The 57,671-nt window shown below is 43.7% G+C and carries 48 protein-coding genes (1 of these 48 only partly in view); 4 read left to right on the top strand and 44 right to left on the bottom strand.

The window, feature by feature from the left end; translation table 11 throughout:
• The 3 genes from folP to rlmE all read right to left on the bottom strand — a co-directional run.
• Window positions 1–409, bottom strand: the 5' portion of a protein-coding gene (folP, locus tag CXF83_RS07355) for a dihydropteroate synthase (RefSeq protein ID WP_374702382.1). 380 nt of this gene lie to the left of the window's left edge; the window shows 409 of its 789 coding nt (coding positions 1–409); its start codon is at window positions 407–409; its stop codon lies beyond the left edge, outside the window.
• A gap of 112 nt (window positions 410–521) precedes the next feature.
• Window positions 522–2,465: an ATP-dependent zinc metalloprotease FtsH gene (gene ftsH / locus CXF83_RS07350; protein WP_101089992.1), complete on the bottom strand. Its 1,944-nt coding sequence runs from the start codon at window positions 2,463–2,465 to the stop codon at window positions 522–524.
• 70 nt (window positions 2,466–2,535) lie between these two features.
• Window positions 2,536–3,165 carry a 23S rRNA (uridine(2552)-2'-O)-methyltransferase RlmE gene (rlmE, locus tag CXF83_RS07345; protein ID WP_101089991.1) on the bottom strand — a complete coding sequence of 210 codons (630 nt, stop codon included), beginning with the start codon at window positions 3,163–3,165 and terminating at the stop codon, window positions 2,536–2,538.
• A gap of 91 nt (window positions 3,166–3,256) precedes the next feature.
• Between rlmE and yhbY the strand changes: the two genes are divergently transcribed.
• Complete coding sequence (yhbY, locus tag CXF83_RS07340; RefSeq protein ID WP_101089990.1) at window positions 3,257–3,556, top strand: ribosome assembly RNA-binding protein YhbY; 300 nt, start codon at window positions 3,257–3,259, stop codon at window positions 3,554–3,556.
• Between the two features lie 88 nt (window positions 3,557–3,644).
• On the opposite strand, the gene secF is transcribed toward yhbY, so the two are convergent.
• From secF to dnaK, 11 genes are all read right to left on the bottom strand, one after another.
• Window positions 3,645–4,544: a protein translocase subunit SecF gene (gene secF / locus CXF83_RS07335; protein WP_101089989.1), complete on the bottom strand. Its 900-nt coding sequence runs from the start codon at window positions 4,542–4,544 to the stop codon at window positions 3,645–3,647.
• A 1-nt stretch (window position 4,545) separates the two neighbouring features.
• Window positions 4,546–6,360 (bottom strand): protein translocase subunit SecD, encoded by a 1,815-nt coding sequence (gene secD, locus CXF83_RS07330; RefSeq protein WP_101089988.1) that lies wholly within the window; start codon window positions 6,358–6,360, stop codon window positions 4,546–4,548.
• Window positions 6,361–6,709: 349 nt separating this feature from the next.
• Complete coding sequence (locus CXF83_RS07325; protein ID WP_232775065.1) at window positions 6,710–7,225, bottom strand: hypothetical protein; 516 nt, start codon at window positions 7,223–7,225, stop codon at window positions 6,710–6,712.
• Between the two features lie 147 nt (window positions 7,226–7,372).
• Window positions 7,373–7,849 (bottom strand): transcription elongation factor GreA, encoded by a 477-nt coding sequence (gene greA / locus CXF83_RS07320; protein ID WP_101089987.1) that lies wholly within the window; start codon window positions 7,847–7,849, stop codon window positions 7,373–7,375.
• 367 nt (window positions 7,850–8,216) lie between these two features.
• Window positions 8,217–11,438, bottom strand: coding sequence for a carbamoyl-phosphate synthase large subunit (gene carB / locus CXF83_RS07315; protein WP_101089986.1), 3,222 nt, complete (start codon window positions 11,436–11,438; stop codon window positions 8,217–8,219).
• A gap of 28 nt (window positions 11,439–11,466) precedes the next feature.
• The gene (gene carA, locus CXF83_RS07310) at window positions 11,467–12,639 is read right to left on the bottom strand and encodes a glutamine-hydrolyzing carbamoyl-phosphate synthase small subunit (RefSeq protein WP_101090038.1); all 1,173 of its coding nucleotides are present in this window, start codon (window positions 12,637–12,639) and stop codon (window positions 11,467–11,469) included.
• Window positions 12,640–12,814: 175 nt separating this feature from the next.
• Entirely contained in the window at window positions 12,815–13,630 is an 816-nt protein-coding gene (dapB, locus tag CXF83_RS07305) for a 4-hydroxy-tetrahydrodipicolinate reductase (RefSeq protein WP_101089985.1), read from the bottom strand.
• Window positions 13,631–13,693: 63 nt separating this feature from the next.
• Window positions 13,694–14,311 carry an FKBP-type peptidyl-prolyl cis-trans isomerase gene (locus tag CXF83_RS07300; RefSeq protein ID WP_101089984.1) on the bottom strand — a complete coding sequence of 206 codons (618 nt, stop codon included), beginning with the start codon at window positions 14,309–14,311 and terminating at the stop codon, window positions 13,694–13,696.
• 82 nt (window positions 14,312–14,393) lie between these two features.
• Window positions 14,394–15,194 carry a M48 family metallopeptidase gene (locus CXF83_RS07295; protein ID WP_101089983.1) on the bottom strand — a complete coding sequence of 267 codons (801 nt, stop codon included), beginning with the start codon at window positions 15,192–15,194 and terminating at the stop codon, window positions 14,394–14,396.
• An 88-nt stretch (window positions 15,195–15,282) separates the two neighbouring features.
• Window positions 15,283–16,416, bottom strand: coding sequence for a molecular chaperone DnaJ (dnaJ, locus tag CXF83_RS07290; protein WP_101089982.1), 1,134 nt, complete (start codon window positions 16,414–16,416; stop codon window positions 15,283–15,285).
• Window positions 16,417–16,505: 89 nt separating this feature from the next.
• Entirely contained in the window at window positions 16,506–18,431 is a 1,926-nt protein-coding gene (gene dnaK / locus CXF83_RS07285; protein WP_101089981.1) for a molecular chaperone DnaK, read from the bottom strand.
• Between the two features lie 301 nt (window positions 18,432–18,732).
• Between dnaK and CXF83_RS07280 the strand changes: the two genes are divergently transcribed.
• Window positions 18,733–19,650 (top strand): DMT family transporter, encoded by a 918-nt coding sequence (locus CXF83_RS07280; RefSeq protein WP_101089980.1) that lies wholly within the window; start codon window positions 18,733–18,735, stop codon window positions 19,648–19,650.
• A 97-nt stretch (window positions 19,651–19,747) separates the two neighbouring features.
• Here the strand turns inward: CXF83_RS07280 and CXF83_RS07275 are convergent, their stop codons facing one another.
• From CXF83_RS07275 to CXF83_RS07230, 10 genes are all read right to left on the bottom strand, one after another.
• Window positions 19,748–20,407: a hypothetical protein gene (locus tag CXF83_RS07275; RefSeq protein WP_101089979.1), complete on the bottom strand. Its 660-nt coding sequence runs from the start codon at window positions 20,405–20,407 to the stop codon at window positions 19,748–19,750.
• Window positions 20,408–20,692: 285 nt separating this feature from the next.
• Entirely contained in the window at window positions 20,693–21,961 is a 1,269-nt protein-coding gene (locus CXF83_RS07270; RefSeq protein ID WP_101089978.1) for a glutamate-5-semialdehyde dehydrogenase, read from the bottom strand.
• Window positions 21,958–23,076 (bottom strand): glutamate 5-kinase, encoded by a 1,119-nt coding sequence (gene proB, locus CXF83_RS07265; protein WP_101089977.1) that lies wholly within the window; start codon window positions 23,074–23,076, stop codon window positions 21,958–21,960. Before proB ends, CXF83_RS07270 begins: the two co-directional genes overlap by 4 nt.
• Before the next feature lie 438 nt (window positions 23,077–23,514).
• Entirely contained in the window at window positions 23,515–24,951 is a 1,437-nt protein-coding gene (locus CXF83_RS07260) for a carbon starvation CstA family protein (RefSeq protein WP_101089976.1), read from the bottom strand.
• 258 nt (window positions 24,952–25,209) lie between these two features.
• On the bottom strand, window positions 25,210–25,920 hold the full coding sequence (btsR, locus tag CXF83_RS07255; RefSeq protein WP_101089975.1) for a two-component system response regulator BtsR: 711 nt from the start codon (window positions 25,918–25,920) through the stop codon (window positions 25,210–25,212).
• Window positions 25,917–27,593, bottom strand: coding sequence for a sensor histidine kinase (locus CXF83_RS07250; RefSeq protein ID WP_101089974.1), 1,677 nt, complete (start codon window positions 27,591–27,593; stop codon window positions 25,917–25,919). The genes btsR and CXF83_RS07250 overlap by 4 nt, the downstream gene beginning before the upstream one ends.
• A 319-nt stretch (window positions 27,594–27,912) precedes the next feature.
• On the bottom strand, window positions 27,913–29,202 hold the full coding sequence (locus CXF83_RS07245) for an NCS2 family permease (RefSeq protein ID WP_101089973.1): 1,290 nt from the start codon (window positions 29,200–29,202) through the stop codon (window positions 27,913–27,915).
• Between the two features lie 490 nt (window positions 29,203–29,692).
• The gene (locus CXF83_RS07240) at window positions 29,693–30,748 is read right to left on the bottom strand and encodes an alcohol dehydrogenase family protein (RefSeq protein WP_198553568.1); all 1,056 of its coding nucleotides are present in this window, start codon (window positions 30,746–30,748) and stop codon (window positions 29,693–29,695) included.
• On the bottom strand, window positions 30,748–31,266 hold the full coding sequence (locus CXF83_RS07235) for a TetR/AcrR family transcriptional regulator (protein ID WP_101089971.1): 519 nt from the start codon (window positions 31,264–31,266) through the stop codon (window positions 30,748–30,750). Before CXF83_RS07235 ends, CXF83_RS07240 begins: the two co-directional genes overlap by 1 nt.
• Before the next feature lie 2,095 nt (window positions 31,267–33,361).
• Window positions 33,362–34,900 (bottom strand): M17 family metallopeptidase, encoded by a 1,539-nt coding sequence (locus CXF83_RS07230; RefSeq protein WP_101089970.1) that lies wholly within the window; start codon window positions 34,898–34,900, stop codon window positions 33,362–33,364.
• A gap of 227 nt (window positions 34,901–35,127) precedes the next feature.
• Here CXF83_RS07230 and CXF83_RS07225 point away from each other — a divergent pair, with 227 nt between their 5' ends.
• A complete protein-coding gene (locus CXF83_RS07225) occupies window positions 35,128–36,591 on the top strand; it encodes an aminoacyl-histidine dipeptidase (protein ID WP_101089969.1) in 1,464 nt (487 codons plus the stop codon).
• A gap of 183 nt (window positions 36,592–36,774) precedes the next feature.
• Here the strand turns inward: CXF83_RS07225 and dinB are convergent, their stop codons facing one another.
• The 17 genes from dinB to CXF83_RS07140 form a co-directional block, all read right to left on the bottom strand.
• Window positions 36,775–37,851 carry a DNA polymerase IV gene (gene dinB, locus CXF83_RS07220; RefSeq protein ID WP_101089968.1) on the bottom strand — a complete coding sequence of 359 codons (1,077 nt, stop codon included), beginning with the start codon at window positions 37,849–37,851 and terminating at the stop codon, window positions 36,775–36,777.
• Between the two features lie 464 nt (window positions 37,852–38,315).
• Window positions 38,316–40,316 carry a methyl-accepting chemotaxis protein gene (locus tag CXF83_RS07215; RefSeq protein WP_101089967.1) on the bottom strand — a complete coding sequence of 667 codons (2,001 nt, stop codon included), beginning with the start codon at window positions 40,314–40,316 and terminating at the stop codon, window positions 38,316–38,318.
• Between the two features lie 279 nt (window positions 40,317–40,595).
• Entirely contained in the window at window positions 40,596–40,799 is a 204-nt protein-coding gene (locus CXF83_RS07210) for a hypothetical protein (protein ID WP_101089966.1), read from the bottom strand.
• 295 nt (window positions 40,800–41,094) lie between these two features.
• Complete coding sequence (gene bfr, locus CXF83_RS07205) at window positions 41,095–41,562, bottom strand: bacterioferritin (protein ID WP_101089965.1); 468 nt, start codon at window positions 41,560–41,562, stop codon at window positions 41,095–41,097.
• 12 nt (window positions 41,563–41,574) lie between these two features.
• A complete protein-coding gene (gene bfr / locus CXF83_RS07200) occupies window positions 41,575–42,042 on the bottom strand; it encodes a bacterioferritin (RefSeq protein ID WP_101089964.1) in 468 nt (155 codons plus the stop codon).
• Window positions 42,043–42,367: 325 nt separating this feature from the next.
• Entirely contained in the window at window positions 42,368–42,589 is a 222-nt protein-coding gene (nqrM, locus tag CXF83_RS07195; protein WP_101089963.1) for a (Na+)-NQR maturation NqrM, read from the bottom strand.
• Window positions 42,590–42,601: 12 nt separating this feature from the next.
• Window positions 42,602–43,618: an FAD:protein FMN transferase gene (locus tag CXF83_RS07190; protein WP_101089962.1), complete on the bottom strand. Its 1,017-nt coding sequence runs from the start codon at window positions 43,616–43,618 to the stop codon at window positions 42,602–42,604.
• 30 nt (window positions 43,619–43,648) lie between these two features.
• Window positions 43,649–44,896, bottom strand: a complete 1,248-nt coding sequence (gene nqrF, locus CXF83_RS07185) for an NADH:ubiquinone reductase (Na(+)-transporting) subunit F (protein WP_101089961.1) — start codon at window positions 44,894–44,896, stop codon at window positions 43,649–43,651.
• Window positions 44,897–44,942: 46 nt separating this feature from the next.
• Window positions 44,943–45,551: an NADH:ubiquinone reductase (Na(+)-transporting) subunit E gene (gene nqrE / locus CXF83_RS07180; protein ID WP_101089960.1), complete on the bottom strand. Its 609-nt coding sequence runs from the start codon at window positions 45,549–45,551 to the stop codon at window positions 44,943–44,945.
• A gap of 5 nt (window positions 45,552–45,556) precedes the next feature.
• A complete protein-coding gene (locus CXF83_RS07175; protein ID WP_101089959.1) occupies window positions 45,557–46,189 on the bottom strand; it encodes an NADH:ubiquinone reductase (Na(+)-transporting) subunit D in 633 nt (210 codons plus the stop codon).
• Window positions 46,189–46,983: a Na(+)-translocating NADH-quinone reductase subunit C gene (locus CXF83_RS07170; RefSeq protein WP_101089958.1), complete on the bottom strand. Its 795-nt coding sequence runs from the start codon at window positions 46,981–46,983 to the stop codon at window positions 46,189–46,191. Before CXF83_RS07170 ends, CXF83_RS07175 begins: the two co-directional genes overlap by 1 nt.
• Complete coding sequence (locus CXF83_RS07165) at window positions 46,976–48,175, bottom strand: NADH:ubiquinone reductase (Na(+)-transporting) subunit B (protein WP_101089957.1); 1,200 nt, start codon at window positions 48,173–48,175, stop codon at window positions 46,976–46,978. The genes CXF83_RS07170 and CXF83_RS07165 overlap by 8 nt, the downstream gene beginning before the upstream one ends.
• Entirely contained in the window at window positions 48,175–49,509 is a 1,335-nt protein-coding gene (locus CXF83_RS07160) for a Na(+)-translocating NADH-quinone reductase subunit A (protein WP_101090037.1), read from the bottom strand. Before CXF83_RS07160 ends, CXF83_RS07165 begins: the two co-directional genes overlap by 1 nt.
• Window positions 49,510–50,162: 653 nt before the next feature.
• A complete protein-coding gene (gene luxS / locus CXF83_RS07155) occupies window positions 50,163–50,672 on the bottom strand; it encodes an S-ribosylhomocysteine lyase (protein WP_101089956.1) in 510 nt (169 codons plus the stop codon).
• Between the two features lie 592 nt (window positions 50,673–51,264).
• Window positions 51,265–51,564, bottom strand: coding sequence for a BolA family protein (locus CXF83_RS07150; RefSeq protein WP_101090036.1), 300 nt, complete (start codon window positions 51,562–51,564; stop codon window positions 51,265–51,267).
• Between the two features lie 182 nt (window positions 51,565–51,746).
• The gene (locus CXF83_RS07145; protein ID WP_101089955.1) at window positions 51,747–52,250 is read right to left on the bottom strand and encodes an ACT domain-containing protein; all 504 of its coding nucleotides are present in this window, start codon (window positions 52,248–52,250) and stop codon (window positions 51,747–51,749) included.
• 177 nt (window positions 52,251–52,427) lie between these two features.
• Complete coding sequence (locus CXF83_RS07140) at window positions 52,428–53,099, bottom strand: alpha-ketoglutarate-dependent dioxygenase AlkB family protein (protein ID WP_101089954.1); 672 nt, start codon at window positions 53,097–53,099, stop codon at window positions 52,428–52,430.
• 132 nt (window positions 53,100–53,231) lie between these two features.
• Between CXF83_RS07140 and CXF83_RS07135 the strand changes: the two genes are divergently transcribed.
• Window positions 53,232–54,485 carry a methyltransferase gene (locus CXF83_RS07135; protein ID WP_101089953.1) on the top strand — a complete coding sequence of 418 codons (1,254 nt, stop codon included), beginning with the start codon at window positions 53,232–53,234 and terminating at the stop codon, window positions 54,483–54,485.
• A gap of 129 nt (window positions 54,486–54,614) precedes the next feature.
• On the opposite strand, the gene CXF83_RS07130 is transcribed toward CXF83_RS07135, so the two are convergent.
• The 3 genes from CXF83_RS07130 to CXF83_RS07120 form a co-directional block, all read right to left on the bottom strand.
• Entirely contained in the window at window positions 54,615–55,571 is a 957-nt protein-coding gene (locus CXF83_RS07130; protein WP_101089952.1) for a sterol desaturase family protein, read from the bottom strand.
• 67 nt (window positions 55,572–55,638) lie between these two features.
• Window positions 55,639–56,703: a DUF2804 domain-containing protein gene (locus CXF83_RS07125; protein ID WP_101089951.1), complete on the bottom strand. Its 1,065-nt coding sequence runs from the start codon at window positions 56,701–56,703 to the stop codon at window positions 55,639–55,641.
• A 222-nt stretch (window positions 56,704–56,925) separates the two neighbouring features.
• Window positions 56,926–57,489 (bottom strand): porin family protein, encoded by a 564-nt coding sequence (locus CXF83_RS07120; protein WP_101089950.1) that lies wholly within the window; start codon window positions 57,487–57,489, stop codon window positions 56,926–56,928.
• Window positions 57,490–57,671 lie beyond the last annotated feature (182 nt).

The following is a 57,671-nucleotide window of genomic DNA, read 5'->3' as shown; positions in this document are numbered from 1 at the left end:
AAACTGGCGCTTGTTGCATGGTTCGAGGTTGACCTTGCATATGCATTAGGCAAACAGGGACGCCAAGCTCAGCTGCCGCCACTAATGCACCAGGTTCTTGCAGTGCCCGAACATCATTAATCAGGTGCGCCCCCGCAGCAACAGCGGCTCTCATTACCACAGGCTTGCTAGTATCGATTGAGATCCATACATTATGAGTTTTAGCGACATACTCTATCAGCGGAATAACTCGGTCGAGCTCATCAGCTTCAGAGACATCCTTAGCCCCCGGTCTTGTAGACTCGCCACCAATATCAATAAAAGTCGCCCCTTGAGCAACCATAGTATCGGCTTGATGGCAGGCGCTCGCTATTGAGGCGAACTCGCCACCGTCAGAAAAAGAATCTGGGGTAACATTAAGGATCCCCATAATCACGGCAGTGGATAAATCTAACGCTTTATCACCACTAGTTAATATCGACAAAATAAAGCTCCATAAACAAGAAAACCCCATAAAGGGGTCTTCTAAAATTGTCTAAAGATTACTTAGCAGGTGATTCGTCCGCATCACTTACATCCGTTTGACTATCTTCAGTATCCTTAACATCTTCTTTCTTTTCAGAAGAAGCGTCATTACTGTCATTATCCTTAGACTGCTTATCTTTTTCCCATTCAGCAGGTAAACGCACTTCACGACGTTTCATCAAATCATCAATTTGATTCGAGTCTATCGTTTCATACTTCATCAGCGCATCTTTCATCGCATGAAGGATGTCCATATTCTCGGTAAGATACACTTGCGCTCTATCGTAGTTGGACGATATCAGCAGCTTAACTTCAGCATCGATAATACGCGCAGTGTCATCTGACATATGTTGCGACTTACCCATGCTGCGTCCAAGGAAGACTTCATTCTCATCTTCAGCATAGAGTACTGGGCCTAACTTGTCAGAGAAGCCCCACTGGGTCACCATATTACGTGCTATTGATGTCGCATATTTAATATCCTGCGAAGCACCCGTAGACACTTTCTGGCTACCGTAGATAATCTCTTCGGCTAAACGGCCACCATAGGCAACTGAAATCTGGCTTTCTAGTTTCTGTCTGCTTTGGCTAATAGCATCCGCTTCAGGCAAAAAGAAAGTCACACCCAACGCTCGACCGCGTGGAATAATAGTCACCTTATGCACAGGATCATGCTCTGGCACTAAACAACCGACAATCGCATGACCTGCTTCATGGTAAGCGGTCATCTCTTTTTCAGCTTCAGACATCACCATAGTGCGGCGCTCTGCACCCATCATGATCTTGTCTTTAGCACTTTCGAACTCTTCCATGCCCACGACGCGGCGACTGTTACGAGCTGCAAATAATGCCGCTTCGTTGACAAGGTTAGCAAGGTCTGCACCAGAGAAACCTGGCGTACCACGAGCAATAACACTTGCCTTAACACCGTCAGCCAATGGCACTTTGCGCATATGGACTTTAAGAATTTGCTCACGACCACGAACGTCAGGCAGACCCACAACAACTTGACGGTCAAAACGACCTGGACGTAGTAACGCTGCATCTAACACGTCTGGACGGTTAGTCGCGGCGATGACAATGACGCCTTCGTTGCCTTCAAAACCATCCATTTCAACCAGTAGTTGGTTCAATGTTTGCTCACGTTCATCATGACCACCACCAACACCCGCACCACGCTGGCGACCTACGGCATCAATTTCATCAATGAAGATAATGCAGGGAGCAGACTTTTTAGCTTGCTCAAACATGTCACGGACTCGAGATGCACCAACACCCACAAACATTTCAACGAAGTCTGAACCTGAAATGGTAAAGAAAGGCACTTTAGCTTCACCCGCAATGGCTTTAGCAATTAGCGTCTTACCGGTACCTGGTGGGCCAACAAGTAACACACCAGTAGGAATTCGTCCGCCTAACTTTTGGAAACGCGTTGGCTCTTTTAAGTAATCAACCAATTCTTTAACGTCTTCTTTCGCTTCGTCACAACCAGCAACGTCAGCAAAAGTCGTTTTAATTTGGTCTTCGCTCATCAATTTGGCTTTACTCTTACCAAATGACATTGCGCCTTTACCACCACCGCCTTGCATCTGACGCATGAAGAAAATCCATACCCCGATAAGCAGCAGCATAGGGAACCAAGAGATAAAGATTTGAGTTAAGAAACCCGACTCTTCTGCTTCTTGTCCTTTCATCATAATGCCTTTACGGGCTAGATCATTGATCAAGTCAAGATCTGGCATTGGCATAATCGTGGTGAACTTCTCTCCAGTACGCTTTGTTCCTTCAATCGTACGTTGATCGCTTTTCACTTCGACAGTATTAATCTGCCCGTCACGAACATCGTCTAAAAAGGTAGAATAATCCATCTTCTGCTTGGTAGAAGAAGAGGGGGAATAGCCCTGAAACACTGCCATCAACACAACCGCGATGACAACCCAGAGAATTAAATTTTTAGCCATGTCACTCAAATTACTCGACCTCTTTTTAAAGTCTTTCGAAAACTAATGTTAGAGTACTTACGATAGATTACTATAACTTGTACCCCGTCGCCACAAGATAGACCTCACGTGATCGTGCTCGCGATGAATCCGGCTTACGTGTTTTAACGGTTTTAAATGCTTGTTTAACTAATTTCATGTACTCGTCAAAGCCCTCCCCCTGAAAGACTTTAACAGCAAAACAGCCATTAGGTGCCAAAACTTGATGGCACATATCTAATGCGAGTTCGACTAAATACATAGCACGAGGTTGATCGACCCCGCCAGTACCACTCATGTTTGGCGCCATATCAGATAATACGACATCCACTTTAGCATCACCAACTCGCGTCAGCAGCGCTTCAAGTACGTTCTCTTCGCGGAAATCACCTTGTAGGAAATCGACCCCAACAATCGGGTCCATAGGTAAAATATCGCACGCGATCACTTTACCTTTGTCGCCAGCAAGTTTAACAACCACTTGCGACCATCCTCCAGGTGCTGCGCCTAAATCGACCACAGTCATGCCGGATCGTATAAGTTTATCTTTCTCTTGGATCTCCTCTATCTTAAAGGCCGCTCGCGACCTAAAGCCGCGCTTTTGCGCTAACTTGACATAGTGATCATCGAAATGTTCTTGCATCCAGCGTGAAGAGCTGGCGGTTCGTTTTTTACCTGACATTTAAAATCCGCAACAATTGAGAGTTACACAAAGCATATATAAGGGTAGAATAGCGGCTTTTCAACAGTAACTCAGCATAAAGTTGGTATAAATGAACTTAACAACCAAACAAAAACAGCACTTAAAGGGCTTAGCGCATAATTTAAAGCCTGTAGTGATGCTTGGTGGCAACGGCCTGACTGAAGGTGTACTGGCTGAAATTGATAGTGCACTCTCTCATCATGAATTGATCAAAGTGAAAGTAGCCTCTGGTGACAGAGAGCTTAAAAATGCAATCGTCGACGCCATCGTACGTGAAACCCAAGCTGAAAAAATACAGCTTATCGGTCACGTCTTAGTACTGTTCCGACAGTCTGAAGAAATGAAAATTGCTGTGCCTAAGGCAAAGTAATTAGCAAAGTTTCTTTTAAAAAAGAAAAGTTTGCAAGATAAATAAAAAAAGCCGCTGATTATTCAGCGGCTTTTTTTTGTGTGTTTTTTTATGGAGCGTCACATATAGGCTTTACTTTATAATGCTCGGAGTTAACTTTCAGCAACTCAGGCAAGCTGGTCCCGATAGAAATTGACGAGAAGGTACCAATCACAATGCCAAGAAACATTGCTATTGAAAAACTCTCTAAAGGGCCACCGCCCATTATCCACAATGCAGAAACGGTGATTAATGTTGTGCCACTCGTCACCATGGTGCGAGAGAATGTCGCCTGTACCGCTCGACTGCATACCGCTTCAACCGCCATTTTAGGCTTAGAGGTTAATAGCTCTCTGATCCGGTCTGCGATAATAATTGAGTCATTTAGCGAATACCCCAAAATAGCTAACACTGCTGCGAGTACAGTAAGGTTAAACTCCATCTGAGTTAACGCAAAGAATGCCAAGACAAAAGCCACGTCATGAAATAGTGCCAATAGTGCACCACTGGCAAGACGCCATTCAAAACGAAAACTTAGATAGCCGAGGATACATAACATCGCAACCAAAAGTGCTAAGCCTCCCTGCTCTGCTAACTCTTGGCCTATTTGCGGCCCAACGATACTCGAATTGAGCACTTCTATATTATGAGTCAATGGCGCCAGAACACGGGTGATACTCGAACTAGATTCAGCGTTAACTTGGCTATATCTCAGCACCCAACGTCCAGCTTCACCCGCCGAAATAACACTCACATCTTGATCTGAGTGTTGCGCTAGTAGCTCACTTATCTGAGCGGCCTTGATATTGCTATCAAGCTTCACCTCTGTAACCACACCGCCGGTGAAATCTAAACCCCAATTAAAACCATTAACCAAGATAATTCCGACGGAGCAGAACATTATCACTAAAGACATTAGGCTAGATAAGTAGCGCGCTTTAGTTAACTTACTCAATTTTTTAAAATTCATATTACACCTTCACATCGCGACTAAAATCGCGTCCATAAACCCAATTAACTAATGCTCTTGAAGCAAAAATACCGGTGAACATACTCGTTAATAACCCCAGCCCTAAGGTCAAAGCAAACCCTTGAATAGGACCATTACCGATTGAGTACAACACTATCGCGGTGATCATCGTGGTAAAATTGGCATCGATGATGGTGGACAAAGCGCTGTCAAAGCCTCTATCAATCGCATGCGCAAAGCTCTTCCCCTCTTTTAACTTATCTTTAATCCTTTCAAAAATAAGTACATTGGTATCAACCGCCATACCAACCGTTAATACCAGTCCCGCAATACCGGGTAAGGTCAACACTGCCCCAGGGATCAACGCTAACAGGCCAAATAGCAAAACCATGTTTGCAACTAACGCAATATTTGCTATCCAACCGAGTCGACGATACCAAAGCCCCATAAATAACAAGGTAAACGCCATTCCTAAAGCAAGTGCCGAAAAGCCATTAGTAATGTTTTCTTCGCCTAAGCTCGGGCCAATAGTACGCTCCTCAACGATAGTCACTGGCGCAGTCATAGAGCCTGCTCGAAGTAATAAAGCCAGCTGCTGTGCACTGGCATAGTCACCCGCACCCGTAATGCTAAAACGATCACTAAGCTGAGACTGAATCGTTGCTACACTAATCACTTCTGTGGTTTGCCTTATCTGGCCTTTATCATCTCGGCTATATTCACTGTATGAGGTCGCCATTGGTTTGCCGATATTGTCACGAGAGAAGTTCGACATGATTTTTCCACCTTCACGATCGAGGTGAATAACGACTTCCGGTAAGCCCATTTCACCTAAAGATGCCCTAGCATCAATGATGTGATCGCCACCTAAAACTGGCTTCCTTGCCACATAGACTGGTGCTTTCTGCTCATCAGATAACACTTTGGCATTCACAGAGCCCGGTTGCATAACCTGATAAAAGGCTAGGCTCGCCGTTGCGCCAATGACCGATTTAGCGGCTGCTGGATCTTGCACACCTGGCAGCTCAATTCTTATGCGGTGCTCGCCTTGACGCTGCACAACAGCTTCAGTTATCCCGAGCTGCTCAATACGACTGCGCATAATTTGCAGATTTTGTTTTACGATCAAATCGCGAATATTAATTTTTTCACTCGCTAATAGATCCACATTAAGCGCACTATCACCCGCATTCGTTACCTGCCAATTTGGATATTGCTGCTTAACGAATTGTCTTAGCGCCTGCCTTTGGTTTGGATCTGAGACTGAGATGTTTACCTTTCCACTCGAGTGTTGCTGAACCTTGGCGCCATAAAGAGACTCCCCGCGAATAAATTGCCTCACTGATTCAACAAGAGCGTCGTAATGCACTGTGTAAACAGGTTCAATTTCTACATCAAGTAAGAACTGCACTCCACCTCTAAGATCTAAGCCAAGTTTAATTGGCGAAAAGCCTAGAGATAGCAACCAATTGGGTGCATCAGGTACCAGTGTTAGAGTCAACTCTGAAGGATCAGCTACTTGCTCGGAGAGCATCGTTTTAAGCTGGGACTGCTGCGAGTTATCATCGAGTACGATCAGTGTTTCCCCCTTAGCTTGGTCAATACGTTTGACGTTAACGCCCTGGGACTCCAGCAAATGGTGTAACGCTAAAGAGTTAACTTTTAGACCCGCTTTCGCACCGATTTGCACGGCGGCATCTTCACCATAAAAAGTGGGCAATGCACTGAATAACATAATGATAATAGTGACTAGTAACAGCACATACTTCCATGCACTGTAATGATTTAAAATCGTCGATTTTTTATTTTCTCTCATATTGTCTTGCTCTTTATATTCACTAGTAACGCGATAAATATTGGCAGTTATCCCAGTAGGTACTGGCAAATGCAATATTGCTTTATTAGCTATCGAGAGAGTGATTTAGTCCAAGCTTACTTGGCATCAAATTCCAATATAAAAATCAGACGCGGATATATAATCGACATAAAACGTCAATTTCAAACGTCTAAAACAGATATTGATGACAATTAGGCAACAAAGGACAAATACAGTTTCACCAGTGACCGCTCACATCTATTCACGATGGAGCGCTAAGTGTAAATTTGACTTTGGAATAACTGCTAGCAACCGTTCTCGATAGTTAAGCCAACGGGCTTATCGATACTTAGCTAAGGGAGCGGGAGTGAGAAAAACGGTAGAGTAAATTAGATTCTTTCCATGCAGAAAGTCGATGAGAAGCGCTTTCAATATGCAGCAACCAATCCACGGTAGGGTTGACATCTATTCGATATCCAACAGTTAAAGAAGGGATCGGGGGGGATAAAAACTCAAAGGCTAACAGATAGCTTGGACGATTTCGTAGCGGATCGTGCTGCGAAAAACTGATAAAACGTTGCGACACCAACGGGGCATATTCAGAGCCGTCGCCTTCAGTCTGCTTGGCTTGCTTGTTTTGAAACCTTAAAAGCATATTGCTGGATAGATTATGCAACTGCTGGCTATCTGGAGCGATCGAAGTGTGACTATAAAATCCAAGCGCCACTTCAGACAGAGTAAGATCTAAAGTAACAAAGCCGATGTCATTATTTTGATTTGGCACTGATGCACTCGCAGACATAGGAGTGAGAAATAATCCCCCTATGAATAGCAAAATGAATCCAAACCGCCAAAATAACTGCACTAATTTTTGCCTATATTCAGGTATATCTATTAAGGTTTATATACTAAGCGTAGCGCTCAGCTTATACAAACTTTTAATAGCATCACAATAAAAATCTCATAAAAAAACCGCTAAACAGCGGTTTTCTTTAATATCTAATCAATTAAGTTAGATATATTGGACTTTAATAATTTCAAAGTCGTTGGTACCACCGGGTGTAGTGATCGAGATTTCATCATCAACACTCTTACCAACCAAACCACGTGCGATAGGTGAGCTCACTGAAAGTAAATTCTCTTTCACATTAGCTTCATCTTCACCCACGATGCGATAGGTCACTTCTTCATCAGTATCGACGTTTAAGATCGTCACTGTAGTACCGAAAATAACTCGACCTGTATTAGGCATGTCCGTCACATCAATAACTTGTGCATGAGACAGTTTGCCTTCGATATCACGAACTCGAGCTTCACATAGCCCTTGCTCTTCTCGAGCAGCGTGGTATTCAGCGTTTTCTTTCAAATCGCCGAGCTCACGCGCTTCACCGATTGCTTGTGCAATTTTCGGACGACGGTCAAATTTCAAAATCTCTAATTCTTTACGTAGTCGTTCAGCACCGACGACTGTCATTGGAACCTTACTCATAAGCTTCTTTCGTCTCCTTTAAAACAAAAGCAGTCCTCGCTGACGGGTCAATTTGTCAACGTGGCAATAATCTGTGGAATTGCGCTATTGTAAACGCTGAGGGCAAAAGTTGCACCTGCAGAATTTATAGAGCTTACTCAACCTTGGCAATACTTACTAGCAAAGTCAGATAAATCTTTATTAATCGAGAGTCCGTTCACCTAATTTGCACCTTTACTTCTACCTCAGCTTTATTCGCCTGCAGTGAGCGCTAGTAACATAGAAGTTGTACCGGGGTTTCTATCCATATCTATCGTTTCGGTATAATCCCGTAAATAAATCATAAAAAAGGCCGCAAAAAATGCGGCCTTTTTTGCATCACTTAAATTTACTTAGTAATACGTTTATGTAGCTCTTGCACTGACGTCACATTTGAACGGGAATCGGCAGCATGCGCCATACACGTTGCAAATGCAGCATTCAATGTCGTGGTGTAATTCACTTTATAGCGCAGTGCACCGCGGCGAAGTTGACGTGAATCTTCAATCGCCTTACGACCTTCAGTGGTATTAACAATGTAGGTATATTCGCCATTCTTAATACGGTCAAGAATATGCGGACGACCTTCGTGTACCTTGTTCACTAGACGTGGGTTAATACCCGCTTCGCCTAAAATAACTGCAGTACCGTGAGTCGCATCAATTTCATAACCCAGCTCAATCAACTTAGCGGCTAAATCGGCAACGCGCGCTTTATCACTGTTACGAACAGACAATAATGCGCGGCCTGATTTTGGCACTTCACACGTCGCACCAAGCTGCGCTTTAGCATAAGCTTCGGCAAACGAGTCACCCACACCCATCACTTCACCGGTAGAGCGCATTTCAGGGCCGAGCAATGGGTCAACACCAGGGAACTTGTTAAACGGCAATACCACTTCTTTTACAGAGAAAAACGGTGGGATCACTTCCTCAGTAATATTCTGTGACTTAAGGCTTTGACCCGCCATAACACGTGCCGCAATCTTGGCTAACGGGACGCCTGTCGCTTTCGATACAAAAGGAACGGTACGCGCTGCACGAGGATTAACTTCAATCATGTAGATTTCGTCATCTTTGATGGCAAACTGTACGTTCATCAAACCGATAACGCCAAGTTCCATGGCTAACTTACCCACTTGCACACGCATACGATCTTGAATATCTTGGCTCAAGCTATATGGAGGTAAAGAACAACCAGAGTCACCAGAGTGAACGCCCGCTTGCTCGATATGTTCCATGATAGAACCGATAACTACAGTTTCACCGTCACAAATTGCATCGATATCGACTTCAATCGCATTATCAAGGAATCTGTCTAGCAATACTGGTGATGCATTTGAAACACTCACTGCTTCATTGAAATAACGACGCAAATCTTGTTCATCATAAACAATCTCCATTGCGCGGCCACCCAATACATAAGATGGACGAACCACTAATGGATAACCGATACGCTCGCCAGAGATCACAGCGCCTTCAACGGTCGTTACCGTATCATTTTCAGGTTGCTTCATGTTTAAACGCACAATCGCTTGCTGGAAACGTTCGCGGTCTTCAGCACGGTCAATGGCATCTGGACTGGTACCAATAATGGGTACGCCAGCGGCTTCAAGATCACGGGCTAACTTAAGCGGTGTTTGACCACCGTACTGCACGATAACGCCTTTTGGCTTCTCGATACGCACGATTTCAAGTACATCTTCAAAAGTAATAGACTCAAAATACAGACGATCTGAAGTGTCGTAATCGGTAGATACCGTTTCAGGGTTACAGTTAACCATGATGGTCTCGTAACCGTCTTCACGTAACGCTAACGCCGCGTGTACACAACAGTAATCAAATTCAATACCTTGACCTATTCGGTTAGGTCCGCCGCCCAATATCATGATTTTTTCACGATTTGATGGGTTAGCTTCGCACTCTTCTTCATAAGTTGAGTACATGTATGCGGTATCGGTTGCAAACTCAGCGGCGCAAGTATCAACACGCTTGTAAACCGGATGAATTTCAAAACGAGTACGTAATTTACGCACTTCAGTCTCGCTAACACCGGCAAGCGCTGCTAAGCGCGAATCGGCAAAACCCTTGCGTTTAAGCTTACGTAAAGTATCTTTGTCTAAACCCGCAAAGCCCGCTTCGGCAACTTGTGTTTCAGACTTAAGTAAGTCTTCAATTTGCACTAGGAACCAAGGGTCAACATTGGTTAAACCAAAGATATCCTCAACCGACAAACCTAAACGGAATGCATCAGCAATATACCAAATACGCTCTGCACCAGGTTCTTTTAGCTCATGACGAATACGCGACATAGCATCAGGTTCAGTGATATCAATCTCTGGACAAAGACCGTTTTTACCAACTTCAAGACCACGTAGTGCTTTTTGCAGTGACTCTTGGAAAGTACGGCCAATCGCCATCACTTCACCGACTGACTTCATCTGTGTTGTTAGACGGTCATTAGCACCGGCAAACTTTTCGAAGTTAAAGCGGGGTAATTTAGTCACAACGTAATCAATTGCAGGTTCAAAAGATGCTGGCGTAGCACCACCTGTAATGTCGTTGCTTAGCTCGTCTAACGTATAGCCAATCGCCAACTTGGCAGCGATTTTAGCGATAGGGAAACCTGTCGCTTTAGACGCTAATGCAGATGAGCGCGATACACGTGGGTTCATCTCGATGATAACCATACGGCCATCTTCAGGGTTGATACCAAACTGTACGTTAGAACCACCGGTTTCAACACCAATCTCACGTAGCACTGCAAGTGATGCATTACGCATCAATTGGTACTCTTTGTCAGTTAAGGTTTGTGCTGGAGCAACGGTGATGGAATCACCGGTGTGCACACCCATTGGGTCGAAGTTTTCAATGGCACAGACAATGATACAGTTATCATTACGGTCACGTACCACTTCCATTTCGTACTCTTTCCAACCAATCAAAGATTCGTCGATAAGCAGTTCGCTGGTCGGAGAAAGATCCAGACCTTGAGAACAGATATCTTCAAATTCTTCTTTGTTGTACGCGATGCCGCCACCGCTGCCGCCCATGGTGAATGATGGGCGAATAATACATGGATAGCCGACTTCTGCTAATACAGCGCGAGCTTCATCCATATTATGAGCGATACCGGCACGAGGACATTCAAGTCCAATCGACTTCATCGCCTTATCAAAACGGCTGCGGTCTTCCGCTTTATCGATTGCATCGGCTGTAGCGCCAATCATATCGACATTGAACTCTTTTAGTACGCCACGGCTTTCAAGCTCGAGAGCACAGTTAAGTGCAGTCTGGCCACCCATTGTTGGTAAGATCGCATCTGGGCGCTCTTTAGCAATAATGTTGCGTACTACTTCCCAGTGAATCGGCTCGATATAAGTTGCATCGGCCATCTCTGGGTCAGTCATAATCGTTGCAGGGTTAGAGTTAACAAGAATAACTCGGTAACCCTCTTCGCGTAGGGCTTTACAGGCTTGAGCGCCTGAGTAGTCAAACTCACAGGCTTGGCCAATAACAATTGGTCCAGCCCCTAGGATAAGAATACTCTTTATATCGGTACGTTTTGGCATTGCTTAAATCTTCTCCCGGATGAGGTTACTACTTGGCGTTCTGGCGATACAGTTCAATCAAGTCAATGAAATGATTAAACAATGGCGCGGCATCATGTGGTCCAGGGCTTGCTTCAGGGTGACCCTGGAAGCTAAACGCTGGCTTATCAGTAAGGTGAATACCTTGCAAAGAACCATCAAACAGTGACTTGTGAGTCACTTTAATATTGGCTGGCAGTGTTGTTTCATCTGCAGCAAAACCGTGGTTTTGACTGGTGATCATTACATTGCCTTGCTCGATATTGCTCACTGGGTGGTTTGCACCGTGATGACCAAATTTCATTTTCAAGGTTTTAGCGCCTGAGGCTAATGCTAATAACTGGTGACCTAAACAGATACCAAAGACAGGAATTTCAGTCTTTAAAATCTCTTGAATCGCCGTAATTGCATAGTCACATGGTTCTGGGTCACCAGGACCATTTGATAGGAAAATCCCATCGGGGTTCATCGCTAACACTGTCGATGCAGGTGTTTGTGCCGGAACAACAGTGACGTCACAGCCACGGTCGACTAACATGCGCAAAATGTTACGCTTAACACCGTAATCATAAGCAACGACTTTATACTTAAGCTCTGCTTCAGTCTTATCAGACGGTAAACCGCCCACAAGACGCCAGCTACCGCTACGCCATTGATAGGCTTCAGTGGTGGTGACTTCTTTGGCTAAATCCATGCCTTTTAAACCAGGGAACGCTTTAGCAGCTGCTAGCGCCTTGGCTTCATCTAAGTCACCCACAAGAATACATCCTGCTTGGGCGCCTTTTTCTCGTAAAATACGAGTCAATTTACGGGTATCAATATCCGCAATACCAACGACGTTGTTGGCCTTTAAGTAGTCACTTAAAGATTGCTGATTTCGAAAATTACTTGCGGTAAGCGGCAAGTCTCGAATAATAAGACCACAAGCATGAACAGATGACGACTCTGTGTCTTCATCATTGGTGCCAGTATTACCGATATGTGGGTAAGTTAAGGTTACGATTTGACGTGAATACGATGGATCAGTCAAAATTTCTTGGTAACCAGTCATTGAAGTGTTAAATACCACTTCACCAACAGACATCCCTTCAGCACCAATTGCAGTGCCAGAAAAAACGGTTCCATCTTCAAGTACGAGTAAGGCAGACTTTGTCAACGCGACCTCCGGAAAGAGCCAAATCATTGAAATACAATGTTTTTTGTGTTTTTTTAAAATACCAACTTTCGATAAAATACGAAATTTTGACAAATTCCGCCGAGTTTATATGGAAAATGGGTATTCGTCTATAGCGGAACTGTGCTTTTAACAAAAATAACTGTTCGCGCAAAAAAAAACCGCTAATAGCGGTTTTTAATATTTATTGTTTTAGGCCAAGGACTTGCTGCATATCATAGAGCCCTTCGCCCTGAACGACCAACCAGGATGCAGCCCGCATCGCTCCATTAGCAAAGGTCATTCGACTCGATGCTTTATGGGTTATTTCGAGTCGCTCGCCAATATCGGCAAACATTGCAGTATGTTCACCAACAATATCGCCAGCGCGTATGGTCGAAAAACCAATGGTTTCTCTATCGCGCTCACCAGTGATCCCTTCTCTGCCATATACGGCACATTTATCCAGATCACGGCCTAACGTTTCAGCGATGACTTCACCCATTTTGAGTGCCGTCCCTGAAGGGGCGTCTTTCTTATAACGGTGGTGGCCTTCGATAATCTCGATATCACTATAATGACCCATCACTTCGGCAGCCACTTCAAGCAGCTTCCACATGAGGTTTACGCCGACAGCCATATTAGGCGCCATCACAATTGGCACTTGTTTAGAGTATGCTGAAATTTGCTCTTTTTGAGCATGATTGAATCCGGTTGTGCCGATAACAATAGCTTTGCCATTGTTAGCACACCAACCAGCATGGATGACACTAGCTTCAGGCGAAGTAAAGTCGATGAGCACATCAAAATCATCAACGGCCTTGTCTAGTGAGTCGGTAATCGCAACATTCATTGCGCCCACACCTGCAAGTTCTCCCGCGTCAACACCCATCAACGTAGAACCCGCACGCTCAATCGCAGCACCTAACAAAATGAGATCATTCTGTTTAGCCGCTTCAATAAGAGTACGTCCCATACGACCACTGCCGCCGGTAATAGCCACTCTTACTTTTTCAGTCATCTCGGTCACTCCTTACAAATGTCAAAAAAAAGCCTAAGTATTAACTTAGGCTTATTGGCTAACTTAGATAATATCTAACAATTCAACTTCGAATACCAAAGCTGAATACGGTGGAATTGAAGCACCCGCTCCACGCTCACCGTATGCTAGGTGATGCGGCACGAACAACTTCCACTTAGAACCGACAGGCATTAGTTGTAATGCTTCAGTCCAACCAGCGATAACGCCAGACACTGGAAATTCAGCAGGCTCGCCACGAGCAACTGAACTATCAAATATATTACCAGAGATGAAAGTACCGTGGTAATGAACACGTACAGTTGAATCATAATCAGGCTTGTCGCCATTACCTTCAGCAATAATTTCATACTGTAGGCCAGATTCAGTGGTCAATATTCCGTCACGTGCAGCGTTATCAACTAGGTACTTATCACCCTCTTCTGATGCAGCGGCAGCGGCAGCTTCTTGCACTTTCTGGATGCGTTGGCTGATTTCAGTAAATGCGACTTGCATATCTTGCATATCAACAATACTTTCTTTACCTTCAAAAGCGTCAGATAGACCCAATTGAGCAGCTGAAATATCGATACCCTCAAATGAGTTAGCAGCGAGTTGCTCACCTAGTTGACGACCAACACCGTAACTTGCTTGCTCTTCAATTGTACTGAACTTATCAGACATAATGATTATTCTCTTAATGATTCAATGAATTTTCGCGCGAAACCTTAGCATATTTTCTGTGATATAGCCCTAAAAAGCGCAGCTATTTTGGCCTTTGACAAGTATCTTTCACACTAACACGGTTAGCCTCATAAAGATGTTGAGCTTTAGCCTGCATTTCCTGTAATGATTCAATGCGCTGGCCATATGATGGGTGGGTAGATAGTAATTCAGGACCTTGTTCACCACCCGCTTTGGCCATATTACGCCACAGTGCTACACTTTCTGCAGGATTAAACCCTGCAGAAGCCATCAATTGTACCCCCATAATATCGGCTTCACTTTCTTGCTCTCGACCATAAGGCAACATATACCCCACTTGAATGCCTAAATCTAAGGCGGCCATATACCCCTCTTGATTTGAAACACCACCAACATCTAGAGCAAGATCCGCAAACTGCATTCCTATTCCAGTCATTTTCGCGCGCGATACTTGCTCATTGCTATGATTAGCCAGAACATGGGCAACTTCATGGCTAATAACCGTCGCCAATTGATCTTCATTGATGGCAACGTTGAGTAAGCCAGTGTAAACACCTATATGCCGACCAGGCAGTGCAAAGGCATTCACTTGTTTAGAGTCGAACACAATAACCTCCCAACGCTGACCTTGCTCTGGTAGTGCCCGTGTAATTCGAGCCGCCACACAATCAACAAATTGGTTCAGTTGAATATCATCGCTAATTTTTTCTGTCTTTTTAAGTTCAACAAAAGATGAGTCCCCTAGCTGCGACATCTCTTGAGCAGAAAACAGCAGTGTTTGATTTCGGCCTGTCGGGGAGTGATGCGTCGCGCAACCTGATATTAGCAATAAGGCGCTAACAATTAGGAGTAATCCTTTCATCGTGGGTTAAATCCATTATTTTTAAGTAAAAAAAAGCCTCGCTATGCGAGGCTTTAGTCGTTCTAAATCGGCCAGTCGATGACCTTTATTAGCTATTCAGATCTTGGAAAAACTTTTTAACACCGTCAAAAAAACCGTCAGCTTTAGGGCTATGTTTTTTTGATTCGCCAGTGAGTGTATCTTCGAATTCACGAAGTAACTCTTTCTGACGCTCATTAAGGTTAACCGGAGTTTCCATTACAACCTTGCATAACAAGTCACCAACAGCGTGACTGCGTACAGACTTAACGCCTTTACCGCGCATACGGAACATACGGCCTGTTTGCGTTTCGGTTGGGATTTTAAGATTAACCTTACCGTCTAATGTCGGTACTTCAATCTCGCCGCCCAACGCCGCCTTGCTAAATGAAATTGGCACTTCGCAATAAAGGTTATTGCCATCGCGCTGGAAAATAGCATGTTCACGTACACTGACCTGAACATATAGGTCACCGGCAGGTGCACCAAACTCACCCGCTTCGCCTTCGCCAGTTAAACGAATACGATCGCCGGTATCAACCCCTGCTGGGATCTTAACAGCCAAGGTTTTGCTCTTCTCAACACGACCTTCGCCATGACACTTATTACAAGGATCTTTAATGATCTTACCGCGACCATGACAAGTAGGACAAGCTTGCTGAACCGCAAAGAACCCTTGACGCATCTGCACTTGGCCTTGGCCATGACAGGTACCACAAGTGGTTGGTGATGAGCCTTTCTTAGCACCACTACCATTACAAGGTTCACACGCGACCAATGTTGGAATGCGCAGTTCTTTGCTTAAACCTTTAACCGCTTCTTCTAAAGACAGTTCAAGGTTGTAACGTAGATCGCTTCCGCGTGCAGCTTGACGTTGTCCGCCGCCGCCACGACGGCCACCACCGAAGATATCACCAAATACATCGCCAAACACGTCGCCAAAATCAGCACCGCCTTGACCGCCACCACCACGATTAGGATCAACACCAGCATGACCAAACTGATCATAGGCGGCTTTCTTATCGCTGTCGGTAAGGATTTCGTAAGCTTCTTTAACTTCTTTAAAGTTAGCTTCTGCTTCTTTATCACCTGGGTTGCGATCTGGGTGAAACTTCATTGCTAAACGCTTATAAGCTTTTTTCACTTCGCGTTCGCTGGCGTCACGTCCGACACCTAATACTTCGTAAAAATCTCGCTTTGACATAATCTCATGCTTTCTTTGCTGGAGTTACACGAACGGGCGTTAGAGTTTCCTCATAACGCCCGCTAGAATAAATTAGGAGTTATCCGGCATTATTTTTTGTCGTCTTTCACTTCTTCAAACTCAGCGTCAACAACATCATCAGCTGCGTGAACGTCTTGTTGAGCTTCGTCTGCGCCTTCTGGTTGACCTTGCTGTGCTTGCGCTTTAGCTTGGGCAATTTCCATTAGCTTAGAAGAGGCTTCCATTAGCTCTTGAGTCGCTTTTTCAATCGCTTCTTTGTCATTGCCTTTAGTGGCAGTGTCAACAGCAGCCATTGCAGCTTCAATCTTCTCTTTTTCGTCAGCAGGTAATGCTTCACCGGCTTCTTCGATTTGCTTCTTCGTTGAGTGAACCATGCCATCGGCTTGGTTACGCGCTGTGACTAGCTCTTCGAACTTAGCATCTTCATCAGCGTGAGCTTCAGCATCACGAACCATTGCTTCAACTTCTTCATCACTTAGACCTGAAGAGGCTTTAATCGTAATGTTCTGTGCTTTGCCCGTTTTCTTGTCTGTCGCTGAGACATGCAAGATACCATCGGCATCAATATCGAAAGCAACTTCAACTTGTGGCATGCCACGTGGAGCTGGCTCAATACCTTCTAGGTTGAATTGACCTAGAGACTTGTTACCGCTTGATTGCTTACGCTCACCTTGAAGTACGTGAATAGTCACAGCACTTTGGTTGTCGTCAGCAGTCGAGAACGTTTGTGACGCTTTAGTCGGGATAGTGGTGTTCTTCTCGATAAGCTTAGTCATTACACTGCCCATAGTCTCAATACCTAGAGACAGTGGCGTAACGTCTAGTAGCAATACGTCTTTAACGTCGCCAGAAAGTACGCCCGCTTGAACAGCTGCGCCAATAGCAACAGCTTCATCAGGGTTAACATCTTGACGTAGCTCTTTACCAAAGAAAGCAGAAACTTCTGCACGTACTTTAGGCATACGAGTCTGACCACCAACAAGAATCACTTCGTTGACATCAGAAACTTTTAAGTCAGCATCTGCTAGAGCAACTTTTAGTGGCTCAAGCGTACGAGTAATCAAGTCTTCAACCAGTGACTCAAGTTTTGCACGAGTGATCTTAACCACTAAATGCTTAGGACCTGTTGCGTCAGCTGTGATGTAAGGCAGGTTAACTTCAGTTTGAGTAGTGCTTGAAAGCTCAATCTTCGCTTTTTCAGCAGCTTCTTTAAGACGCTGCATCGCTAGCGGATCGTTACGTAAATCAAGACCCTGTTCTTTTTTGAACTCATCCGCAAGATACTTAATCATACGGTTATCAAAATCTTCACCACCTAAGTGAGTGTCACCGTTAGTCGCAAGCACTTCGAAAGTCTGCTCGCCATCAACGCTGTCGATTTCAATGATAGAGATATCAAATGTACCACCACCTAGATCGTATACAGCAACGATGTTATCGCCTTGCTTCTTATCAATACCGTATGCAAGTGCAGCAGCAGTAGGCTCGTTGATAATACGCTTAACTTCTAGACCAGCAATACGGCCAGCATCTTTAGTTGCTTGACGCTGTGAATCGTTAAAGTATGCAGGAACAGTAATAACAGCTTCTGTGACTTCTTCACCTAGGAAATCTTCTGCTGTCTTCTTCATCTTCTTCAAGATTTCAGCAGAGATTTGTGGTGGAGCCATTTTCTTGCCTTGGGCTTCAACCCAAGCATCGCCGTTATCTGCGCCAACAATTTTGAATGGCATGATGTCAACGTCACGTTGAACTTCGTCATCTTTAAAACGACGACCAATAAGACGCTTAATAGCATATACGGTGTTCGTTGGGTTTGTTACAGCCTGACGCTTTGCAGGTTGGCCAACGAGAGTCTCATCTGCAGTGTATGCGATGATTGAGGGTGTAGTACGATCGCCTTCAGCATTTTCTAATACGCGCGCTTTGCCGCCATCTAATACTGCAACACAAGAGTTTGTTGTGCCTAAATCGATACCAATAATTCTACCCATGGAGTCCTCCGAAATATGTCTTAACTAAATTTGTTATCTGGTAATAGAAATGGGGTCAGACTGAATCGTTTTCAAGTCTTACATGTTGTCCATTTCGTCTCTTGGTTACCTATATTGGGACGTTTGAAACGAATACAAGGGAAAAATGTAAATTTTGTCATTTGATTACAAATTTTTGATCTCACACTCTGTTTAAACCCGTTACCGATGTATAATGCATACAATCGAAGAAAGTGTCGTTCAGTTTAACAAATGTGATAACTGAACAAATGAATGTAGTCTCGAAGTAGAGTGATTAAAATTGAAACAGTCCCATCAAGCATATGCTTTCGGCATAGGTGCGATATTGCTATGGTCAACCGTAGCGACGGCTTTTAAAATAGCCCTGACACATTACACCCCTTTACAGCTGGTATTTATTGCTGTTACGACCTCTATTGTGGCGCTCGGAACCATCCTGGTGGCACAAAATAAATTATCGCTGGTTAAGAAGCAATTTGTCAGCCGGCCACTGTTTTATTTACAAACCGGTTTGCTCAGCCCTTTCTTGTACTATTTAGTATTATTTAAAGCCTATGACCTATTACCCGCACAGCAAGCATTGTCGCTTAATTACACTTGGGCTATTTTGCTGCCTTTACTGTCAGTGCCTTTATTGGGGCAAAAGCTAAGAAAGAGTGATCTCGCTGCAGCCCTCGTTGCCTACTTGGGTGTATTTACCATTGCAACTAAAGGCAATTTGACTGGGTTTGAATTTGAAAGCACCACTGGAGTGGTTCTCGCGCTAACCAGTACGCTGCTGTGGTCTCTCTATTGGATCGTCAACACCAAAGATAAAGGTGACCCTGTGGTGAGCTTATTACTCAGCTTCCTTGTTGGGTTGCCATTTATTGTCACGGCACTGATGATGACGCAGACCCTGCCGACTTGGAATGTAGAAGGCATGTTAGCCGGTATGTATGTTGGTCTGTTTGAGATGGGTGTGACCTTTGTTCTGTGGCTTATTGCGTTGAAGAAAGCACTGCGGACCGCCAGCATTACCACACTGGTGTTTATCACTCCCGTGTTATCGATAGGCTTTATCGCTTGGATCTTGCATGAGAGTATCGAACGTTCGACTTATATAGGCTTAGGCTTGATCTTATCCGCTCTCGCACTACAGCAAGTACTTCCTAAGCTTGGCCAGTGGCGCAACAAAAAACGGGTGCCAGTGCAGTAACATCATCAGCCCCCTTTCAAATGAAGAATACAAAAACCGGCGACTATGCCGGTTTTTTATGGGTAACTCTATCGAACAGCGGTTGAATACCTTCCTGCTATAGCTTAACGACCACGATTTCACCGACGCCAACATCAACTGACAACGTAGACTCTCCGATCAAATTCTTGTTTGAATATGACTGGGCTACCAAGTTTTCTGTTACTGCTAAGTGCTTTCCCTGCTCCGAAATTGAAACTTCGCCGATACCAGAGCCAAGCTCTACCGTATTAAATAACGTTTGATGCTCAACTCTTGCACTACCGATCCCGAGCGCGATATCAATGTTACTAGACAAGCCCGTGACTTCAATGTCACCGATGCCGACCTCCAATGATAAAGCCGCTTGTTTTGGCAAATAGACTATCCATTGTTGCTCTATATTGTCTTGCTCACTTAGCGTTAAAGTAATTTCACTAGCCGTGGCAGTGGATTCAATCGATACGGCATCCAGATCGGTATCGCCCCAGAAAAATAACCAGTTAGTGTCTGCGCCCTCAACGATGACTTCAATTTTTATCTCATCGTTATCAGTGGCAATAAACTTTGCAGAACCAATGTCCATATCTAAATTAACTGACTGGCCGTTATAAGCATAAGTCTGGTTAAGCGTTCGTGTTTCTGCTGCTAAAGTGCCCGTTGATACCATCGCCACTAAAAGACCCATTGATGCCAGAATGCCTGTTGCTCTTTTAGTCTTAGTTTTTATTATCGTCATGGTAAAATCCTTTTGATGTGATTCATTTTTACTACTAACAATGAATTGCAATCTACAGGCCAACTTTAAACACGATATATATCAATAAGATAACAAAATAGAGGTTCCATGTTTATTGTAACAGTAGTCTTATACACTAATTAATCGCTATTTTTACCCGTACTGCAGCGTATATAAATAGGTGAAAAAGATAAGCTATATGGAATAGAAGGGTTTATATGGCGCGCAATACCATTGAGGTAAATAAAAAGGCCGCATTAGCGGCCTTTAAAAACCAATGAGTGATTACCCTCTTACGGTGTAATCTCCCCAAGCTAACCACTTATAGGTTGTCAGCGCTTCAAGCCCCATTGGCCCACGAGCATGTAACTTTTGCGTGCTTACAGCAACTTCAGCGCCAAGGCCGAACTCACCGCCATCAGTAAATCGGGTACTTGCATTGACGTAAACAGCTGCAGAATCTACCGCGTTCATAAATTCACTTGCGGTATGAATATTGTCAGTCAAAATGCCTTCAGAGTGGCCACTTGAATATTGACGGATATGCGCAATGGCTTCATCAAGCGTGCCAACAACTTTTATCCCCAGATTTAACGACAACCATTCGGTTGAATAGGTCTCATCTGTGGCAGCTAGCACTTGTTGCTCGTGCATCGCCATAACAGCTTGAGTTTGCTCACAGCCATAAAAGCTAACACCTTGTGTTGCCAAGTGCTTGCATAAAGCCGGGATAAAACGCTGTGCATTTTGTTGGTGCACCAATACTGTGTCCAAGGCATTACACACCGTTGGGCGCTGTACTTTGGCGTTTTCTACAACGGCAATCGCTTTTTCTAGATTGGCCTCTGCATCAACAAAAAGGTGACAGATCCCGATGCCGCCTAAAATAACCGGAATAGTCGCTTGCTCAGCACATAAGCGTTGTAAATTTTGCCCGCCTCGCGGCACGATCATATCGACATATTTATCCAGCTTTAATAAGCCTGTTACCAAACTTCTATCGGGATTATCGATAAGCTGAACACTGTCTTCAGGTAGCCCTTGCTCAACCATTGCGCTGCGAATAACTTTGCACAATGCTCTGTTTGACGCCAAGGTTTCTTTGCCGCCACGCAGTATCACTGCATTACCGGTTTTTAATGCTAAGACGGCGATATCAACGGTGACGTTCGGCCGTGCCTCATAAATAACGCCTATAACTCCCAGTGGCACGCGACGACGAGATAAGCGCAGACCATTATCAAGCACTCGGCTATCAATCTCGCTACCTACTGGATCGGTTAACCCCATCACATTATCAATATCGGCAATGACGCTGAGTAACCTATGCTCATCCATTAACAATCGATCTATCATCGCTTCAGACAAGCCGTTAGCTTGTGCCTGTTCGACATCTTTTTGATTAGCAGCAATAATGTCAGACTTTGCATAGGTTAGCTTACTGGCGATACAACGTAATAAAGCCGTTTTTTGTACGCCTGTTAAGCTCGCTAACGCGTAGCTTGCCGTTTTTGCCTTTTGGCCTAGGCTGTTTAAAAATTCACTATTATTCATAACACCACCATATCGTTGCGATGAACCACTGCATCACCGTAATCATAACCGAGCACCGACTCGATGCTATCTGAATGTTTGCCCGCTATCAGGCTTAGATCTTTAGCACTATATCGACTCATCCCTTTCGCGCAGACTTTACCGCTGGTATCAGTAAGCTCAACAGTATCGCCTCGTTGGAACTGCCCTTTTATGCCAGTAATGCCCTTAGACAGCAGGCTTCTGCCTTTATGAGTGACCGCTTCCACCGCACCGGGATCCAGTATCAATTGTCCACGCGTAGCGGGGCCCGCAAGGATCCATTGCTTGCGACTTTCTAATGGATTTTCTAAGGCGGTAAAATGGGTACCCACGGGGATTGAACACACCACTTTTTGAATAACATCTTTATGATGTCCCGACGCAATCACCACCTCAACGCCTGCTCGCCTTGCAATATCTGCCGCTTCTAGCTTAGTCGCCATTCCGCCCGTACCAAGCCCGGAGACCGCTCCACCAGCAAGCATGCGCAGGCTGTCATCGATAGTATCAACTTGCGTGATTAACTTTGCATTGGGGTCTTTGCGAGGATCTGCGTCAAACAACCCTTTTTGGTCAGTCAATAAAATAAGTATGTCGGCATCACAAAGCAAAGCTGCTCTGGCCGATAGATTATCGTTATCACCGACTTTAATTTCAGCGGTTGCGACGGCATCATTTTCATTGATGATCGGGATTATGCCATGGGCTAACAGTGCATTTAACGAGTCTCTTGCATTAAGGTAGCGCTCCCTGTCGTGCAGATCTGCTCGGGTCAATAGCAGTTGGCCAACGTGTAAACCATAAATACTGAATAACTGAGACCATGCAAGGATCAATTGGCTTTGGCCAACGGCTGCCAATAATTGCTTACTCGCGATGGTATCGGGGAGTTCGGGGTAACCTAAGTGTTCTCTTCCTGCGGCGATAGCACCAGATGTACACAGTACAACCTCGACACCAGACTTCATCAAACTGGCCATTTGACGTGCAAGTTCAACTAAATGTGCTTTGTCTAACTTACGGCTGCCCGAGGTCAGCACACTCGTTCCCAGTTTTACCACCACACGGCGATAAGCAATCTCACTTAAGTTCATTATTATCTAGCTAAAATGCATTGAATAAACCTTATACCCAATCTCGGTTTGAATTGGTAGTGAGTACCCACAAAGAGCCGTAAATAAATAAGATGAATTGGATATATCTCATATTATTGGTATTTAACCTGCCATATATGGCCAAAAGAGACGTAAATGTTAAAGCTGGCAAAAAAGCCACGCATAGTGCGATTAAACTTATTGGCATTTTTATTTCTGGCCTATCTTGAGGCAGACGATTGACCATCCGAGGGAAATACCGAGTTCGTCAAAGCTCATATCATGAGCTAAAGAAGCATAAAAAAATCCGAGACCTAGAGATAGGACTCGGATTCTTAAGCATCTAGAAGATCAGTCAACCGCTCGATAAATCATTAAATGAACGGCATTACAGTCACATGACTGACTTTCTAATGGACTCAGCTAAACGGGTAAATGTTAAGCTTCTTCGATGACTCCTTCATCACCTTTGCCCTTTGTCTTAATCATCACCAATGAGGTAATGACAGCTGTAGAGACAAGTCCCGCGATGGTTGAAATAGTGATAGGCAGCCCTGCACCTAAGGTGTGTGAGCTCAACAGGAAGCTAATCACTACCGTCGTCATGAACATGGCCGGTGCCGTACAGATCCAGTGGAACTTGTTGTGTCGCAGCAAGTATGCAGAGGCAGTCCATAGCATCATGACCGCAGTCGTTTGGTTTGCGACACCGAAGTAACGCCAGATAACACCGAAGTCAACTTGAGTCAGAATTGCACCCATGATGAATAGGGGGACGGCTAGCATTAAACGCTTAGGTAATTCAGTCTGTGGGATCTTGAAAAATTCAGCCAAGATTAAACGAGCCGAACGAAAGGCTGTATCGCCAGAGGTAATTGGCAGAACAATAACGCCCAAGATTGCCATAAAGCCACCCACAGTGCCTAGAAGCCCAGTTGATGCTTCATATACAACGTTTGCTGGGTTACCCGCCATCCCTTCGTTAAGGCCTTCAACACCACCAAAGAAAGAGAGAGCAATAGCACACCAGATAAGCGCAATGACACCCTCACCGATCATAGCGCCGAAGAAAACAAAGCGACCGTTAGTTTCACTTTCTACACAACGAGCCATTAAAGGAGACTGAGTCGCATGGAAGCCAGATACCGCACCACAGGCAATAGTAATAAACAATGCAGGCCACAAAGGCATATCATTGGGATTAAGGTTAGTCAGAAAATCACTGGCTTCGAAGCCAGGTAATAATGTGTATTCACTCGAGACCATGATGGCAATCGTCAGGCCGATTGACATAAAGAGCAGCAGCGCACCGAAGAATGGATAGAGTCTACCGATAATCTTATCGACAGGGACAATCGTAGCGATAAGATAGTAAGCAAAAATAACACCGAGGAAGATTGATACGTCCCAACCGGTAAGCTTTCCTAGTAGTCCAGCAGGCGCTGAAATAAATACCACACCGACAAGCAATAATAGGATGATGGCAAATACATTCATAAAGTGCTTAGCACCTTTACCTAAATATTTACCCGCCAGGTTTGGTACTGACTGGCCGTTATTGCGAACAGATAACATACCCGAGAAGTAGTCATGAACGGCACCAGCAAAAATACAACCAAAAACAATCCATAACATGGCAGCTGGGCCATAAAGAGCACCGAGAATAGGGCCAAATATCGGTCCCACACCTGCGATATTGAGCAGTTGAATAAGGTAGACCTTACCCTTAGACATTGGCACGAAATCAACACCGTCTGTTTTAGTAAATGCCGGTGTTTGGCGTTGAGCATTGATACCAAAGACCTTCTCTACGAAAGCCCCATAGATAAAATATCCGCCGATAAGTAGGCCGACACACATTAGAAACCACATCATAATTACACTCCCCCATTTTGAATTGCAGTCAGTGTAAAGAGGTTTGTCATTTAGAAAATGGGGAATCAGGTGAGTGGTCAAATGGAGAGGGTTAACGGTTTTATATTGACCCTGAGTGGTTTTGGCTTGTTACAGAACTGACGCTTTTTTCTGCCTAAATGTTAAACCACCTAAAAGCTGAGCTTAATAAGCGCCAGCTGCGATCGTTGCTTTCGACAAACGTTTCAATCATACGATTCGGCTAAAAAACCCAACAGACTATAGAAAACCGAATATCTGCTTCAGTGGTTTTAAGTAACGCCTTGAAACAGGCACTTTAGCGCCTGAGACTGTCGTAACTTCGGCTCCGGTTTCCTGGATCTCTATTTCAGATATTGCTTCAGGGCTTATCAGGTACTGTCGATGACATTTGATTAATGAGGTTTTTTCTTCCAGTACTTTTAAGGTCAAATGTGTATGTACTTGCTCCTTATCAGTTGCAACATTAACACCACAGAGATCGCTAAATACAAACTCTACCTCTTTAATCGATATCACCTTAAGCTTACAGCCGCTATAGCAAGGCAGATGAGTTAGCTGCTCAGGTGTAAGAATACTGACGGATCTTGGTTTAAGATCTTTTCTGACTCGATTTAATGTCTGTTGAAGCCTTTTTTCATCGATGGGTTTTAACAGATAATCGAAGGCGTGATTATCGAAGGCCTTGATGGCAAATTCATCGTAAGCGGTTACGAAAACAATACGTGGCATGATGTCGGGATCAAGCATGCCAATGAGTTCAATACCGCTGATCCTTGGCATTTGAATGTCCAGAAAAATCAACTGCGGCTTAAGCTTTGTGATCATCTGCAATGCTTCGATAGCATTACTGCATTGGCCGATGATCTCTATATCTGAGTTTTCACTCAGTAGGTCGGCTAACTCTTCTCGAGCATAATGCTCATCATCGATAATAAGTGATGTGATCACGTTTCGGTTTCCGTATATGGTAGCTTAATACTGACTCTGGTGTATTCATCTTTGCGACAATCGACATCTATACCAAATTCAGATCCAAACTGATTTTGAATTCGTTTATGAACCAAATTCATCCCCAGCCCCTCCGAATTGTTATCTAACTGGTATAGCCCTGCATTATCGATTACCTCTAATATTAATAAATCATCGCGGATCTTGCCAGTAACGCTTATAAGACCCCGTTCTAGCATATGGCTGGTACCATGCTTAACTGCATTTTCAATGATGGGTTGTAACGTAAATGCGGGAAGGCGAAAAGGGAGTAACAGTTCAGGGATATCTATCTCAACGTTTAGCTTATCGATAAAGCGTGCTTTTTCAATGGTCAGATATGAATCTATATGCTCAAGTTCGTCAGCAAGAGTCACCAGTCCAGTGGTGCGTTTGAGGTTAATTCTTAAAAATTGAGATAATTGTTGGATCAACTGCCTTGCCTTTAAGGGATCTCTTTTTGTGATGGCGGCAATGGTATTGAGCGCATTGAAGAGAAAGTGAGGATTAACTTGAGCCTGTAATAACTTCAGCTCTGCTTGAGTGAGCAGATTTTGTTGACGTTCGAAGTGACCAAATAAGATTTGGTTCGACAATAATCGACCAATTCCTTCACCCAGTGTGCGGTTAATGTTAAGAAACAGCTTATTCTTTGGCTCGTAAAGTTTAATGGTTCCAATGACCTCATTTTCATAACGAAGCGGGATCACTAAGCTGGAGCCCAGTCTACATTGTGGCGAGACAGAACAGGAGTAAGCCGTATTGACCCCATCGGCAAACATGACACAATTATTATCAATGGCATCTTGAGTTATTTTCGATGATATCGGAGTACCAGGAATATGATGGTCGGCGCCGGTCCCGACAAAGGCCAACAGGCGCTCTCTATCGGTTATCGCAACCGCTCCTACATGGGTTTCTTCAATGATTATTTGGGCTACCTGAGCACTGCTTTCTTGATTGACCCCCTTCAATAACACCCCGACGCTTCGCTCGGCTATTTTTAAAGCTTGAGTTGAGAATGTAGATGAGAGTTTGTCGAACATGGTTTTTTGATCTCTTACCATACTCATAAATAGGGCTGCACCAATAGAGTTGACTAAGAGCATTGGTAAGGCTATCTGTTTGACCAGTGCCCATGCATCATCAAAAGGTTGAGCGACGAGTAAAATCACTCCCATCTGCAGCATTTCGGCACAAAAAGTAACTAGGCAGACCAACAAAGGGGCGTAAATCAGTTCACTTTTATCTTGCCGACGTAAATAGAGACTAATTATGCCCGCTGAAAACCCTTCTAGAGTCGTAGAAATTGCGCAGGCCACATCGGTAAAACCTCCTAGGCTGTAGCGGTGTAATCCTCCGGTAAGTCCGACTAAAAAGCCTGTCACTGGACCGCCTAAAAGTCCGCCTAAGACGGCTCCCATAGCACGGGTGTTGGCAATAGCATCGTTTGTCTGCTCACCAAAGTAGGTTGCCATGATGCAAAAACCTGAAAAAATCAGGTAGATGAATATTTTGTGAGGCAAGCGGGTTGCAGCTTCTGCAAAAAACTTGAATAAAGGGGTCTTACTGACAAGATAAACCATCACCAGATAAAGGCACATCTGTTGGGTTAAAAGTAAAATCAACGACATGATAAGTATTCCAATGAGTCATTGTTGGCATTCAATAGCAAGATAGGCAGGATCTCAATTCAAATTTTGCTTGAGATCTCTCTGTGAGTGTAAGGTCAAAGTCCAACTTTCAAAAATCATTTATTAACGATATAAATAATTTATGAGACAACCTATACCGAACTCAGTAGATAGCCATTAAGTCATGGCATTAATGTTAACCCTAGGGAAAGCGATTAGCAAAGAGGCGTAAACTTTAAAGCAGGCAAAAAAAAGCCACACAAGGTGGCTTTATCATTTATCGTGTCAAATGGCAGTCACTCTTCAGCTTCCGTGACTCTTAGCCATACATAAACTTAGCCACAAACAGCGCTGCTAAAATAACCACGCCAACACTTAAATCTTTATAGCGGCCGCTCATCAACTTAATCACAGCGTAAGAGATAAAGCCCATGGCGATACCGGTAGCAATTGAAAACGTCAGTGGCATTAAAATACAGACCACGACTACGGGTGCTGCTTCGGTAATATCTTCCCATTCGACATGCACCAGTCCAGACATCATTAAAATGGCCACATAGAATAACGTTCCGGCGGTGGCGTATGCAGGCACCATCCCCGCAAGAGGTGAAATAAACAGTGACCCCAAAAAGAGTAAACCAACCACGACCGCGGTTAGGCCAGTTCTGCCGCCCGCGCTCACACCCGCCGTACTTTCAATATAACTGGTGGTGGTAGAAGTCCCGAGCATCGCCCCCGCAATAGTCGCTGTACTGTCCGCCGTTAGCGCTCTATTTAATCGTGGTAATTTACCTTTGTCATCTAAAAACCCCCCACGCTGCGCGACAGCAATTAACGTGCCTGAAGTATCAAACAGGTCGACAAATAGAAATGCGAATACCACCGACAGCATACTCACTTCGAGCACACTCGAAAGATCCATCTTCATAAAGGTAGGCATTATTGAGGGCGGCATAGCCACCACCCCTTGATACTGCACATCGCCAAATAACAGCCCAAGTCCAGTCACCGCTAAAATGCTAATAATGACCGCAGACTTCATCCCTCTATGCACCATGGCAATGATCAAGAAAAACCCAAGTACTGCCATCACCGCAGGAAATGCAGTCACATCGCCCATGGTCACCAATGTTGCAGGGCTTGCCACCACAATCCCAGCACTTTTCAAACCAATTAGCGCTAAAAACAAGCCGATACCCGCCGCAATCCCTAAGCGCAAAGACATAGGAATACTGTTCACAATCCACTCACGAATACGCACAAGTGACAGGACTAAAAAGCAGACTCCCGAAAGAAACACAGCGCCTAACGCGGTTTCCCACGAATAGCCCATTTCGCCAACAACGGTGTACGTAAAAAAGGCGTTTAAGCCCATTCCTGGCGCGAGTGCGATCGGATAGTTAGCCACTATTCCCATAATCAAGCAGCCAATAGCGGCCGCTAAACAGGTGGCCACAAACACTGCACCATGGTCCATTCCTGCATCAGCTAACATCATCGGGTTAACAAATATAATATAAGCCATGGTTAAAAAAGTGGTTAACCCGGCAATAACCTCTTGTTTTAATGACGTTTCATTTTCTTTCAGTTTGAATAGTTTTTCTAGCATGGAACAAGGTTCCTTGATTTTATGATGTAGGCACTATTGTTACGACTCATGTTAACGCACCGTTAACAAAGTCTATTTTTAGCCGATTATACGGGCAGATAATAATTCAGGCTAGCTATTTACCATACGCTAGAAGAGCCTAATTTTTATGCCCTTTTCGCATAAGTTCCCTCCAGCCTCTCTTAGCTAAAAAGCAAGGTTTCATTAATGAGTCGCTGACAATCACCATATCATCGCTGGCGTTGTATTTAGCGAAGATCCTCTACAAATTCTTACGCTAAGATTTACGGATAACCTCTGGTAAAGCATATAACCAGAAGTCACTACTTGGGATTGGGACAGTGATGCTTGATTTCGAGGCAAAGCGAGAACATTTTTTGGTTAGATTGAATACCAGAGTAAAAAACTTGAGCTTAGCTAATAACAGGCCTTGAACTGAAAATTCAATACAAAGCCATTTATGCACTCACTAACTTTTGATAACTTGTTGTTATTGCTCTGATACTTTTAGGACAATTTTACCTACGTGTTTCTTTTTCAAGAAAATGTCTTGAACCTTATTTATCTCTTTCAGTGGAAAAGTTTGTGCAATGATTGGGTTAATTTTACGTTGTTCGATATAGCTAACTAAGTTTCGGAATACTTCAGGTTCAAGCACTGTGCAGCCGAAAAAGCTTAGATCTTTTAAATACAGCGTTCTGATATCCAACTCAACCAAGGCACCTCCAATCGCACCAGACACGGCATATCGGCTGCCTGGTCTTAACAATCGTAAAAACTGCGGCCACTGCTTTCCAGCAACGAGATCGATAACGACATCAATACTGTTTTCACCTAGATTCTCGATTAAGTCAGCATCGCGTGATATGACTTGGTCAGCTCCCAGATCCAGCAGTTGTTGGTTTTTGCTTGGGCTGGTAATAGCGATAACATACGCTCCGCGAGCTTTAGCAAGCTGAATGGCTGCTGAGCCAACACCGCCAGAGGCACCAGATATCAACACTGTATCATGTGAGGTGACGTTTGCTCTGGTAAGCATATTCTCTGCTGTTGAATAAGAGCAAGGAAATGAAGCCAATTCGATATCAGTAAGAGCGCTATTCACTGCATAGGCATGCTTGGCTGTGACGACAGTATATTCAGCAAAACCTCCATCACATTCTGAGCCATAGTACCAAGGAGAGTTAAGTGGCTGACCGTGGGCTTCGCTAAGACAAGGTTCGATAAGAACTCGTTCACCTATACGTTCTTTACTGACGTTATCACCTACGGCGACTATAGCACCGCAGACATCTGCACCTTGAATACGAGGAAAAACCATCGCAGTACCAGACCAGCCTACATCAGAGCTACAACCATCCTTATTCGAGTACCAGGCAGTTCTGGTGTTGATGTCGGTATTGTTAACACCAGCAGCAGAGACACGGATCAGTACCTCATTTGAAGTGGGCGTGGGTACAGGAATATCATCACGGTATTCGAGCATTTCTGGGCCACCATGACCAACAAGCTGAATACCCTTCATTATTTTTGGAATAGTAGTCATCATGAATGTTCCTCTAAAAGTTGTAATAGCGCCTTTTGGGCTGATGTTACCGCGTTTCGCCCCAGCACGGGCCATGCGCTTGATACACCTTCATGCAGTAAAAAAAGAGCCGTTGCAAGATCTTCTCTCTGGCTTTGGAGGCCTAAGAACTGGCGAACATCTTCTTTGTGTTCTTTAACGGCTTTGTTAATAATTGGATTGTCGGGAAAGGCCGCAATAGCGCTCATAGACAGACAGCCATGTGGTGAAAATTCTTTCATCCATTGTTCAAGTTTATTAAAAATATGCACAACAGACTCAACACCACAAGCAGGCGACTCGTTAAGCAGAAAAGTGAGGTATCTTTGATGACGATACGTCAGCGCACCGACGATCATCGCTTCTTTGGACGGGTAGTGTTTGTATAGGGTTCGCAAGCTGACATTACACGCAGTCTTTAACTGAGCAACGCTCGGTTCGGCGAAACCATATTGACTGAACGCCTCTTCAAGACTAGCGGCAATTTGTTCTCTAAGCATAATGACCCTATAGGTAGAATGTTCGCTCTACCTATAGGGTAGAGTGTTCACTCTACCCCTGTCAATGCATTGTGTTAGATAATAGGGATGTACTGCTGAATTTGGCTTGCTTTGGGTACTTTCGTTCGTCACGGATAAACTGTCTGACATGAGTTATTATAGTGCAAATAGGCTGACACTATCTGGCTGTGAGTTAAAACCCTAAATGGAAAAGGGCAATACTGAGTTACCTTCAGCTCAAAACGCTCCAATTGCCTACAGTGAGCGCATGTACAAACGCAACTGAATCTCGTTGCAACTCTTTATTATAGGGAGAAAATTCCAAATTCTGTAGGGAATAGAATGGGCCTTGATTTCAACTGTCTTGGACGCATCTACACTGGGTTAGAAAAGCGCAAACCATTGGCATTTGAGCTTCATATAGGAACTTAATGAAATGATATTTCACCCGACTGACAAACTAAACTCATGACTTAAAGATAACAATCTTCCTCGTTGGAAATTTTTGATTTTCAGACAATTTCGTCAGCACGCTGAGGGTTCTACTCTTATGAAATCAAGAGCAGGTACAAGCGCTTTATCCCTTGGCTCAGGTGTGGGCGAACGCCACGACTTTGATTTAGATTTAGACAAAACAGCTGATAGAGCAGTCAAATCGTTTTGGGTCACTTCCAAGTTAGACATAAATTCACAGTAGCCTAAATGAAAACACCAATAATCAAGTGTAGATACGGCCTTGACCGTCCATGACATGGACGTCATGGTCGAGCTTCCAAGGATGGACTTGCAGCGTGTTAAGGCTGTGTCTGCAATATGCCTGCTACTTCTCGTTTAATAAACGAGAAGTAGAAGCAAAGAATTTACCCTTTGCCAAATTGTAGGCAAAAAAAATGCCAGCTCAAAGAGCTGGCAGACATATTCAAGTGTTCCAATCGGAAATCGGTTAGCGCGCTAGCGTTAATCAATGGCGTATCAACAAGGTCAATACACAACTTGCGTCTAAACACACCCAGAAGGTGCTATAAGGTTGATGGATATGGAACTACTTTAAAGGAGGGTTAGCCCTAAAAAGTCATGGCGAATAAACCGCCACGCAAAACATCTGTATTTAACCAAGAGCTTTGCGAATAAATAGTACTACTAGCTGTAAATAACATAATCATTACTCCTAAACAAAGTTGTAAAAAATACTCAAATCAATTTAATTACGGGGTTGAGTCCAATTAAACTGATGAGTCAACTTGTCGCTCGATTCCTTGGAGAATTATCCTTCCTGGATAGACTAACCTTGGTAGGCATTCACCCTAACCAAGAGTTGCTATTATAGGTTTTTGTAATTTAATTACAACTATTAATTGCGAATAATGCCAAATATAGGCTTTAAAGGTAATTTAACCACACCAATTGTGTGCCTAAGTCACAAAAACAGCTGCTTTTGTAAACCAACGCCTAAATGTTAACAGTTTAGGATCAAAAAAATTACGATTAAACAACGATAATCACTAACGCTCAACCTGATGAATTCCTGTATAGCAAACCAACAGATAAAAAAAAGCCCACTCTATGAGTGGGCAAGACGTATTCAAGTGTTCCTACTGGAAATTGGTTAACGCGCTAGCGGTAATCAATTGCAAATTGATACTCAATTCACAACTTGGTCTATAAGCACCTAAAAGGCGCGATAAAGATGATGAAAACTAAAAGCCTACAAGAAGGATTAGCCCTTGTATGCCATGGTGTATATACCACCACGCAAAGCATCTGTGTTTAACCAAAAGCTCTGCGAATAAATAGTGCTACTCATTGTAAAAGACATAATCAATACTCCTAACTAAGTTGAATTCCAAATACTATGCTTGTTGTTACAACCCATCTTGGGTTAAGCAAAGTCAACTTGTCGCTCGATTCCTTGGAGAATTATCCATCCTGGATAGACTAGCTCGATTAGGCACCTGCCTAACCAACGAGAATCATTATAACGAAATGTAATTTTATTACAAGTATTCCCATCAAAAAAGCCAATAAAGCACTTTTTACGTAATTTAATTACACTAATATCCAGTAAAAAGCCGACATTTTAGTCGGCTTCTGAAAATTACTGACTATCGACCATATAGTTAAATAGCCCGACCAAAGGCGTTGCCGTTGGGCTGCCGTATTGTGGGTGCCCTTCTGTGGCACTGCCTGCAATGTCTAAATGTGTATAAGCGATAGGCTTGTCACTATTCAAGCCATGACGGCTTAAACCCGATGCTTGGATTAAAAATGCAGCAGGATATTGATGCCCTCGCGCAGTAACCGAAGAGGGAGCATTATTTGACGAAAGCATATCTGCAGCGCCAGATGGGTCCACTATTTTGCTAAAGTCATCTCGACGTAATTGTGACACTTCTATAGGTTCGCCCCAAACAGCCGCTTTTTGCTGCATACGTTCAGCCACATTAGCTTGCTTAGCCACACTATTTTCTACCGCCGCGGTATAACCACCAAAACAACGAACGACATGTCCGGTTAACGTCGCCACTGAGAACATTTCAGGACTCACCGCAGACTCCGCTTTAATACGCAGATGAGACAACAAGTCGGCTAAAACAAGTCGCCCTTCGGCATCGGTATTACCAATTCGAACCCGTTTACCTGCATGACTGGCGATAATTTCATCGGTGACAAACGCTTCGCTACCAATACTATTTCGCACTAATCCTAACTCAGCAACAATGCGTATGCCTTTAGGTTTAAGCATACTCACGGTTTTCATTAAGCCCGCAACGGCAGCAGCGCCACCTTTATCTCGACTCATGCCAGCCATTCCACCAGCAATCTTTATATCAGCACCGCCAGTGTCGTAAATAACCCCTTTACCTGCAAATAGGAAGGTACGCTGAATATCGCCTTCACCGACATATTCAAGCTTTAGCACCCGGGGTTGATGTCTTAGCACCGCAAAAGATGAACGGCCAACTGCACATAACAGCGGGTAATCACGCTCTAGAATATCTCTGTCTTCTACAACAGATATTGTTAAGCCACTATCAGTAAACGCTGCCAAACAATAATCAGCAAAAGCGGGTGCTGACATACGCTCGGGTTCGGTACCACATAGATCTCTCGCAAGAGTACGACCCTCTTCAATCGCGGTTAACGTCGCAGCATTATGCGTATCACTCAATAAACCAATGCACTCTAACTCCTCATCCGCCCCACCCGCTTCTCGCAGCTCTAACGCTTGCCATAGTTCTTGACCACATGCTAACGCAGCAACTTCGCCCGATTTTTGATAGCGTGCATCAGCGATACCATTAACCAGCAATAACGGCCGTTTTGCCCCCGCCTCTTTGGCGACTCTAATACCACTGCGTGCGGCATCGGCAAAGACGCGGACATCTTCATATTCATCAGCAGCTTTTTTCACTGGCGCAATCACTAAGCGTCCACCCGCCATACCTGGCGCAAACAACAATGTCACTGACTTGCCGACACGTTGATCGACTTTTTGGCCATGATCAGCCAGCATTGCTACTTCATCTACTTTTATCGATTTAAGATCCGCGGAAACCACCACCAGCGCATCCCAACCGTTACCTTCAAAAATTGCCTCTTTATCGACAACATCAACAAATTTTACAGCAGTCATAACCCTTCCTTTTTATTTTTAATTGTTGGCATTATTGTCCTATTGAGCGCAGATTACCAACGACTTAATAGTGCTTAAAAACTGATCTGGCAACTTCTGCTGACAGTCATCTGGTAAAGCGGCGTAAACCCCTCTTGCGCAAACAAAGACTATGGTAGAATATTGCCATTTTCAGCCTCCAGCGCACCAGCGCTCTAGTGATAATTTTAGATATAGAGGAATTTTCTGTGACCGCACTAAACCAGCTACAACCACAAGCACTATGGCAATGGTTCGAACAAATCTGTGCCATTCCACACCCTTCAAAGCATGAGCAAGCGTTGAGTAAGCACATTCGAGCATGGGCAAAAGACAAGCAGCTTTCCGTTATTGAAGATAAAGTGGGTAACTTGATCATCAAAAAACCTGCAACTGCGGGCATGGAAGATCGTAAAATAGTGGTACTGCAAGCCCATATAGATATGGTTCCACAAAAGAATGCCGACAAAGTGCATGATTTTGAAAAAGATCCTATCGATGCTTACGTTGATGGTGACTGGGTTAAAGCGAGAGGCACTACGTTAGGTGCTGATAATGGCATCGGTATGGCTTCAGCATTAGCGATTCTCGGCGCTAATGATATTGCCCATGGTCCACTTGAAGTCTTATTGACTATCGATGAAGAAGCTGGAATGACAGGCGCATTTGGCTTAGAAGCTGGCACACTTGAAGCTGAAATTCTTATCAACACAGACTCTGAGCAAGAGGGTGAGATCTACATGGGTTGCGCCGGCGGCGTTGACGGTCAAATCAGTGTTCCTATGGTGTGGCAATCTCCAGAGCCGACTAACTCGAGCTTCACGTTATCGTTAGCAGGTCTTAAAGGCGGTCACTCGGGGGTTAACATTCATTTGGGTCGCGGTAATGCGAATAAATTACTCGCTAGATTCCTATTCGATCATAGCGATGAGCTTGCACTTGAGCTAACTAACTTCACTGGTGGTTCACTACGTAACGCTATTCCGCGTGAAGCACAGTTTAGCTTTATGATCCCAGCTGAAAACGTGACAGTGCTGCAGCAACGTATAGCTGAGTTCCAAGCTTTAGTTCGCCAAGAGCTAGCGATTGCAGATCCTGACACTACCTTGACATTGACTGAGATCCCAGCCGAAACAAAGGTGATGAGTGAAGACTCACAACAGATCTTAATTGATATCCTCAATGCCTGCCCTAACGGCGTAGTGCGTATGAGTGACGAAGTTGCAGGCGTAACAGAAACCTCGCTTAATGTCGGTGTCATCAGTACTGAAACAGATTCTGTTCAAATACTTTGTCTTATCCGTTCATTAATCGACTCTGGCCGCGAAGAGATAGAAGGCGTATTAACCTCTTTGAGTAATCTTGCGGGTACCAACGTTGAATTTAGCGGTGCTTATCCTGGTTGGAAACCTGACAACAGCTCACCAGTAATGGAAAGTGTCCGGGCAACGTATGCCGACATCTATAAAAAAGAGCCAACGATTATGGTGATCCATGCAGGTCTTGAGTGTGGTTTATTTAAAAAGCCTTACCCTGAGATGGACATGGTTTCTATTGGTCCGACCATTCGCTACCCACACAGCCCAGACGAAAAGGTTAACATCACCACCGTTGGCCAATATTGGAAACTATTGTTAGCGGTACTTGAACGCACACCCGTTAAAGGCAGCTAAATTAGCCTGTAACCTGTGCGGTGAGTCAAACGCACAAGCTAAAAAGCCGCTAACTGTTTAGCGGCTTTTTTCGATGAGTACTTTGCAGTATTCTAACATTGACCAACAAAGGCATTAAAATAAGGCGACTAACATACTCGTTCTACAGCCCTTGTGTAAAAGTCCTTAGTTTAAACCATTTGATTAAAACCCTAAGTCCATCTGTGGAGCAACCGTTTGCACCTCATCGTCAGTCGATGCGCTAGACGCCAACCCAACGGCAACGCCTAACAAACGAATACCTCTACCTTGCTGCCTTTCCAAGGCTTGCCCTAATAACTGATAAAACAAATTAACCGAGACCTCATCGCTACGGTGCTCTATGGTAGTTTGTTTAAAATCATCAAACTTAAGCTTTACCACTTGTTTATGAATGGTACGCTTTTTGGCACTGCGACCCACTCTGGCCCCTAACTCTTGAATCAGTTGCGGCATAACGGCTTTACACTGCTCTAATGTATGTATGTCTTTGGCTAATGTTGTTTCTACCCCAACTGACTTACGTTCTCTGTTCGACGAAATACCACGGGTATCTATACCTTTTGCCCTTTCTATCAACACAGAACCAAACTTTCCAAATCGCTCTACTAGCTTATTATCCGGATAGGCTTGCACATCACTACAGGTATGTAGGCCGATATCAGCTAACTTTTTAGCGGTGACTTTACCTACCCCTGGAATTTTAATCAGTGGCAGTGTTTTAACGAACTCTTCAATCATTTCAGGACGGATAACATATTGGCCATTAGGTTTATTAAGATCGGATGCTATTTTTGCTAAAAATTTAACTGACGCTATTCCTGCGGAGGCTGTAAGCCCCGTTTCCAGAAAAATATCTTGCCTGATGGCTTCTGCAATACGCGTGGCAGAGCCTTGGCAATGAGGGCTGTCAGTCACATCGAGATAGGCTTCATCTAAAGACAGTGGTTCAATAAGACTGGTATATTTAGCAAACACCGCGCGAATTTGACTGGAAACGTCTTTATATACCTGCATCCTGCCAGGCACTAAAATGAGATCAGGGCAAAGCTTGAGTGCATAACCTGATGCCATTGCTGAGCGCACGCCAAATTTTCTGGCCTCATAGCTACAAGTACTGATAACACCACGGCGATCACTCCTTCCCCCCACTGCAATGGGCTTGCCTCTCAGCTCTGGAAAATCACGCATCTCTACTGCAGCGTAAAAGCAGTCCATATCGACATGAATTATTTTTTGCAATCTTAAGCCCTCTACAGAAGATATTACTGTATATAAAAACAGTACTCAAGCAAAGTTAACTAAATAGTGCTTTCAGCGGCAGTGGATACGTATTAATGGCTTATGATTGGATCAAAAAAAGGAGCCAATGGGCTCCTTTTTTGGGTTTAATCTCGAGCTTTATCTCATGCTCAATACTGCAGAGTACTAGGGGCTATTGATCTTTCGAGCTTGGTTTTTGTTCGAATTCAATGCTTTTAGTACAAGGCTTGAGCGATGCTGCTTAGCTGGCTAAGCGAAAAGCTCGTAACGCATTCTAGTCATAAAGGACTAAAATCACTGAAACGAACCCGAAGGGCCGCGCTTCTTGGCCATTTTTACTGTGTTGTAAGTTATTTGTGGAGAATGACTAAACGACATAACCTCCGCCTTGTCAAAATCGCCAATAAACTGCGGCAAAAACAACTGTGAAAGATCAACTGCCCCTAGATTTTGAACTGCTTAATATTACTCGACAATGACTCTGTTACCCGAGCAAAACTGTCAAAGTTACGTGATAGCTCTTCGCTTGCCGCCAAAGAATCATCTGATAAAGCACGAACATTTTCAACATTGCATGCCACCTCTTCAGCAACCACCGCTTGTTGGCCAACAGCCGCCGATATCTCGATGGTTTGCTGCTGAATAGCGCCAATAGCACCGGTAATGCTATCGAGCGCCAGCTCAACTTTAGCGGTGAGATCCTGACCAATATTAGCCTGCTCGACTCCCGCTTCCATCACTTGCTCAGCTTCATTAGCATTTTGCTGTAGCGTCTGAATAATCTCTTGGATGTTCGCGGTTGAATCTTGAGTGCGCGAGGCTAATGTGCGCACCTCATCAGCTACAACCGCAAAACCACGCCCTTGCTCACCAGCTCTTGCAGCTTCAATAGCAGCGTTAAGTGCTAACAAGTTGGTTTGTTCTGCAATGCCTCTGATGACATTGAGGACTTCACCTATTTGCTCAGAGCGGGTGCGTAATTGCTTAACCACTTTAGCGGCTTCAATCACCTGCACCGATAAAGACTGCATACCTTGAGTTGCTTGCGCAACGATGGCTCCACCCTCTATCGATTCAGCTTGTGCCTTATCGGCAAAGTCGCTAGCACGTTGTGCACTTGCTGCCATCTCTTGGCTAGTATGCGCCATCTCGGTGGCAGCAGTTGCAACAGAGGCTATCTCCGCTTTCTGCTGCGCGACGGAGTTAAGCGCTCGTTCGCTGACTTCAGACGCAGCTGAAACGCCGTGTTCAACTTCTAAAGTTAAGTCTCGAGTATCTTGTAGCATTCCCTGAACTTTTGCGGCGAATCGATTGAATGCATCACCCAGTTGTCCAAGTTCATCCTCTCTGTCCATTTGGATACGCTTAGCTAAATCATTATCGCCTTCAGCAATATCTTCCATCGCTCGCAGTAAGTTATTGATCTGTTTTCTAAACGGAAGCAACATTCCCCACACCGTTACACCGACAAAAAGCATGATCAAACAAGAGAGTAAAATTGAGTTGATAATAGCATCGGTCACTGGAGCCTCAATGACCGCCGTTGGCAACATGAACGCCAAATGCCATTTCTGTTCGGGGAAATCCCCCCCCACTTCCACAAAACTCACTCTTTGCTGCTCACCTTTAAAAGTGACTTCGGCAAAACCAGAGGTTTGTGATTGCATTTGTTGGCTTAAGGTACTAAAGCCTTTGGTGTCTCTAAATTGGCTATCCACTTTTTCAACATCAGAGCCAGGTGGGAATTGTTCAGTAAAACCAGGAAAGTAGACCAATTTACCCGCATCGGTAATTAAGAAGGCTTGGCCTGATCCTTGGTATTTAATCGGCGCTAGTAGTTCACTACCTATGGTGTCGATTAATATGTCCATCCCCCCAATGCCGATAAACCGACCGGATTGATCTTTTACAACTGTTTTCACTGTTGCCGAGATTGATCCGTCGTTAGCATCTACGGCTGGATCACCGACAAACATGCCGTTTTGATCAATCGCTTCTTGCCACCATGGGCGCTTGTTAGTGTAGTACTCACTATCGTTGTAGCGACCATTAAGGTCAAAGTACTCAAAGGTATTAGCGGAGCCGAAAAACACCGACTTAATGTCGCTGTCTTTATCTGAGAAAAATTTAAAGTAGTCAACAATAGCTTGGTATTGTTTATCTGAAGAGAGGTCTCTTGAACGACTATCATATTTACCGAACCATTCTAACACCATAGGATCAGCAAAGACGGCGTGGATCAATTGACCTTTAGCGACAAAATAGCTGCGAACTTCGTTAGATTTAAGTTGTACTAGACCGCTTAGGTCGTTGTCGATTTGCTGACGGGTACTGGCACTTTCATTCTTAACTAAGAACAATGCAACGAGGGTAAAAAGTACCGCCAAAGCCCCAACAATTGCCACAACTAGCTGCATACTTAGCGAGCGTTTAAACCAATGCATCCTATATCCCTTTATAATTATATTTTTTTAGGAATAATGAATTTAACAGAAATTTGACAAGATTAAAGCACAAAGTACAACATTAATTACTAGCAGCTTAATTAGGAGCTAACTGAGAACGAAGAGGATTAATCGCGGTAGCCAATAACATTAGCTAATGATATGCAAGTGAAAAACTATGATATCGTTTGTTACTGTGTAATAGCAGAACAAGATGTTTTAACAAAAAATTTGGACAGTTCTAGCACTAAACAGAGCACAATTGAAGAGACCTAAAGATTAAAATAGAGTTGTCAGCATTGACAGCTCATCTGCAGAAAGAGCAGATTTAGTCGTGTTAGCTTTGTGCATTGCCTGTGAACGACGATTTCCAGACTGAGCCAACTCAAGTTGTTGCTCTAGTCGTTCAATCTTACCAAGAAGACGTTCGATTGTTAGCTGATTTTCACTTTCGTATGTGTTGCTATTGCCTGTAATCATCATAATCTCTCCTTTCTTCTCAAGTTGTGTTCACGTTTTCTATTAAATTAACTATCGAATTAATCACACTACTGGACTTTAATATTAGTCTAAAAAACCAACAACGCCACTAATTATGGTATTAAATTTGAGAATAATAGTAACTTAGAGAAGCTGAATATTCACTGTACAGCAGTGGATAAACCACAAAGATGGGCAATATAAAAGTCTAGGCAATAACGATAGAGAGCATTAGGCACCATCACTAGTCGAAGCTCAGGTGCCTACTAAGTCATCTATCTATTGTAAAAATAGCAGGCTACATTTTACTTTGTAGATAATTAGGTAAACCGACTTTATCAATCAGGCCTAACTGTTTCTCTAACCAGTACATATGGTCTGATTCGGTCTCTTCGAGCAAAACCTCTAAAATCTCACGACTCTGGTAATCTTTTTTCTGTTCGCATAATGCAATTGCCACACGCAAGTTATCAGCGACTTGATACTCGTATGCTAAGTCATTCTTGAGCATCTGTTCGGTATCTTTTCCGATATTGAGCGGCTCACGACTGGCAACATCAGGAGTGCCTTCTAAAAACAAGATACGTTGCACTAGCTTCTTAGCATGTTCACGCTCATCATCAGATTCATGAGAGATCCGTTCATGCAGTTCATTCAGGCCCCAATCTTCATACATCAGTCCATGTACGAAATATTGATCCATTGCTGACAACTCACCGGTGAGCAGTTTGTTTAATGTGTCGATAACCTCTTTATTGCCTTTCATAAAAGTCTCCGGTTAGTCCATTTTCGATTGTAAGTAGTTTTGAATGCCTGTCAGTGAAATAAGCTCTAATTGGGCTTCAAGCCAATCCAAATGCTCCTCTTCATCTTCTAACAGATCTTCTAACATGTCGCGGCTGACATAGTCTGCTGACAGTTCGCATAGAGCAATTGCTTCTCGCAATGAAACAAGTTGCTCTTCTAGCATCACTTTGTCGCATTCCAACATCTCTTGGCTATGCTCACCAATACGGATTTTGTCTAATTGCTGTAGGTTTGGCAGTCCTTCAAGGAACAAAATACGTTCAATAACCTTGTCGGCATGCTTCATGTCTTGGATTGATTTTTTGTAAGCTTTTTCATTTAGCTCACCCAATCCCCAGTTTTTAAACATTCGGGCATGGAGGAAGTATTGGTTGATTGCGGTCAGTTCACTGGTCAGCACTTTATTTAACTGGCTAATGACCTTGGGTTGTCCTTTCATCTGCTCATCCTTAGTAAAATTGATCTATATCAATAACCACAGCCTAGAGCAAAAAACATACAAAAACAAATTAACCTTATATTTCAGTTCTTTATGAAAGGTAACCATTATCATTAGCACTACAATTCCTAATTAGCGCGCACGTCGTTAATTCTCGATTTTATCGAGCAAAACTAGTGTATTGAATCGGGAGAGCTGTGAGTTTACCGATCTTTAAAGTGGATGTTCAGCTGTTAGATAGCAGATAAAAGTGTCTAGCGCTAACAATAAAAGATATAAAAAAGGCCCCTCAAGAGGAGCCTTAATAACCGTCGTCAACACGAACTTAGATAATTCTGTTCTGTTCTAGTTTTTCGCGACGTTCTTGTTCAGCCATTTTGGCCTTACGTTTATCACATGGATCATCACAATCACATGCTTTCTCAATTCCTAGCGCGCCTAGACCACCGCAGCTTCCTGCCACCACCTGTCTCTTAACAAGATAGCCTATCGACATTAAGAAAAAAAATGCGAGTAACGCGACAAATGCCGCTATAAATGTGCTCATATTCGACTCCAACTACTGAGTGACGAAAGGTTTAAAAGCCTCACTATAAAAAACTTTAAAGCCATCTTCCTGCTTTTCTATTAGCATTATCGCAAGATGCTCGCGATTAGCAAGTTCTAGTGACGCCTGAGTCCCTAAAACCATCATCGCAGTAGCGTAACCATCAGCAACCATAGACTCGGCATGCAGCACAGTAACAGATGCTAATTTGTGGTCAATTGGGTAGCCACTTCGTGGATCAATTAAATGAGAGAAGCGTTTGCCCTCCTCTTCATAATAGTTACGATAATCTCCAGAAGTTGCCATTGCCATATTTTCAAGTGAAATAACTTGCTGAATACCACTGCTGGTATCACCTGGTTGCTCTATTGCAATACGCCACAAAGAACCATCAGCTTTTGTTCCACGCAGGCTAATCTCACCACCAATCTCAACCAAATAACCCATGGGTTGATACTTGTCTAATAGTGCAGCTATTTTATCAACACCAAAGCCTTTTGCAATCGAAGATAAATCGACATATAGATCAGGATTTTGCTTACTCATCTTATTGCCGTTTAACGATAGATACTCTATGCCTGTACGGCTTTTTGCATCGTTTATCATCTCTGCTGACGGAATAGTCGTTGGCCGTTTATCGGGTCCAAAGCCCCACAAGTTAACAAGCGGGCCTAAAGTAATATCAAGCGCGCCATCGGTAATCTTGTAGAGCCTAAGTCCTTCTGCCACCACTTTAGCGGTATCAGCAGAGACTTCCATCTGTACATTACGTGTCAGTTGATTAAATTGAGACAACTCAGAACTTGGTCGGTAGGTTGACATTTGATCGTTCACTTTTTCAAGTGCCATATCAATTTCAGCCTGCAAGAGTTGAACATCTGGTAGCAACTCGCTGCGCACAACTTTAATATGATAAGTTGTGCCCATTGTGTTACCAGACAGTGAAATTACTTCAGTAGGTTTACTACATCCTGAAATAAAAAAGGCTAACCCGATAAGGGCCAGCCAGTTTACTAAGGTCTTAAACATTATGACCTAGATCTCCAATTAGAGAGGGGGTTAGCCACCGAAGTCATCGAGTAGGATGTTTTCATCTTCGACACCAAGATCTTTAAGCATGCTAATAACAGCAGCGTTCATCATTGGTGGGCCACACATATAGAATTCACAATCTTCTGGTGCATCATGATCACGTAGGTAGTTTTCAAACAACACGTTATGAATGAAGCCTGTGTAACCATCCCAGTTATCTTCAGGTTGTGGATCCGACAGTGCGACATGCCACTTGAAGTTATCATTGTCAGCCGCTAGGCCATCAAAATCTTCAACATAGAACATTTCACGACTAGAACGGGCACCATACCAAAAGCTAATCTTACGCTTAGAGTTAAGACGCTTAAGCTGATCGAAGATATGTGAACGCATTGGCGCCATACCCGCACCACCACCGATAAAGACCATTTCAGCATCAGTTTGTTTCGCAAAAAACTCACCGAATGGACCCGAAATAGTGACCTTATCGCCCGCTTTTAGGCTAAAGATGTACGATGACATCTTACCGCAAGGCAGCGTAAGGTTACGCGGTGGAGGAGACGCAATACGTACGTTCAACATGATGATACCTTCCTCTTCAGGATAGTTCGCCATTGAGTATGCACGGATTGTTTCATCTTCAACTTGAGACTCAAGGTTAAAGAAACCAAAGTGTTCCCAGTCACCACGGTATTCTGCAGGAATATCGTAATCTGCATATTTAACGTGGTGCGCTGGTGCTTCAATCTGGATGTAACCACCAGCACGGAAAGGTACTGAATCGCCACCAGGAATTTGCAGCTTAAGTTCTTTAATGAAAGTGGCTTTGCTATCGTTTGAGATAACTTCACACTCCCACTTCTTAACACCGAAAATCTCTTCTTCTAATTCGATTTCCATATCAGCTTTAACGTTTACCTGACAAGATAAACGGCAGCCCTCACGAGCCTCACCTTTGCTAATATGATCCATCTCAGTCGGCAGAATATCACCACCACCTGATTTAACGTGTACTTTACACTGACCACAAGTACCACCACCACCACAAGCAGACGAGACGAAAATACCGCTCTCTGCTAATACACCTAGTAGCTTGCCACCTGCAGCAGTTGTAATTGCTTTTCCTGCATCATCGTTGATGCCGATGATGACATCTCCGCTTGGTACTAGCTTTGATTTGGCAAATAAAATAACCAAAACTAAAACCAATACAATTGCGGTAAACATACTCACACCGAGATATACATCGATTGGAGTAGATTCAAGAATACCCATTAACTTATCCTTAAAGGTTCAAATTAAGACGTCGTTAGGTGCCTCTTTACAGAGACACACCAGAGAACGACATGAAACCTAGAGCCATTAAACCTGCGGTAACAAAGGTAATACCTAGTCCGCGAAGCCCATTAGGAACATCAGCATATTTTAACTTCTCACGGATACCAGCAAGCAAGACAAGTGCTAATGCCCAACCGATACCAGAACCAATACCAAACACTAAACTTTCAGTCAGGTTGTAGTCACGCTCAACCATGAAAGAGACTGCACCGAAAATTGCACAGTTAACAGTGATTAGCGGTAGGAAGATCCCCAACGCGTTATATAACGGTGGAAAATACTTATCCAATGCCATCTCAAGGATTTGCACCAAAGCTGCGATAACACCGATAAAGGTGATGAACTTCAAGAAGCTCAAATCCGCATCTGGAACACCCGCCCAAGCTAAAGCACCTGGAGCAAGAATACCTTGATAGATAATTTGGTTAACGGGAACTGAAATTGCCAGTACCACGATAACGGCAACACCGAGTCCCATAGCAGTTTTAACTTTCTTTGATACTGCTAAGAAAGTACACATACCGAGGAAAAAGGATAACGCCATGTTTTCAATGAAAACAGAACGAATTAGTAGACTAATATAATGTTCCATTATGCTTATCCTTTTGCTTCTACTTGCTCTGGCTTCATAGTACGGATAATCCAGATCAATGCACCGATCAGGAAGAACGCACTAGGAGGCAGAAGCAATAGGCCGTTAGGCTGATACCAGCCACCGTCTGAAATCTTGCTTAAGATTTCAATACCGAACAATGAACCGTTACCAAACAATTCACGTACGAAGCCTACAGACAATAGAATTGCACCGTAGCCTAGACCATTACCGATACCGTCCATGAAACTCATCAATGGCGGTGTCTTCATCGCATAAGCCTCAGCGCGGCCCATCACAATACAGTTAGTAATAATCAAACCAACGAATACTGAAAGTTGCTTAGCAACATCGTAAGCATAAGCTTGTAGTACTTGGTCAACCACGATTACCAGTGACGCAATAATCGTCATCTGCACAATAATACGCACACTACTTGGAATGTGATTACGGATCATTGAGATGAACAAGTTAGACAGTGCCGTTACCGCAGTAAGTGCAATGGTCATTACAATCGCCGTTTCCATTTTACTGGTAACAGCTAGTGCACTACATACACCCAGAATTTGCAAAGCAATTGGGTTATTACTGATGATAGGTCCGGTTAGAACCTGTTTAAGTTCTTTAGCATCAGCCATTAGCTAATCCCTCCATTGCGAGCTTTTTCGATAAAGCGAGCAAAGCCCTCTTCACCTAACCAGAATGTCAGAGAATGCTGTACGCCATTACTTGTCAACGTCGCACCAGACAGTGCATCAACACCGTATGGAGAAGCGGCAACAGTCGGGTTTTTAGTGACACTGATAGCAAGGTTGCCCTTTTCATCGTATAACTTCTTACCCGTCCACTTAGCAATCCACTGTGGGTTTTGCACTTCACCACCGAGACCTGGCGTTTCACCAGAACCGGTAAAGCTGTAATAAACCAAGCTACGAATCGTATTTAGATCAGGCTCAACAGCAAGGAAAGCAAACATCGTTGACCACAAGCCATAACCTTTAACAGGAATAATCACTGTCTGTAGTTGCTGGTTGTCATCACGAACAAGGTAAACCACGGCATTATTTGCAACACGCTTAACTGACGCTATGTCATTTTGCGGTACAAAAGAAGTCGTTAGAGTACGCGCTGCTTTTTCTGCATCAAAAGTATCTGCATTACCTTCAACCCAGTCACCCGTTTTAAGATCAACGAGTTTAGCCTCTACATGCTTATTGTATATTTCAAGAACCTGCGCCTTCTCAACTTTACCGTCTTTAGTATTAATCAGACCAGCAGCTTCAAGAATATACTTTTGCTTATCAAGTAATTTGTTTTCTTGCTGAATCGGTTTCAATAATACTGCGGCCGTCGAAACGAACATAGAGCAGATGAAACATAAGCCAACAACAACAAACAGTGTTCTTCCGAACGAATCTTTATTACTAGCCACGAGCAATCCTCCGCTTGATATTCGACTGAACCACAAAATGGTCAAATAATGGAGCAAATAGGTTAGCGAATAAGATGGCCAACATCATGCCTTCTGGGAAAGCAGGATTGATAACACGAATAAATACCGCCATAGCACCGATTAAGATACCGTAAGCCCACTTCGCATTATTAGTGAAAGACGCTGAAACAGGGTCTGTCGCCATGAACATCATACCGAATGCAAAACCACCTAACACTAGATGCCAATACCAAGGCATGGCAAACATTGGGTTAGTGTCGCTACCAACCGCGTTAAGGAGAAATGAAACGGCAATCATACCGGCCAAAACACCACCCACGATACGCCATGAAGCAATGCGGGTATAGATGATAACTGCGCCACCAATCAAGATAGCCAGTGTCGAAACTTCACCAACAGAACCTGGAATGAAACCGAAGAACGCGTTCCACCAATCTTGAGTAATTCCATATTCCAATGTGCCTTGCGCCGCTTGGCTCAGTGCAGTTGCACCAGAGAAGCCGTCTGCAACGACCCAAGTAGTATCGCCAGACATGTTTAGCGGATAAGCAAAGAATAGGAATGCACGACCTGCAAGTGCTGGGTTTAAGAAGTTACGACCAGTGCCACCAAAGATCTCTTTCGCCACAACCACACCAAAGGTGATACCTAAAGCAACCATCCATAGAGGAATTGTTGCAGGCAGTGTTAGTGCGAAAAGAATCGAGGTAACAAAGAAGCCTTCGTTAATCTCATGGCCACGTACTGATGCAAATAGCACTTCCCAAATACCGCCGACAGCGAATGTCACTGCGTATATGGGTAGGAACCAACAAGCGCCATACCACATCAATGCGGCCACACCTGAATTTGCAGTCAATTCAGTACCAAACAACCCGAACAAAGCAACCTGCCACGTATCAGGAGAGCCAAAGCCTGCTGCTAACGCGTCTTGTGCTTGTAAACCTACGTTGTACATACCGACAAACATAGCTGGGAATGCACATGCCCAAACCATAATCATCATACGCTTTAGGTCCAAGTTATCACGAACATGGGTACGACCCTTGTTCACCTGACCTGGCGTATAGAAGACAGTATATGCAGCTTCAAAAAGCGCATAAAACTTCTCGTATTTACCGCCTTTTTCAAATTGCGGTTCAATATTTTCGAAAAACTGTTTTAAGCCCATTAGCCTTCCCTCACGATCGTATCTAAACAGTCACGTAGATATGACGCATAGTCATACTTACCAGGACATACGAAAGTACACAGTGCCAAATCTTCTTCATCTAACTCCAATGCACCTAATGTTGCAGCGCCATCGTAGTCACCAGAAACAAGATCACGCAGTAGCATAGTCGGAAGAATATCCAGCGGCATAACTCGCTCATAGTTACCAATCGGTACCATAGCGCGGTCAGAACCACCGGTGCTCGTTGTCATATTAAACAAACGAGAAGATGAAAGATGCCCAAGAAATGCACGAGTGATAGAGAACTTATCGCTGCCAGGCATAGCCCAACCAAATAATTCTTTCTCAGTGCCTTCTTCTAACAAGCTAATTTGGTTGTGGTAACGACCAAGATAAGCATGAGGACCAACGGCAATACGTCCACTCAAAACGGAACCGGAGATAACACGTACGTTACCTTCGCTTACTTCATTTTGAATCAACTCAGCCATGGCGGCGCCGACAACAGTACGAACTAATCGAGGCTTAACCGCTTTAGGGCCTGCTACAGATACCACTCGTTGAGTGTTTAACTCACCAGTAGTAAATAGCTGACCTATCGCGATAACATCTTGATAGTTAATCTGCCATACGGTTCTATTAGCAGAAGCTGGTAATAGGAAGTGTATATGAGTACCTGGCAAGCCTGCTGGGTGTGCCCCTGCAAACTCTTCAACTTGAGCATTAGCAACAGGAATATCAGCGCCTGGTGCTTTACAAAGGTAAACTTTACCTTCGGTTAACTTTGAAAGTAGCGTTAAGCCATTTTCAAAATCAGCTTTATGCTCAGCAATCACGACAACAGGATCTGCTGCCAATGGTTGAGTATCAATCGCGGTGACGAAAATACCGGCTGCAGTTGAATCAACTGCGGGTACTCTACTGAAAGGACGCGTTCGCAAAGCCGTCCACAAACCTGACTCGATCAGGTTGTCACGAACTTGCTGAGTCTCAACTGATTCTATTGCAGTGGCGTCAAATTTAGCAAAAGAGATACTGTCATCCCCTTCTACGTCAATAACAACAGACTGCAGAACACGTTGAGCGCCCCGGTTAACTTCGGAAATTGTGCCACTGGCTAAAGCAGTATATTTCACGCCCAAATTCTTTTTATCTTCAAAAAGAACCTGACCTTTTTTAACTTTATCGCCCACTTTGATTTTCATCGTAGGACGTAAGCCAATATACTCTTCACCCAAAATAGCTACATGGTTGATGGCCGGGCCATCATAGATAACTTGCTCTGGCCCACCGACTAGGGGTAGGTCCAATCCTTTCTTTATTGTAATCATATCCACAAGCACTACGTTATGAAGGAAAGACAATGCGCCGCGTTCCTGCTAAACACACAAGTTTTAAACAAACCTTTTTTTCGTGTTGAGCTAGCGCAGATTTATCACAGAAATGCGATCGCAATCACGCTGGTCGCGCGCATTTTACCCCAAATATCACTAGGTCGCCATGAAAAATATGCCTGTTTTAAAAGGTTGCCGACGTTTTAATAACAAACATCCCGAATTGATGAGATGTTTAGGTTTCAATTAGTTGCCACCGATCTCCCTTTATCCATAGCTATAAAGGGGTTAATCGATTTTAATTGAGAAAAATGCAACTAACATTAGGCGGATATGATTAACAACGGTCTTGAATTCAAATGCCGATTATTTAATCGACACCTCTTTGTCTCATTGGACAATATGACCAAAGAATCAGACAATTGCAGCTTGAATTTGACCTTAATATAGACAATGTGTGATTTACATTCCCCGCTAAGCAACTCAAATAGCTTTTAAATCGATCGCTAAGTAGCCAGTTATTATGCCTCGGTCGCAATTTAACAAGTTAACGGTCAAAAAAGCCTATCGACGCACTATTAACTGATGACTAAGCAAAAACAACAAAAGCGGCTAAAGCCGCTTTTTTAACATCACCGACACGACTAATATTACAAGCCGTTTAAGATCTCATCGCTCAAAGTGAGTTCATCGTTACGGTTCACATTTATCCCTGCAGATATGATGCTGCGAGCAATCTCTTTGGCTTGTTCTAACGAATGCATCTCATAAGTACCGCATTGGTACTCATTGAGCTCGGGGATCTCAGATTGCTCAACCACGGCAAGTACATCTTGCATGGCCGCCAACCAAGCATCAGCCACAATCGACTCTGTTGGTGTACCGATAAGACTCATGTAAAAACCGGTACGACAGCCCATAGGTGAAATATCGATAATCTCGACATTGCCGCCATTTAGGTGATCACGCATAAAACCGGCAAAAAGATGTTCAAGAGTATGGATGCCTCTTTCACTTAATATCTCTTTATTTGGTACACAAAAACGCAGATCAAATACCGTTATTGTATCGCCCTTAGGCGTCGACATTGATTTGGCAACGCGAACTGCTGGTGCATTCATTCGAGTATGGTCAACGGTAAAACTATCTAATAACGGCATATTAATCTCCAAATTTGCTCTTTGTTTACCATCGAGCACGGTGTAGGTTACTGCCTTAATCGACTGTAAGGATTTTTTGGTATCAGCTGATACTTACGTACCCCAGCGTAGTAGTCAATATTAAGCACCATTAACTTTTTTCATTATTGAGCCTTGCAGAGACGGCTTTGCCGTTGCTTTCTTTGACCAAGTCGCAAGTTAAGCCATCACCTCTGCAGCAATTAACTTATCAATAACCCTAAGATTACGGCTCATGCAGCCTGGGAATCGCCGCACTTAGCGGCGTGATGCACACCAAATGCTAAGTCATAGTAAGATCCGCCGACTCTGTTATACCAATTGCATTAAAAGTTTGACCATTGCGCGGGAATTCAAAGCCCTGTAAGCAAGATGGGGGGTTGAAGCAGGAAATAGACAAAGTAAGCTGCCAACAAAGTTGAGCAGATGTCATCGAGTAAACTAGAACAAGGTCAAAACACATTCATAAGTAAAAGCCAGCATCTTTTATTTCACATTTCAGCGCTTTAAACCAAAAAATCACAGCGCTATGCTGTGATTTTGTAAACGCGTTTTACTAATTGTATGACTAATACTAGCCTTTACATTTAGGAGATGCAGGTACTGCAGATTCAAGCGCCCACTCTTCAGGTGTAAATGTATGCATAGAGAGTGCATGTAAGCCTTGAGAAAACTCTTCGGCTAATGCCTCGTTTACCGCTCGGTGACGCCCAATCAGACGTTTACCCACAAATTCACTGCTACTAATAATCACTTTAAAGTGAGTTTCTGAGTTTGGCGGTACGTGATGGTTATGGCTTTCATTGATCACTTCTAAGTGCGAAGGTGAAAGTGCTGCGGTGAGTTTTTCGGTAATGATCTGTTCAACTGACATAACGATGTTCTCAAATGGCATAAATGCGATTGCGGCAGATTACTGCCATGAGAAGTAAAGGTCAACTCTAGCCTGTTTACGGATACGGTGACACGCACATTAGCCTTATCGGATAGTTTGCAGCAAAGCCCAGTCAGTATCACCGTTTAATTCAACAGCAGAGCTGTCGATAACAACGTCCTTTAAATAATACTCACCCTTAAATCGTTAGATATTCCTTCCAACAGTTCAACCACACTCTCGTTGCTTACCTCATTTGGCAGTAATACGGTAAGCTTTGAAGTAAATACTGTCTGCCCGATAGTCGACACATGCACCCGGTTAAACTCCATATGCTCAATGCCAAGATCTAGATTAACTAATACATCCACGATCTCTCGCGTCAAGCCAGGACGATCTTTACAATCCACATTAAGATGAAGCTCCCTAACATTACTCAACGGAGCTGCATTGGATGCTTCAAATAAAAAAGTGAGTTTGGGAAACTGTCGCTCAAACTGAACTTTTAAAGGCTGTGACATGTCATCTTCAATAGCCACTTTTAACAAGGCCGCAAAATGGTGATCAACCTTAATAACCTTGCTGGTTATCCACTCACCACCGGCTTGCCGTGTTTCTTCAGCCAGGGCTTTAATCACACCAGGAGTAACAGCGCCTAACACTGTTGCAATAAACATCTTTTTCATCGAAAACTCCTTAACCGTCATAAGTGAAGAGCCCTCAGCCCATTTCACAATTTAATAGCTGTTAACGTTAATAATTTTATACGTAACTACAACTCCTTGTTCCAGCATAGAGTAATTATTAAGCGTAGAGTGCGAACTTGCTAACAAAACGGTATAAATTTGACGAAGAGTTACTCGTCACAAATGAAAGTGAGGTATTAGCTGCCTAAAGGTAAAATTGATTCTGCTTTGCGACACTCGTAATCGTTTGGGTAACGCATGTTCCCATTGTGCCTGCATTGGCCAGTGCATGATGAGTAGATCACCACTATTTAGCGCCAGTACTATTTTTTCTTTCGTACGTTTGTGTCGCAGAAAAAAGTCTCGGTTTGCACCTAATGTCACCGAGGCGATATCACTTCCTGCTTCAATCTCTTTCTCATCATCGCTATGCCAGCCCATCGACTCAGTGCCATTTTCATAACAGTTAACCAGCACGCCATTACTCATCAGAGAGAAATCTCGGTTTAGCTTTTGTCGCAATTTATCAGCATATTTTGGCCATGGTAGAGCTTCGATAAACAGGCCTGAGTAAAAGTAATCGCAGCCCTTGTCTGCAAACCAAGCTTGGCTTCGAGGGATAGGATGACTTTTACCGTATACCACCAATTCTGGCCGACTCATCGGATATTGCCTCGCCTCAATCAATAGCGCTTGTTGCTGAGCCTCATTAAGGTACCCCTTGATTAATGTATAAGGTGCAGACACAGGTTTTGCTGATCGATCCGCCTGCGCAAAATTCTCCGCCGTCTTTGACTTATCTACGCTCGATGGTGTTTGTTCATCAAAGCCAAAGCCCTCTTGTTTCATCCTTCCTTCTCCTTCTCATACTGCTTTTAAAGTCATCAAATGTGCTAGAAAGCTATCATTACACCTAACATATACCTAAGATCATAAATCTGCGATAATACGCGCCCGCATTTATTTGGTACTTATTGGCATATGACGACACAATTTTCAGTATCGAGCATCGATCTCGAACTCTTCCGTTACCCTAGCAGACAAGAGTCTAACCTGCAGGCTTGGGACGCTGCCGATGAGCACTTAGTAAAGCATCTAATCGACACAGAGCAAGCGGCGGTCAACACCACGATTGTAAATGATGGCTTTGGTGCGTTAACTGCAGGTTTGTTATCCATTAACCCTCAATGGCCACTAACGCTAGAAACAGACGCAAAAACCAGTTTACTGGGCACAAGCCAGAACCTAACGCGCAACCAACTCAGTGAAGATAGCCTCACATGGGTTAACAGTCGTGACGAGTTGCCGCAAGGCATCGAACTGGTGTTAATGAAACTACCAAAGAATCTTAACTACTTTAGCCACCAGCTAATGAGATTGTCACATGTCCTGCCAGCGGGAACGCCCGTGCTGATAGGGGCTAAAGCTAAATCGATTAATAAGTCACTGCTAGAAACCATTAGCCGTAATCTTGGTGAGGCTAGCGCTAGCCTCACTTGGAAAAAGACCCGCGTTATTACCTGTATCGCAGATGGTAAAGCACGTACCTTACCCACCACCACAAACTGGTCAGTAGACGAGTGTCAGCTGCAGATAAGTAATTTGAGCAATGTGTTCGCCGCTAGCAAACTTGATATAGGCGCACGGATCATGCTCGACAACATGCCTAAAGGTGATTTTAAATCGATTATCGATTTGGGCTGTGGCAACGGTATTTTGGGCTTACACGCTAAACAATGTTTTCCAGAAGCTTACATACACTTTATTGATGACTCAGAGATGGCTGTCGCATCGGCGAGAGACAACTGGGCATTGAATGATTTGGATAACCCCACTCTGATTGGCGAGCAAGCCACTTTTGCTTGGGATGATTGTCTAACACACATGAGCGAAGGCTTCCGCCCAGATTTAATCTTATGTAACCCTCCTTTTCACCAAGGTGAAGCGATTACCGATCATATCGCATGGCAGATGTTTTTAGATGCATTTAGACGTTTAAAGAATGGCGGGATCTTACATGTGGTAGGTAATCGACATTTGGCTTACCACGTAAAGTTACAGCGTATTTTCAAGAATTGTACGACGGTGGCATCAAATGGGAAATTTGTGATTTTACAGGCACAAAAAATCAGTAAAAAAGCGCAAGAGCCTGAGCTTGAAGTTGAGCTTGATACAGATAAAATGTCTGATACGCCGCACCCGCAAAGTGCCCTGTACGGTAAACCTAACGCTTAGGCTTAGGCTTATTGGCATTAATACACTATAGATAGACAATAAAACGGTGAGCGATTAACTCACCGTTTTTTATTGCGTAAATTAAGACAATTAAGACAATTAACTTATCCCATCAGCACTGGCTACAACCTATTTAGCGTCGGTAGCCGACTTTACTGCAACGAGCGGCTCTTGTGGCTCATCGCTGTTAGTATTCTGACTCTCATTATAAACATCTAACCTTGTGATTTGCGATTCAGCCGTCGCGGGCGGCGCAAACAGTATTTTAAAACGCTGCATTGGACTGAGGTTTGCCGCGAAAGTGTCTTTAAACATATCGCGCCACTCTGTAAAGGTGACCACTAACGGATTAAAGCTATTGATAGGCTTGGTAATGCCGTACTCAACCGTTTCGACTTCCTTTTCAAAAGTACCAAATATGCGGTCCCAAATAATCAGGATCCCAGCGTAGTTTTTATCGATGTATTGCGGATTACGCCCGTGATGCACTCGATGGTGCGAGGGCGTATTGATCAGCCATTCCAAAATCCCCAGAGACTTTACCGCTTGAGTATGGACAAAAAACTGCAACCCTAAATTAAGTAGTACCACAAACACCACCCAATTAGGATCAAAGCCGACCACCACTAACGGCAACCAAAAGATCCACATCCCTGCTAACGGATACATTAAGCTTTGGCGAAATGCGGTACTAAAGTTCATGTTCTCCGAGCTATGGTGAGCCACATGAGCTGCCCACATCCAGCGAATTCGATGGCTGGCACGATGGAACCAATAATAGCAAAAATCTTGAGCAACCATCAATGCGACAAATGTTGCGCCATTCATCTCTATATCAAATAGCCGCCAACCAAAAAACACCAAATAAAGCTTGGCGATTAACAGTCCTGTAAGGATATCTGTTAACTGATGCATACCTGCCAAACCAAAATTACACAATACTTCTGGCAGATGATAGCGCGCATTAAGCGGTAATCGATTTTGCCTATCGCCGACATACCATTCTAATAAAATACAGACGAAGAAAATCGGTGCCAATACCAGCAGCAAAACTTCAGGGTGGGAGATCAGTGAATTAAAATCCATCTTATATTGTCCTTCTATAGTCTCTAGTTATTACTCACCCCCTAAGAAGCAGGATTGTTCAGCTTAATTACCAACGGGCGAAGTGATCTTCGGTTAAACCCAATACATTGGTTAATGGGTGCTGATTGCCCAGGTTATCCGTAATAAATCCGTTAAAGTGCCCGAGGTACTGCCTAAAATTGCTTTTAATTAGCCATAAGTTTAGCTTTTCTTGGCGACAATTTTGCGGGGTAAACGTGAGCTCAACCTGGCCATTGTCGGAATAGATCCGCCACTGCCGTGCTTGCTCCCCTTTTATCCGCTGTCGCGTAAACTCAAAATGCACTGCACCGAGCAGATGTCGCTCGCCATTAAGCCAAAACACATTTTCATTGCAACCGGTCTCATTCACGCCAGCGGCTAAGTTAAGTCCTAAACTACCTTCATCAGTTAAACTGTTAATACTGGCCCAGCGCCAACTAGTTTCACGACGCATAAAACCGGCACTAAAATCATAGCCCGCCGTCACCCTTTGCAATGGTTGTGGCTCATGATTAATCAGCAAGGTACCTTTTACATTCAGTGCATTGTGTTTTTGGGTATAGGTCCAGCCGCTATAACCTGTTGGGTTACACATGGCCATAGGTAAGCTCAGCGGTTCAGGTTGCAAATATAAATCAGCTTCAATGCCTAACGTATCGAGTTTTACACGCCAGCGACCCTGCTCAATATCAAATTCAACGGACCCTTTAACGCTTTTTATTTTCGCGCCGCCCTGCATAGGGGAAGCTGACATCTGATAGCCCATCCTCAAAGGTTTGAGCCAGCTTGTTTCAATCAACTGGTTTTGCTTAATGTCATACAAATAGCAAAACGCACTACCCACATAACGAATATCAGCCAGCGCAACGCCAATGACATAATGGGGAGTCACAATACTGACAAACTGAAATTGCTTAAAGTCGAAATATTTAGCCCACTGTGATGCAGGCTTGTCCATTTCGTTAAAGTAACGGAATTTATCAGCCGCTAAATTGACAACCGGGCCATCGAAATGCCCATAGATCGCGCAGCCTTTATCATCGATAAGACTTTGGGGAGCTGTAGAACTGGTAAGAACTTTTGGTGTCCATGGCACACGATTCGCTGACATAACGCGTAAATCCGTAAGAGTAGATTTGACCTTTTACTCTAACTGGAACTGACGCAGGTTAAAAGCTGTTCAAGGTTTTTTTGTTAACGAACTGTAAATCAATTAGGTCTATAGCCTATAGAAAGGATGGCGGTTAGAGGAGGGGATAAATATAAAGTGGCAACTCTCTATCAGCAAATAGCGCCTTATATTAAAGACGCTATTAGCATTCAATCTACACTTCTAAAATTGGTAACTGATACCAAAGTTAACGTTTTGAGCCGTTAACGCTTGAACGGGAATATATTGGTACTCAATATTCATACCAAAGCCCGAATGAAAACGAACCTCCCACCCCACAGCTGCGTATAAATCAATATCATTTTCGTTAGAATGTTGAAGTTCGTCATTGCTCCAACTACTTCCCCATTCATAGCTCAGCTTATTAGCGCTCCCCCCTAACTTAGCATATAAGCTGTTTCTTTCAGATAACATATACTTTCCATAGAGAGTGGTTCTAAAACCTGAATATTCGATATCGTTAATCTGGCCAAAAATACTCCCAAAAGCACTGGCTAATCCGCTACTACCGGCAAAATACCCCGCCTCGATACCGAAATTGTCATGCCACATGTAGCGATAGTAAATATCATAAACAACGTTATCACCACTGGTTGAAGTGTCCTTCTCGAATCCATCAATTTCATTACCGCCATAGCCCACACTACCGCCTATAATATGTTCGCCTTCAGCAGCCATTGCGTTACAACTCAATAAACCCGCGACCAGGATTGTTAAAATACGCATATTTGTTCCCTTAATACACTTTACAAAGATAGTGAAATCCACTAATACATAGAAATAAACAGTTCACTTATACTAAGCCGCCATATTACAACAACTTTTATTGCGTCCGCCATAACAAAAACGGTCAGAAAAACTGATGTACTAAAAATCCACTCTGACTCTGGAAATCAGATCATCTTCTG

Origin of the sequence: Shewanella sp. Choline-02u-19 (genome assembly GCF_002836205.1) — a bacterium.
In the GTDB taxonomy this organism is placed as follows: Bacteria; Pseudomonadota; Gammaproteobacteria; order Enterobacterales; family Shewanellaceae; genus Shewanella.
This window is presented reverse-complemented; position numbering and strand designations above follow the sequence as displayed.

Coding starts and splice junctions, on each gene's coding strand:
- bfr (WP_101089964.1), bottom strand. CDS start 42,042: ATGAAAGGACAACCCAAGGTCATTAGCCAGTTAAATAAAGTGCTGACC.
- yhbY (WP_101089990.1), top strand. CDS start 3,257: ATGAACTTAACAACCAAACAAAAACAGCACTTAAAGGGCTTAGCGCAT.
- carA (WP_101090038.1), bottom strand. CDS start 12,639: ATGATTTGGCTCTTTCCGGAGGTCGCGTTGACAAAGTCTGCCTTACTC.
- CXF83_RS07120 (WP_101089950.1), bottom strand. CDS start 57,489: ATGCGTATTTTAACAATCCTGGTCGCGGGTTTATTGAGTTGTAACGCA.
- ftsH (WP_101089992.1), bottom strand. CDS start 2,465: ATGGCTAAAAATTTAATTCTCTGGGTTGTCATCGCGGTTGTGTTGATG.
- CXF83_RS07145 (WP_101089955.1), bottom strand. CDS start 52,250: ATGAAAAAGATGTTTATTGCAACAGTGTTAGGCGCTGTTACTCCTGGT.
- rlmE (WP_101089991.1), bottom strand. CDS start 3,165: ATGTCAGGTAAAAAACGAACCGCCAGCTCTTCACGCTGGATGCAAGAA.
- dapB (WP_101089985.1), bottom strand. CDS start 13,630: ATGACTGAAAAAGTAAGAGTGGCTATTACCGGCGGCAGTGGTCGTATG.
- bfr (WP_101089965.1), bottom strand. CDS start 41,562: ATGAAAGGCAATAAAGAGGTTATCGACACATTAAACAAACTGCTCACC.
- greA (WP_101089987.1), bottom strand. CDS start 7,849: ATGAGTAAGGTTCCAATGACAGTCGTCGGTGCTGAACGACTACGTAAA.
- CXF83_RS07300 (WP_101089984.1), bottom strand. CDS start 14,311: ATGTCTGATAAGTTCAGTACAATTGAAGAGCAAGCAAGTTACGGTGTT.
- nqrF (WP_101089961.1), bottom strand. CDS start 44,896: ATGGGTATTCTTGAATCTACTCCAATCGATGTATATCTCGGTGTGAGT.
- CXF83_RS07130 (WP_101089952.1), bottom strand. CDS start 55,571: ATGGATTTTAATTCACTGATCTCCCACCCTGAAGTTTTGCTGCTGGTA.
- CXF83_RS07245 (WP_101089973.1), bottom strand. CDS start 29,202: ATGCTAGAAAAACTATTCAAACTGAAAGAAAATGAAACGTCATTAAAA.
- CXF83_RS07140 (WP_101089954.1), bottom strand. CDS start 53,099: ATGAAACAAGAGGGCTTTGGCTTTGATGAACAAACACCATCGAGCGTA.
- CXF83_RS07135 (WP_101089953.1), top strand. CDS start 53,232: ATGACGACACAATTTTCAGTATCGAGCATCGATCTCGAACTCTTCCGT.
- CXF83_RS07215 (WP_101089967.1), bottom strand. CDS start 40,316: ATGCATTGGTTTAAACGCTCGCTAAGTATGCAGCTAGTTGTGGCAATT.
- dnaK (WP_101089981.1), bottom strand. CDS start 18,431: ATGGGTAGAATTATTGGTATCGATTTAGGCACAACAAACTCTTGTGTT.
- CXF83_RS07160 (WP_101090037.1), bottom strand. CDS start 49,509: ATGATTACAATAAAGAAAGGATTGGACCTACCCCTAGTCGGTGGGCCA.
- CXF83_RS07270 (WP_101089978.1), bottom strand. CDS start 21,961: ATGAATAATAGTGAATTTTTAAACAGCCTAGGCCAAAAGGCAAAAACG.
- secF (WP_101089989.1), bottom strand. CDS start 4,544: ATGAATTTTAAAAAATTGAGTAAGTTAACTAAAGCGCGCTACTTATCT.
- nqrE (WP_101089960.1), bottom strand. CDS start 45,551: ATGGAACATTATATTAGTCTACTAATTCGTTCTGTTTTCATTGAAAAC.
- CXF83_RS07295 (WP_101089983.1), bottom strand. CDS start 15,194: ATGAAAGGATTACTCCTAATTGTTAGCGCCTTATTGCTAATATCAGGT.
- CXF83_RS07150 (WP_101090036.1), bottom strand. CDS start 51,564: ATGTCAGTTGAACAGATCATTACCGAAAAACTCACCGCAGCACTTTCA.
- dnaJ (WP_101089982.1), bottom strand. CDS start 16,416: ATGTCAAAGCGAGATTTTTACGAAGTATTAGGTGTCGGACGTGACGCC.
- nqrM (WP_101089963.1), bottom strand. CDS start 42,589: ATGAGCACATTTATAGCGGCATTTGTCGCGTTACTCGCATTTTTTTTC.
- secD (WP_101089988.1), bottom strand. CDS start 6,360: ATGAGAGAAAATAAAAAATCGACGATTTTAAATCATTACAGTGCATGG.
- CXF83_RS07230 (WP_101089970.1), bottom strand. CDS start 34,900: ATGACTGCTGTAAAATTTGTTGATGTTGTCGATAAAGAGGCAATTTTT.
- CXF83_RS07235 (WP_101089971.1), bottom strand. CDS start 31,266: ATGCTTAGAGAACAAATTGCCGCTAGTCTTGAAGAGGCGTTCAGTCAA.
- CXF83_RS07250 (WP_101089974.1), bottom strand. CDS start 27,593: ATGTCGTTGATTTTACTTTTAACCCAACAGATGTGCCTTTATCTGGTG.
- carB (WP_101089986.1), bottom strand. CDS start 11,438: ATGCCAAAACGTACCGATATAAAGAGTATTCTTATCCTAGGGGCTGGA.
- CXF83_RS07125 (WP_101089951.1), bottom strand. CDS start 56,703: ATGTCAGCGAATCGTGTGCCATGGACACCAAAAGTTCTTACCAGTTCT.
- CXF83_RS07165 (WP_101089957.1), bottom strand. CDS start 48,175: ATGGGCTTAAAACAGTTTTTCGAAAATATTGAACCGCAATTTGAAAAA.
- CXF83_RS07240 (WP_198553568.1), bottom strand. CDS start 30,748: ATGACTACTATTCCAAAAATAATGAAGGGTATTCAGCTTGTTGGTCAT.
- CXF83_RS07190 (WP_101089962.1), bottom strand. CDS start 43,618: ATGTTTAAGACCTTAGTAAACTGGCTGGCCCTTATCGGGTTAGCCTTT.
- CXF83_RS07210 (WP_101089966.1), bottom strand. CDS start 40,799: ATGATGATTACAGGCAATAGCAACACATACGAAAGTGAAAATCAGCTA.
- proB (WP_101089977.1), bottom strand. CDS start 23,076: ATGAACTTAAGTGAGATTGCTTATCGCCGTGTGGTGGTAAAACTGGGA.
- CXF83_RS07260 (WP_101089976.1), bottom strand. CDS start 24,951: ATGATGTGGTTTCTAATGTGTGTCGGCCTACTTATCGGCGGATATTTT.
- luxS (WP_101089956.1), bottom strand. CDS start 50,672: ATGCCGTTATTAGATAGTTTTACCGTTGACCATACTCGAATGAATGCA.
- CXF83_RS07175 (WP_101089959.1), bottom strand. CDS start 46,189: ATGGCTGATGCTAAAGAACTTAAACAGGTTCTAACCGGACCTATCATC.
- CXF83_RS07275 (WP_101089979.1), bottom strand. CDS start 20,407: ATGACGATAATAAAAACTAAGACTAAAAGAGCAACAGGCATTCTGGCA.